The organism is Xanthobacter agilis (assembly GCF_021730435.1).
GTDB lineage: Bacteria > Pseudomonadota > Alphaproteobacteria > Rhizobiales > Xanthobacteraceae > Xanthobacter > Xanthobacter agilis.
The window spans coordinates 1-57671 of sequence record NZ_JABWGX010000029.1; the positions used below are offsets into that span (position 1 = coordinate 1).

Here is a 57671-nt window from a genome sequence, read left to right on the forward strand (position 1 = left end):
CCTTGGTGCCCCCCGGCACGAAGCTTTTGATCCGCTCCCACTGATCATCCCGAAGACCATCGCAATCCATCGCCGATCCTCCAAAATCAGCGTTGAATCCGATTTGCGACCACTTGGGAATCCCAAATCCTTAAATCGTCACTACGGCCTAAATCGCCACCGCGACTAATTGTTGGTCTCCGGTGACGCACGCCCGCGTATGGCGGTATTCACCGCCGCCACCAATTGCTTCAGCGAGAAGGGTTTCGGCAGGAAGGCGAAGTGTTCCGAGGGCGGCAGGTTGCGGGCGAACGCCTCCTCCGCATAGCCGGAGATGAAGATCACCTTCATGGCGGGATCGCGCGCGCGCAACTCCTTCAAGAGGCTGGGGCCGTCCATTTCCGGCATCACCACGTCGGAGATCACGAGATCGACCGGCTGCCCCCCCTTGGCCAGAAGCTCCAGGGCCTCGACGCCGCTGGCGGCGGTGAGCACCTCGTAGCCCCGCGCCGAAAGGGCGCGGCTTGCGAAGGCGCGCACGGCATCCTCGTCCTCCACCAGCAGAATGCGGCCCTGCCCGGTGGAATCGCCCATCTTCGGCTCGGGTTCGGCCGGGCGCTGCGGCTCCGCTTCTTCCGCGGGCACGAAGCGCGGCAGGAACACGCGGAACACCGTGCCCTTGCCCATCTCGCTGGCCGCCAGAATGGTACCGCCGGTCTGCTGCACGATGCCATAGACCGTGGACAGGCCGAGCCCGGTACCCTTGCCCACCTCCTTGGTGGAGAAGAAGGGCTCGAAGATCTTGTCGATGATTTCCGGAGGAATGCCGGTGCCGGTGTCCTCCACCTCCACCACCACGTAATCGGCGGGCGCGAGATTGCCCGCCCCGTAGGCGGCGCAGGCGCTGGCCGGCACATTGGCGGTGCGCAGGGTCAAGGTGCCGCCGTCGGGCATCGCGTCGCGGGCGTTCACCACCAAGTTTACGATCACCTGCTCAAACTGGTTCACGTCCACCTTCACCGGCCACAGGTCGCGGGCGTGCTGCACCTCCAGGGTGATGCGCTCGCCGATGAGACGCCGCAGCAGCTCCGACACGTCGGAGATGACGTCGGTCAGCTCCACGGCCTGGGGGCGCAGGGTCTGGCGCCGGGAGAAAGCGAGCAGCTGGCGCACCAGGGCCGCCGCGCGGTTGGCATTCTGCTTGATCTGCATGATGTCCGGGAAGGACGGGTCGCTGGGCCGATGCTTGGCCAGCAGCAGGTCGCAATAGCCGATGATGGCGGTGAGCACATTGTTGAAATCGTGGGCCACCCCGCCGGCCAGATGGCCCACCGCCTGCAACCGCTGCGATTGCGCGAACTGCGCTTCCAGCGCCTTCTGCTCCGAGGTGTCGATGGCGCACAGGGCGATGTCGTCAGCCCCGCCGGCCGCGACGCCCAGCGGCGCCGCATAGAGGCGCGCCGAGCGTCCGCCCGCGGCGGTGACATCACAGGGGCCAGAGGGCTGACCGCCCGACCGCGCCGTTGCCAGGAAGCCGTCCACCGCCGCGGCATCGCGCTCGGAGATCACCGCGCGCAGCGGCTTCCCGGCCGACGCACCATCGGAACCGAACAGCCGGGCGAAAGCGGCATTGGCCGCGCGGATCCGCCCCTGGCCATCCAGGAGCGCCAAGGCGACCGGCGCCTGCAGGAAGAAGCGATCCACATCGGCGCCGTTCCGGGCCGCGACCGCCTCGGGCCGCACCGCCGCCACGCCAGCGGCCGATAGCGGCGCCGCGACCGGCTGCGGCGCGCGCCCCGCCGACGGCAGCGCGGAGCGCGGCAGGATCACCGCCGTGGCTTCACCTGCGGCGTCGCACACGCCGAGGCGCACGAACACCGCCAGCGGCCGTCCGTCTTTCCGCGTGAGCTCCAGCTCAAGGCTTGTCGGGCCGCGCCCGGTCCCGAGGGCATCACGCAGGTCGGGCACATGGGCCGGCGCCACAACCTCTTGCAGCGGCATGCCTTCCGGAGCCCATTCCGCCAGGCCGTAGCCCAAAAGGCGGCACAGGCTCGCATTGGCGAGCACCACCCGATCGCGGCCGACACGGGCGATCCCCGCCGGTGCCCGCTCCCACGCCTCCAGCAGGGCCGCGGCGCTTTCGTCGTCGAGGGGCGCCATGGGCGCGGGCTCCGCCGCAGCCGGAGCGGGCGCGGCCGGCGCCGCGACGGGCGCGGTCCCGGCTTCGATCACACGCAACGCCCAGAGCACCCGGCGCCGGGTGTCGAGGGGCTGGACTGAAATCTCGATCTGCCGGCCGCCGCTCCCCGAATCGAAACTGATGCGGGATTTGAAGGCCTTGGCGTCGGCGACCGAGTTGAGCAACTCGGCCATGGCCGCCTGGGTGCCCGGCACCCGTGACAAGAAGCGCTCGGGGATCGGAGGCTCCCCGCCTTCGCTGCGGCACAAGGAGCGGTAAGCCGCATTGGCCTCCACCACCCGCTCGCCGTCCTCCACCACCGCCAGCGCGTCGCCCGAGGCCGCCAGCACCGCCGGGCCAAGCACATCGCGCGTTTCCGGCTCGCCGCGGAACGACTTCCACACCAGCGAGATGGCCCAGAAGGCACCGAAGACCGCGAAACCGCCGATCACCCCGGACAGAAACGATCCAGAGGCGCTCGCGAACAGCACCGTGGCCGCAAAACCGCCGATCAGCGCCATTCCGGAGAGGGTCAGGGTGCGCAGGACCTGCCCGCCGAGCCGCGCCCGAGCGGCCGGCCTGGATGCGCGCGCCACTGCATTCATCTTGCTCATTGCACACCCTTTTCGCTTCCGCGCCGCGGCGCCGGGCCGCCTGCGATGCATATGCGGAGATTCGCCACTGACTGAAATCCTGCCATGATTATCAACAAAAGCTTAGGTGGTGACGCATAACATGCAGACGTAGAGTCATCCGCCCGCTATGACTCGACACCCCGATGGCTGCGCGACGGAGGCGTGATGTTACAGCAGTTGTTTGGCGCGGAGCTCGACTTTTCGGTTCGCCTGGCGATCGCGCTGATCGTGGTTGCCGCCCTGCTCGGCGTCACTGTTTTCGTGATGCGCAGGCTGGGTGGAGGCCTGAGCGGTCGAGCCCCCGGGCGCGGCCGCAACGGTCCCCGGCTCGCCGTCGTGGATGCCGTCGCCATTGATCCGCGCCGCCGCCTCGTGCTCGTGCGCCGCGACGATGTGGAGCACCTCCTGCTCACCGGCGGCGCCAACGACGTGGTGGTGGAACAGAACATCACCGGTGGCTATGTGGCCACGGCGGGGCTGCGTCCTGCGATGCCGCTGGAGCGCGAAGCCCAAAGAGGTGTGCAGCCGCCCACCGCGAGGGCGCCGTTGGCGCCGCGCCCGCAGGCCGCGCAACTGACCCCCGCCACACCCCAGACGGATGCGCTGGCCGCCAGCATGGCCGCCGCCGCGCTCGCCGCACCCGCCACCCGGCGCCGCTCCCCCTACGAGGCAGAGGCAGAGGCAGAGGCAGAGTTGGACGAGCCGACCCCGCTGGCGCGGCCCGAAGTCGCGCCGCGTCCGGCACCACAGGCGCCCGTGCGCCCCGCCGCCCCGGTGGCCGCGGTTCGCGCTGAAGCCCCGGCGCTGCCTGCCGCGCCCGCCGTCGAGGAGTCCGGGAACGAACAGAGAGATACCAGCGAGGGGCCGGCGCCGACCCGCGTCGAAGCCCTCCTCGCCAATGCCGCACGTCTGCGGTCCCAGGCCGCCACCCTGCGTCAGCGTCTGGTGCGCCTGCCAGCGGATCAGAAAGTTGAAGTCGCCGCCACCATCAGGCGAATCGACCGCAAGGTCGCTGATACGCTGAAGGAAGTGGAACGGCTCACCGGCGAGAGCCAAAAAGCCGAAGCCACCCCTGCCGCCGGCCCCCGCCTGTCCGACGACGCCGCAAAGCGCGGACTTGCGCTCCTGCTGGGCACCCAGCGCCCGGAGACGAAGACCGAGGCCGCGGAAAACGCACCGGCCCCGGCGAACACGGTCGCGGACCAGGCCGCACAGAAAGCTGCGGCCGAGAAGGCGGCAGTCGAACGCGCAGCCGCACAGAAGGCCGCAGCCGAAAAGGCAGCGGCTGAGAAGGCGGCAGCCGAACGCGCGGCCGCGCAGAAGGCCGCGGCCGAAAAGGCAGCAGTTGAGAAGGCGGCAGCCGAACGCGCGTCGGCACAGAAGGCCGCAGCCGAAAAGGCAGCGGCTGAGAAGGCGGCAGCCGAACGCGCGGCCGCACAGAAGGCCGCAGCCGAAAAGGCAGCAGTTGAGAAGGCGGCAGTCGAACGCGCAGCCGCACAGAAGGCCGCAGCCGAAAAGGCAGCAGTTGAGAAGGCGGCAGCTGAGAAGGCGGCAGCCGAACGCGCCTCGGCACAGAAGGCCGCAGCCGAAAAGGCAGCGGCTGAGAAGGCGGCAGCCGAAAAGGCAGCGGCTGAACGCGCGGCACAAAGGGCCGCAGCTGAAAAGGCAGCGGCGGAAAAGGCCGCAGCTGACAAAGCTGCCGCTGAGATGGCGCTCGCGGACCAGATCGCCGCCGAGATGGCTGCCGCGCTTGAGGCTGACCGGGCTTCGATTCCCGAACCCAGCGTCGGTCGCGTCGCGCCGCCCGTTCTGCGCCCCGCCGCGCGTCTCGACCGGGGTGACGAAGCCGCGTCACCGGGGGCGGTGGAGCCCCGCCTGAAGGAGATGGCGCAGCGCCTCGATGCGGCCCTGTCGCGTCCGACCGACGAAAAGCTCCGCCTGTCTCTCTCCGATCTGCTGGAGGACATCGAAGGCACTGCGGCGGACGTCAGCGCCCCGCCGGCGGCTCCGGCCGACCGGCCGCGCGTTCCGCTGGCCACCCGCCGCCCCGCGCCGCCGCGCGCGGAGCCGAAATCGCGTGCGGGGCTGAACCCGGCGGACTACTCCCGCTTCCTGTCGGAGGATCCCGCCAGCGCGCCCAGCCCGGCCGGATCCGGGGAAGCTGCGGCTCGCACGCAGGCCCGCGAGCTCTTCTCGGACGGTTGGATGCGCGCCACCCGGCGGCTCGACCGCACGGACGAGCCGGCCCTGAAGGCCCCCGACGTCAACGTCCGCCCGGGCCGCGCCACGGCGCCGCCGGCGGCGCCCACGCCGCGGGAGCCCCTGTTGACGGCCCGCAGGTCCGATGCCGCAGCGCCCCTCGACACCGCATCCAGGCGCGATCCCGCGCCCGCTGTCACCAAGGACGCAGCCCCTGCCCCGAAGCCGGAGCTCGACGACCCTGTTGCCTTCCTGGATGAGTTCGACGCGGAGATGGCCACCCTGCTGGGACGCACTCCACCCCGGTGATGCATCCGAGAGGGGGACACCGGTCCCCCTCGACGCCCGGCGGTGAAGGCGGAATCAAGCCACGCGCGGACAAACACACAAAGGGCCGGCTCCCTCTCGGAAGCCGGCCCTTTGTTTGCTTAGGTCAGCGTCCATCCGCTCGGGGCCCTATCCGGATCCGGTACGGCCCCCGAGCGCTCAGATGGAAACCAAAGCGGCGGGAAACCAAAGCGGCGCGCGCCGCGCCCGCCTCGCGATCTGGAACTTCTCCACAGATCGCTGTGAGCGCCCCAGATCCCGAAGCGGTGTCGACCGGACGTCCCCTCGTTCAGTCGTCCCGATAAACGCGCTCGCGACGCTCGTGCCGCTCCTGCGCCTCCACCGACAGTGTGGCGATGGGACGGGCCTCCAGCCGCTTCAGCGAGATCGGGTCGCCCGTATCCTCGCAAAAGCCGTAGCTCCCATCCTCGATGCGCTGCAGCGCCGCGTCGATCTTTGAGATCAGCTTGCGCTGACGATCACGCGCCCGCAGCTCGATGGAGCGATCGGTTTCCGAGGACGCCCGGTCGGCGAGATCGGGGTGGTTCTGATTCTCGTCCTGAAGGTGCTGCAGGGTTTCACGCGCTTCCCGCAGAATGTCGTCCTTCCACCGCAACAGCTTCAGCCGGAAATATTCCCGCTGCCTGTCGTTCATGAAAGGCTCGTCCTCGCGGGGCCGATAGTCATCGTCGAGTTGGATCGACATCAGCCGTGTCCTCAATAAAGCGTCGTTGATCCCCGCGGTTCAGGATCCGCCCGCCCGGCCTCCGGCGGATGCGGCGAAGCCTGCCCCGTCGACGAACTGGAGCGGCGTCCCACCAGTGAGCGCGGCGAGGCGACCTTTCCTGGCAGGAATGACGCTCCAAGGTCGCCGCGCTTATATCGACGCCATCCGCAGACGACAACTGTCATTGCCATCTCCCCCCGCGTGACACGCACACGTTCGGGGCTTGACGAAGGCCCTCCGTGTGCCGACCCTGCCGCGGTGCAGCAGCCGCCGGACCGCGGCTTCGGCGGCTCAGCGGCGAAAGCCAACCGCAAGGCCATCGCCGCGCGTGCGGGTTGTAAGCTGGGACCCAGCGACCCAAGGTCGCGGCTGCGAGACCCGCCAGTGGCCGTGGCCGAACGAGGAAGACTGTCCATGCGTTTCGAGGGCACCGCCAGCTATGTCGCCACCGACGATCTCAAGGTGGCCGTCAACGCCGCCATCGTCCTCGAACGCCCTTTGCTGGTGAAGGGCGAGCCCGGCACCGGCAAGACCGTGCTCGCACAGGAAGTAGCGGAAGCCCTGGGCGCGACCCTCATCGAATGGCATGTGAAGAGCACCACCAAGGCCCAGCAGGGCCTTTACGAATATGACGCCGTGGCGCGGCTGCGGGACAGCCAGCTCGGCGATCCCAAAGTGCATGACATCGCCAACTACATCCGCAAGGGCAAGCTGTGGACCGCCTTCGCCGCCGACCAGAGGCCGGTGCTGCTGATCGACGAGGTGGACAAGGCCGACATCGAGTTTCCCAACGACCTGCTCCAGGAACTCGACCGCATGGAGTTCCACGTCTACGAGACCGGCGAGCAGGTGAAGGCGCGGCAACGCCCTGTGGTCATCATCACCTCGAACAACGAGAAGGAGCTGCCGGACGCCTTTTTGCGCCGCTGCTTCTTCCACTACATCCGCTTCCCGGATTCGCAGACCATGCGCGCCATCGTGGAGGTCCATTTCCCCGGCATCAAGCAGCGGCTCGTCAGCGAGGCCCTGCGCCTGTTCTACGAGCTGCGCGAGCTGCCGGGGTTGAAGAAAAAGCCCTCCACCTCCGAACTCATCGACTGGCTGAAGCTGCTGCTGGCCGAGGACGTGGACGCCGATGCCCTGCGCGAGCAGGACGTGCGCAAATCCATACCCCCGCTCCACGGCGCGCTGCTGAAGAACGAGCAGGATGTGCATCTGTTCGAGCGATTGGCCTTCCTCGCCCGCCGGGAGACCCGCTGATCGTGGACATCTCCATCATCCTGCCCCTGCTGGTCGCCCTGGTCCCCATCGCCTTGTTCTTCGCGCTGGTGCGGCACCGACAATCCGCCGCCACCCGGCGCCCGGTGGAGGAGGTCGCCGAGCCGCCGGCGGACTTCGGCCTCAATCGCGATACTGATTCGGAACATCCCGCCCCCGCCTCGGAGAGTTCGGATACGTCGGCGGCGGCGGCCGCCGCCGCAGGCGGGGCGCTTGTCATCGGCTATGGCGTCAGCCACCGCTCGGACGACAGCGGCGACCGGGCCGCCTCGGGCGACTCCAGGAGCACCAAAAGCTAGAGAGGGACCACCCGCATTGATGTCCCCGCTCGTGCGCCGATACCGGGTGAACGCGACCATCCGGTGCCAACGTCCGGAGCGCATACCGCGCGGTGCGCGCTGGCAGCGGCGGATACGCACGCAGGAACTCCGCCGAGGGCGGGAGACCTGCCCGCCGTGAGGCGACGGACGTTAAGGGCGGGCTCCCAGGCGCGTGACACGCCGGGGTCAACCGGCTGGCGTCACCCGCGCCGCGGGCGCCGGCCGATCACCACCAGGCCTTGCCGATATTGAAGGTGTAGCTGAGCGAGAGGCCCGCGCGGAACTGGCTCGAATCACTGGTGAGCGGCGAGGAGGCGGCATCGCCCAGCAGATAGCCATAGCCACCGAACATCCCCGCCTCGAAGCCGTTGCGGAAATTATAGGTCAATTGGCCGGTCACGCCCACGAGGTCGAACCCGCCCCCGGCGTTGAACACGGGCAGCGGATTGCCCAGCAGGGTCGCCGTGGCCGACTGGAGCGGCGTGACGCCGAAATAGGTGCTCATGTAGCCGGAGCCGGCATAGGACAGGCGCGGCCCCACGGCGAAACGCCAGCGATCCATGGTGTAGATGGCGTCGGCCGCAAGGTCGCCGGTCACGCCTGAAAAGCCGCCAACCCCGTAACGCAGCTCCGCCCGCAGGCGCAGCCAGGGCAGCGCATACCACTCCGTGAAGCCACCCCCCTCGACCGAGGTGCCGATGTCGCCGAGGCCGGTCAGCCGGTCCGAATCGCTGTCGTCCCGCCCCCAGTCCAGCCGCCCCACCGCGCCGATCCGGAAGGTTCCGGTATCGAAGAGGGCGATGGACGGATTGTCGTCGACGCTGCGGAAGGTGTTAAGCTGGCTGGCCTTGTCGATGGAGAAGATAACACCGGGCCGGATGGTGTAGCCGTCGGAGCCGGGATAGTCGGGCTCCACCCGGCCCGAGACGCCGATGGTCAGGTACCAGTCCTCCACCGTGGCCTTCGGCGCCGTTCCAAACCCATAGGACAGGTCCGCCGCCAGGGCGCTGCCGCCGGCACCCAGCGCAAAGGACGCGCAACACACCGTGATGAGACCCCGCCCGAACGCCGCCATAAGACACCTCGTCAAGACACCCCGAAACCCCGTCCCGCCGTCAGCGGCCCCATCCCGCGTCGCAGGCTCCGCCCGTCGAATAGCGGGCGCAATCCTCAGCCGGTTGAGGACGAAGAACCTAGCTGCGTCGTCGCCATGGATGGTGGCAAAAATGCAACTCATGGCCCACGCCGTTCCCAGGCACCATGAGCCGACGACGACAAGGTCCGGTTTTTTCATACCGATGGCGCCCGCGCGCATGCTGAGCGCGTCACCCGCCTTCCAATGGCGAAGACTCTTGAAGTATCGTTGCGGCGGCAGCACCGGAAATGCTTCCGCGTCCTGGAATGAAAATTCCGGAGAGGGGAAAATGACGTCACTTCAGCACGCGACGCCCTGCAGCCGACTGCCGTCTTGCACGCGAACGACCACAATCGCGGTAGTTTCCAACCTCCATTACAGGGCTCCGCGGCGTGCTGGCATCGAACTCTCGTTGCCCATGGTTGACATGCCGTAAAGCCGCCACCCCGCCGGCGCTGCAGAATGATTTTTGCAGCCGATCCATCACCTTGCGTTAGAAGGAGTCTTTCATGACCGCAGCTGCTTCCGAGCCGCATACCATCCTCGGCGACGAAAGCTTCATGTCCGCCGACGACCTGCGGCACTACATGCAGGAGCTGGAGCAGGCGAAGCTCAGCAAGGAACTCGAGGCCATGAGCCGCGAGGACAAGGCGCGCGCCGCGCTCGTCAAGACCCTCTCCACGCCGCTCGATCTCACGCCCGAGGTGTTGGGGCAGATCGCCCAGAACCTCGTCAGCAAGATGAAGGTCGCGGCCCAGCGCGGCGAGACCGAGATCATGGTGATGCGCTTTCCCAACACCCTCTGCACGGACAAGGGACGCGCCATCAACAATGCCGAGGAGGGCTGGCCCGAGACCCTCACCGGCCGCCCGCGCCAAGCGTTCGAGCTGTGGCGCGACCACCTGCGCCCCGGGCACTACAAGCTGAAGGCGATGGTGGTCGACTGGCCGAACGGCATGCCCGGCGACATCGGCTTCTTCCTGAGCTGGGCCTGATCCGCGCCCCACGCCGACGCGGGATCCCGCTGCCCGTCCACGCGGCTGCGGGCTCCCGCTCAAACCAAGAACGAGAAGCAGGAGACGCGCCATGAGCAAGGCCAAGGACAGCAAGGCCAAGGACGGCCACGCCAGGGACAGTAAATCAAAGGAAGCCGTGAAAGAGACGGTCCCGGCGGCGGCCACCGCGACGGCACAGACAGCGGCGGCACAGACGGCGGCGGACGAGGACGCGGCCTCCGGTCCCCTGAAGCGCAAGGCCTATGAAGCCCATCTCAAGGATCTGCACGCCGAACTCGTGAAGCTGCAATTGTGGGCGAAGCAGACCGGCGCCAAGGTCTGCGTGGTGTTCGAGGGCCGCGACGGAGCCGGCAAGGGGGGCGTCATCAAGGCCATCCTGGAGCGGGTGAGCCCCCGCATCTTCCGCGTCGTGGCCTTGCCCCCGCCCACCGAGCGGGAAAAGTCGCAGATGTTCATCCAGCGCTATGTGCCCCATTTCCCTGCGGCGGGGGAGATCGTGATCTTTGATCGCTCTTGGTACAATCGTGCCGGCGTAGAGCGCGTCATGGGCTTCTGCACCGAGGAGCAGGCGAAAAAATTCCTCATGGGCACGCCGCTGGTCGAGCGGGCCATGGTGGAATCCGGCATCATTCTGCTGAAATACTGGCTGGAGGTGTCGGAGGAAGAGCAGACCCGGCGCATGGAGAGCCGCATCGACGATCCGCGCAAGATCTGGAAGCTCTCGCCGATGGACCTCGAATCCTATTCGCGCTGGTATGACTATTCGCGCGCCCGCGACGAGATGTTTGCCGCGACCGATACCGAATGGGCGCCCTGGTACGTGGTCCATTCCGACCACAAGAAGCGCACGCGCCTCAACATCATCGCGCACCTCATCTCCAAGATCCCCTACAAGGAGATCCCGCACGAGAAGGTGAAGCTGCCGAAGCGGGACAAGCCGCATGGCTATGTGGAATCGGAGCATCCCTGCCGCACGGTGCCCGAGCGCTATTGAGATTTCCGCGCGTCAGCGGCCGGCTTGGTGAAAGCAAGGGGGAGCGGGACGGGGCGGGACGCGCCATCGCCCCGCCGTGCGTCGCCCCTCCGCCGACAGGGTATCCCGCGCCGATCCGCCCCACCGCGGCGCCCCTGCCCCTGACACGATCGGCCACGGTGCAGGTGAACCAGCGATCATCGAGCCGGCCCCCTCACCTTCTGACAGGCCTCGCACACCCGGCACGCGGGCCTCATTCGGCGGCGGCCCGCCGCTTCTGTGCCGCCGCAGCCGCCTGGTCGGCGGCCTCCTCCGCCTCGTGCCGGCCCGAAATGGCATGGTGGACCCAGCCGTCCAGGCGATCGAGGTAGAGGTAGATCACCGGCGTGATGAACAGCGTCAGCAGCTGCGACACCAGGAGCCCGCCGACCACCGCCACCCCCAGGGGCTGGCGCAGCTCCGATCCGGCACCGGCGCCCACCGCGATGGGCAGCACCCCGAAAATGGCGGCCAGCGTGGTCATCATGATGGGCCGGAAGCGCATCAGCGCGGCGGTCCGGATGGCATCGTGCGCGCTCAGGCCGGCGCGGCGACGCTCCAGGGCCACGTCGATCATCATGATGGCGTTCTTCTTCACGATGCCCACCAGCATGATGATGCCGATGATCGCGATCACCGACAGTTCCATCCCCGCCGCCATCAAGGTGAGGAGCGCGCCGATGCCCGCGGAGGGCAGGCCCGACAGGATGGTGAGCGGGTGGACGAAGCTCTCGTAGAGCACCCCCAGAACCATGTAGATCACCAGCACCGCCGCCAGGATCAGCAGCACCTGATTGCCCAGCGCGTCCTGAAACACCTGCGCGGTGCCCTGGAAGCCGGTGATGATGCTGGCGGGCAGGTCGGCCGCCTCGGTTGCCGTCCCGATCTCGGCCACCGCCTGCCCGAGCGAGGTGCCGGGCGCGAGGTTGAAGGAGATGGTCACCGCCGGCTGCTGCTGCTGGTGGGCCACCTGGAGCGGCCCCACGGTGCGGCGGATGTCGGCCACCGTTTCCAGGGGCACGACGGCTCCCGAGGCGGTGCGCAGATAGACCCGTGAAAGGTCCGCCGCATCCTTCTGGAAGCGCGGCTGGACCTCGGCGATGATGGCGTACTGGTTGGTGGCGGTGTAGAGCGTCGCCACCTGCCGCGTGCCGAACTGGGTGTAAAGGGCATCGCGCAGCATCTGCTCGGTGATGCCCAGGGCGGCCGCCTTGTCCTTGTCGAGGTCGATGGTGAGCTGTGGACTGGTGATCTGCAGGTCGCTTGTCACGTCGCGCAGGCCGGGCAGCTTGGCGATCTCCGCCTCCACGCGCGGGGCCGCCTCGTAGAGGGCCTGGGTGTCGGAGCTTTGCAGGGTGAACTGGAACTGGCTCTTGGACTGCACGCCGCCGACCGAGATGTTCTGCACCGGCTGGAAGAACACGCGCACGCCCGGCACTTGCGACACCCGCTTGCGCAGGTCCTGAATCACCCCATTGGCGGAGAGCAGCCGCTCGTCGCGGGATTTCAGGGCAATGAAGAGGCGGCCGGTGTTGGTGGTGCGGCTCGATCCGGTGGCGCCGGCGGTGGAGACCAGATAGGCGACGTTCGGATCCGCGCGCACCGCGTCCGCCACGCGCTTCTGCCGCTCCACCATGGCGTCGAAGGAGGTGTCGGTGGCCGCCTCCACCGTGCCGGTGATGAAGCCGTTGTCCTCCTGCGGGAAAAACCCCTTGGGGATGATGATGTAAAGATAGGCCGACAGGGCGATGGTCGCGAACGTCACCAGCAACATGATGAAGCGGTGTCGCAGCACCACATCCAGGGCCACGCGATACGCGCCGAGCCAAGCCTCGAACATGCGCTCGGTGACGCGGAAGAACAGACCCGGCCGCTTGTGGTGGTCGGGCGCCTTCATGACGCGGGCGCACAGCATGGGCGTGAGGGTGAGGGAGACGAAGCCCGACACCAGGATCGCCACCGAGATCGTCACCGCGAATTCCCGGAAGATGCGCCCCACCACCCCGCCCATGAACAGCACGGGGATGAACACCGCCACCAGCGACAGCGTCATGGAAATGATGGTGAAGCCGATCTCCCGCGCACCGATGATGGCGGCCTGGAACGGCTTCACCCCGTTCTCCATGTGCCGGTAGATGTTCTCCAGCACCACGATGGCGTCGTCCACCACGAAGCCGACGCACAGGGTCAGCGCCAGCAGCGTCATGTTGTTGATGGAATAGCCGAACAGCCACATGGCCGCGAAGGTGGCGATGATCGACAAGGGCAGCGCCAGCGACGGCACGATGGTGGCGCGCACATTCCGCAGGAACAGGAAGATCACCAGCACCACCAGGATGATGGCCTCGAACAGGGTCGTCTGCACATCCGCCACCGCCTCGCGGATGGAGGTGGAGCGGTCCATCAACACATGGACATCCACCGATCCCGGAAGCTGGGCCCGGAAGGCCGGCAGGCGCTCCTTCACCTCGTCCACCACCGCCACCGTGTTGGCGTCGGGCTGGCGCACCACGGCGACGATGATGGAGCGGTCATCGTTAAACCAGCTCGCCACCCGCTCGTTCTCCACCCCGTCGGTGACGCGGGCGATCTCGTCGAGCCGCACCGGAGCGCCATTGCGCCAGGCCACCACCAGGCGGCGGAAATGGTCGGCGCTGGCGGTGGCGGTGCCCATGTCGATGGTGAAGGTCTGCTTGGGGCCGGACAGCACGCCGATGGGCGTGTTGGAGGCCGCCGCCTGCACCGCGCTTTGAATGTCCGCCGCCGAAATGTTGCGCGTGGCCGCCGCCCCCGGATCCACGCGGATGCGCACGGCATATTTCTGGCTGCCGTAGATCTGCACCTGCGCCACCCCCGGAAGCTGGGAGATCTGCTGGCCGATCAAGGTGTCCGCATATTCGTTCACCGCCGACAGGGGCAGGGTGTCGGAAGAAATCGCCAGCAACAGCACCGGCGCATCGGCTGGATTAACCTTGCGGAAGCTTGGTGGCGTGGTCATCTCATCGGGCAATTGCCGCTGCGCCACCGAAAGGGCGGACTGCACGTCGAGGGCGGCATTATCGATGTTGCGGTTCAGGTCGAACTGGATGGTGATGGAGGTCGAGCCCTGGGTGCTCGACGACGTGAGCGACGAGATGCCGGCGATGGTGGCGAGCTGGCGCTCGATGGGGGTCGCCACCGCCGTCGCCATGGTCTCCGGGCTGGCGCCGGGCAGGGTCGCGGTGACGGTGATGGTGGGGAAATCCACGCGCGGCAGGGCCGCCACCGGCAGTTGGCGATAGGCGAACAAACCCGCCACCACCAGCGCCAGCATCAGCAGCGTGGTCATGACGGGGCGGCGGATGCACAGTTCGGCCAGCATCGGCTCAGCTCCCCGTGGCCGAGGTCGGCAGGCGCTTGACGTTCACCCGGCTGCCGTTGCGTAGCGCGAGCTGACCGTCGGTGACCACGGTCTCGGTGCCGTCGAGGCCCGTGGAGATGACCGCCGCGCCGTCCACGGTGCGGGCCACAGTGACCGGCCGCACACGGGCGACGCCATCTTCCACCACGAACACAAACGACCCATCCTGCCCCGATTGCACCGCCTCGTTCGGGATGGCGACCGCATTGTCCTCCACCCGGAGCGTCACCGTGACGGCACCGAGAGTGCCGGGCCACAGCCGTTCATTGGCGTTCTCGAACACCGCCCGCACCGCGATGGTCCCAGTCTGGGGATCCACCGTATTGTCGATCACCGCCACCTTGCCGCCCGAGATGCTCTCGCCCGAACCCTGGAGGGTGATCGACACCTGCGCGTTCGCGGCCGCGCGCAGTTCCCCCAGATAGCGTTCGGGCAGGCCGAATGTGACGTAGATGGGCTTCAATTGCCGCACCGTGGCCAGGGTGTCGTCCACCCGGATCACCGCGCCCGCCCGCGCCGCCGACACGCCGATGCGACCGCTCACCGGCGAGCGGATCTCGTAATAGCCACGCTGCACCTTGAGGGAATGCAGGTTGGCCTCGTCCTGAACCACGGTCGCCTGCTGCATGTCGGCGGTGGTCTTGGCGTCCTCCACCTGCACTTGGGAAACCGCATTGCGGGTGGCGAGGCCGGAATAGCGCTCGACGTCCCGCTGCGTCTTGTCGAGCTGCGCCTTGTCCTTGGCGAGGGTCGCCTCGGCTTGGCGGATCTGGGCGTCGATGACACGGGCATCAAGCTGGAACAGAAGGTCGCCTGCGGCGACCACGGCGCCGTCCGCGAACCCCACCTTGTCCACCTCCGCCGCCACGCGGGAGCGGATGGGGACCGTGACCATCGCCTCCACGGTGCCCAGGGCCTCCACGCGCACCGGCATGGGCTTGCGCGCCGCCCGCGCCACCAGCACCGCGGTGGCACGCGGCTGGGCCGCCGCAGTGTCCTGTGGCGCCTTGGCCTCCAGCCAGGCCTTGCCCTGCCAGGCCCAGGCCGCCGCCCCCGCCACCGCGAGGCACACCATGGCCACCAGGACGCGCCCTGCGCGCCTTCGCCCGTCGTTCGTCATGCCACCCTCGATCCCGCCCGCCACAGACTCGGCCCCAGATAGCGCAGCCATGCTACGCTGCGATGCAACGCGCGTTGGGGCGCGAGGTCCAATTACGGTTTGGACAGATTCGAAGGCGAATGCGCGGCGATTGGTCGCCGCGCCCCGAAAAACGCGCGTCAGTTTCGTATCAGGCCACCAGCCGCAGGTGTGACAGCCGCTCCAGGGCCTTGTCGATGGTCGCGTCGTTCTTGGCAAAGCAGAAGCGCACCACGTTTCTCACCGCATCCTGCGCATAGAAGGCCGAGACCGGGATGGCCGCCACCTTATGGGTCTTCGCCAGATCGAGGCAGAAGGCCTCGTCGTCGGGCGCATTGGAATGGGCGGAGAGATCCACGGTCAGGAAATACGTGCCCGCCGACGGCAGCACCCGGAAGCCGAGGCCCGCGAGGCCGTCGGTAAGCCGATCGCGCGAGCGCTGGAGGCCGGCCCGCATGGCGGTGAAATAGCCATCATCCTTGCCGAGGCCGTAGGCGACCGCCGCCTGGAGATTGGGCGGGGTGGTGAAGGTGAGGAACTGGTGGGCCTTCGACAGCACCTTCATGAGCGGCGGCGCGGCGAACACCATGCCCACCTTCCAGCCGGTCATGCCGAAGATCTTGCCGGCCGAGGAGATCTTCACCGTGCGCTCGCGCATGCCATCGAAAGCCATCAGAGGCTCGAAACGCAGACCGTCGAACACGATGTGCTCCCACACCTCGTCGCACACCGCATAGGCCCCGAAGCGCAGGCAGAAATCCGCCAGGAGCTGGAGTTCCGCGCGGGAATGCACGACCCCGGTGGGGTTCTGCGGATTGTTCAGCAGCACCAGCTTGGTGCGGTCCGAGAAGGCGGCCTTCAGCTTGTCCCCGGTGATGGTCCAATGGGGCGGCTCCAGGCGCACCAGCCTGGCGATGCCGCCGGCCCGCTGCACCAGCGGCAGATAGGCATCATACAGCGGCTGGAACAGCACCACCTCGTCGCCCGGCTCGATCAGGCCGAACAGGGCGGCGGCCAGCGCCTCCGTGGCGCCGGACGTCACCATCACCTCGGTGTCGGGATCAAGGTCGAGCCCCTGCCAGTGGCGGAAGTGGGCCGCCGCCGCCTGCCTCAGTTCCGGCAGGCCCATCATGGAGGGATATTGGTTCCAGCCGTTCAACACCGCGTCGGCCGCCTTCTGCCGCACGTCGAGGGGGCCGGGATCGTCCGGGAAGCCCTGCCCGAGGTTCACCGCATCATGGGTGCGGGCGAGCTGCGACATCACCTCGAAAATGGTGGTGGGCAGCGCCGAATAGATGGCGTTGAGCGGGCGCAGGGGGGCGGAAGCGGTCATGGTGCATCGTCTGAATGGGCGGCGCCCCGTGGCGCCGGGTGTCCGCCGTTTAGACCCTTAGCCATGCCAGCGAAAGGGACAAGACCATCCGGCGCCATCCGTGGCCGCGATCAGCGCCCGCCCGGCGGACCTGACAGGGGCTTCAGCGCCGCCAGCAGCGCGTCTTCCGTCACCTCAGACATGGGGCACAGCACCTTCGCAGCCTCGGTGCGCCGGCCTGGACGCATCACCAGCACCACGGTTTCGGCGCCGCCGCAGGCGGGATCACCGCAGGAAATCTCGGAGACCGACACCGTCGCCTCCTCTTCCAGATCCAGAAGCCGTCGCACCCGGTCCGCGAGGGCGCGGGCCGCGTCCCGGCCGGTATCCGCCTCGCCCCGCCGCCGCATGAACAATCGCATGGCTCACCTCCCGCCGTGACGCTCCGCCGTTCTGCCCAGGCCCCGCGGCGGCAAGATGGCGAGCGGCGCGCCGCTCCCGATCCCCACCTCAATCATCCTCCGCCTCGCTCTCCGACAGGCCGAACAGCCGGCGCAGCCAGCGCAGACCACGCCGCAGCCGGCCGCCTTCCAGCCGCAGCACCGCCCAGGTGACACGGCCGTCGTCCACGTCCCGCACCTCGATCGAGGCGCGGCCGTAGGTGATGCGCATGCCGGGCGCCACCCGGTCGCTGGCGCGGTCGGCAAAGGCATCGGCGATGGTCAGGCCCCATTCTTCCTGCGGCACCGGCAATCCGTAGAGCCCGGCCAGATCTCCAAGCCGCACCTCGCCGACGAAGGGAAAGGCGGCCACATCGGTGAGGGCCATCGCCTCCTGTGGCCGGAACAGGCGATCGAGCCCCTGCACCCTCTGGGGCGGCGCGAGCACATAAGCGTAGTCGCCCACGCGCAGGGGGCCGGCGGCCTCCGGGGTGAGCGTCTGGCCGCCCCGCACCACCATCACCAGCCGCGCCCACGCCGGCAGCGCGCCGCTGCGAACCGCCGGCGCGCCCTCGGCGACCGGATAGGCGACCAGCTCCACATCCATCTGACCCGGAAGGTCGATCTCGAACCGCCGGAGGGACCGCACCGGGTCGGACAGGGCCACCGCGAACCGCCGCGCGGCCGGCACCATGGTCCAGCCGTGCAGCACCAGCGACACCAGCACCACCGCGAAGGCGACGTTGAAATACACCTCCGCCTGCGGCAGGTGCGCCAGCATGGGGATGGTGGCCAGGAAGATGGAGACCGCTCCGCGCAGCCCGGCCCAGGAGACGAACGCCTTCTCATCCACCGAGAAGCGGAACGGCGCGAGGCAGGCGAACACCGCCACCGGCCGCCCCACCAGAATGAGGAACGCCGCCACGCCGAGGGCGGGCAGCGCATATTCCAGGATCTTCTGAGGCGAGACCAGAAGGCCCAGCATCACGAACATCACGATCTGGCAGATCCAGGTCACCGCATTGAGGAAGCTGGTGATGGGCGCGATGGCGCGCACCGGGCGATTGCCCATCACGAACCCGGCCAGGAACACCGCCAGGAAGCCGGAGCCATGCAGGAGCGAGGTCAAGGCGAACAGCAGCACCACCACCGCCACCGCCAGCACCGGATGCAGCCCCGCCGGCAGATCGAGGCGGTTCATCAGTACCGTGAGCACGATGCCCCCCGCGATGCCGAACGCCGCCCCCACCACCAGTTCGCGCGCGGCCCCCAGCAGCACCATGAAGCCGGGGTCGGTCAGATGGGCCGATGCCAATTCCACCAGAAGCACCGTCAGAAACACCGCGGCCGGATCGTTGGTGGCCGATTCGAGCTCGATCACCGAACCCACCCGCCGGCCGAGATGCAGCCCCTGGGCGTGCATGAGAAAGAACACCGCCGCCGCATCCGTGGACGCCACGATGGCGCCCACCAGCAGGCCCTCCATGGGTGACAGGCCCAGGAGCGGCGTCGCCACCAGCCCCACCAGCGCCGCCGTGAGCACGACCCCCACCGTCGCCAGGGTTACCGCCGGCGCCACGGCACCGCGCATGGCGCCCATGCGCATGCGCAGCCCGCCGTCGAAGAGAATGACCGAGAGCGCCGCCGAGCCCACCATGTAGGTGGCCCAATAGTCGTCGAAATGGATGCCGCCCGGCCCGCCCTCCCCGGCCAGGACCCCAACCAGCAGGAACAACAACAGGATCGGCGCGCCGAAGCGGGCGGCCAGCAGGCTCGACAACGTGCCGGCGACGAGCAACGCCGCCACCACCAGCAGCACCACATTGGAAACGACCACCGCCCCCATCCGCTCCGTCGCCTCCAGCGTCCGCATCCCCGATGCACTCAGGCGACAGTAGCGCCACATGCCTTCGGCGCGTAAGGTCTTCCGCGTTGTGGAAATCCTGGGCGGTTTTGGGGGCACACCGAACGCGTTCACGAGGATTTTGAACATGCCGTGGCACGGCAAGGCGCGTGCATACCTCGTCGTTCCGTTTGCGCTCGCAGCCGATGGACTGCGCGCCGAGCGAAGCGAGACGATCTGCTTCGATCACGACCTGGCGATCGAGATCGCGGAGACGGAAAGCGAGTTCACATCAGGCGTTGGCGTCTATCCACTGGATCAGGACGGCCACTGTCTCACCTACGCGCCGATCGCCTGGTACGGTCCCCTGGAACCTCCCACGGACAGTGGTCAGGGCGCAAGGCTTCTGCCGGTGAGCTTCATCCACATACCTCACTTGGCGAATGGTGGCAAAACGCCGCCCCGGCTCCACTGAAGATCGCGAACCTCTTGCCGGCCTGCCCGCAGGGCGACCAATGATCGCCCCTCCCCATTGGGATTGATGCGCGACGTGCGCGCATGAGTTGCACGTCACCAACGCGATCTACTCAAGGATTGTTCCGCGGGAACAATGCGACAGTCAGCCGCAACCCCTGACGGACGCCCGATCGCAACCTTGCACCCGTCTGCCCGACCTTGTTCGCATCGTCACGCGAAGTGGCGCCTGGGTCGCGCAAAACAAGGAGCGAAGGCAATATCTTAGATCTATTCCGCAGGCCGCCTCCGGCACAGACTCCAGCCTCGTGGCGGACGGGCCCGCGGCGCGGGCCGGGACCGATGGAGCGCGGCCCTTCCAGCACCCGGCGGAACCTGCAGATTCAGGCTGCCGACGATCAATAATCCCACTGCGCGCCAATGCCGACAGAGGTGGCGCCATCGGCGCCGGTGGCCCCCTGGAGGCGGATGTTCTTCGTCACGTCCATATCCACCGTGACCTGACTGGAGCTCGGCGTCGTGCCCTGGCGCACGCCCATATAGAGGCGATCGTTGATGCGTCGGCCGAGACCCACCTGACCTCCGGTTCCGGCCGAATTGGTGCCGACATCCAGGCTGTCGACACCCAGCGTGCGCCGCATCTGATCCAGCACCCCGCCGCCGCCGGAGAACTGGGCGATGGTCTGGGCGATCTGGAGCGACTGGGCCGCCGTCAGCGAGCCCGCATTGCGCCCGAACAGCAACCGCGCCAGCACCTCGTCCTGGGGCAGGGTCGGCTCCGAGGTGAAGGTGATCTCCGGCTGGGAGGCCGGGCCGGTCACCAGAATGCGGGCGGTGATGTCGTTGGCGGTGGTCTCGGCGATGAAGTCGAGGTCGGGATCGGTGCTGCCGGTGAAGGTGATCTTCCCACGGGTGAAATTCAGCCGCTTGCCGAGGATGTCGAAGCGCCCGCGCCGCATGTCGAAGCCGCCCTGGGTCGCCGGCGCGCGGCTGGTGCCGCTGACGCGGATCTCGCCCCCCAGCTCCGCCTCCATGCCCATGCCGCGCACGAAAATGTTGTTCTGCGCCACCACCGTCAGATCAAGGGTGATGCCGCCCCCCCCGCCGGCCCGCTCCCGCCGGGGCGGCGGGGGCACGGCGCGGGCGGCATCGCGGCCGCGCGGATCGTTCACATGCTTCACCCGGATGGCCTGCACGCCGCCGGGCATCCGCTCGGCGATGTTCACGTCCATGGCGCGGATCTGCACCTTGCCGGTGACGTGGGGATCGTTGGTGAACTGGCCTTCCACCGCGATGCGCCCGTCGGTGACGAGACGGATCAGCTCGCTGTTGACGAGGCCGGCATTCTGCATGGTCACTTCGATGCGGCCGGGGAAATTGGCCGCCGGGTCGAGCCCCACGGAACCGCGGGCGGACAGGCTGCCGCCGTTGGGCGTGCGCGCGGTCAGGGCGTTGACCGTCACCGAGCGTTCGGTACCGGCGATCACGCCCTCGATACGGTCGAGGGTGATGCCGTTGACGCCGTCGTTGTAGCGTCCGCCGCTGATGCGCACCGTGCCGCCGGCCCGCGGCGCTGCCGCCGTTCCGCGCACGGTGGCATCGATGGCGGCGCTGCCGGTGAGCTGGCTGCCCATGGCGGCGAGGGAGGCGTTGGCGATGCGCAGGTCCACCCCGCCCCGCACGGCAAGGTCAAGGTCCCCCGCGCCCAGGGGCGCCGAACCGGTGACGGCGAAATTCGACAGGTGGGTGCCGGCGACGGTGGTGCGCGTCGTCACCCGCCCACCGCCAAGGGTGCCGGCGGAGCGGATGTCGAACGGCCCGGCACCGGCCTTGGCGAGATCCGGCGTGGACAGACGCGACACCTGGATATCGTAAGGCCCCTCCGGCCGGTCGGCCGAGCCGCGCACGCGGGCGGTGCCGCTCACGGTGCCGTTGAGGCCGAGCCCCGGCGCCGCCAGCTCCGCCACCGCCAGCGGCAGGGCGCGCACATCCAGATTGAGGTCGAGGCTGGCGCCCGCTCGCCCGGAAACCGCCACCGAGCCGCCACGGTTCGCCAGCGCCAACCGGTCGAGGGTCACCTCGCCGCCCTGGATGGTGATGTTGGCAGGCGCGGAGGTGGCCAATGTGGTGCCGCCACGGGCCACGCTCAGCCGGTCGAGGCGGATGAGGGAGGTGGCATCCTGGTAATTGACCTGGGCCGCCGCCGCCACATTGGCGCCGTTCACCTGGGCATCGAGGGTAAGCGCGCTGCCCCGCCCGGCCCCACGGGCCTGGAGGTTGGCACGCGGGATCGAAACCCCCGCCTCCACATTGGTGAGCGCCACGGTGCCGTCCAGCACCGGCTGACCGGCGGGGTCGGCCACCGTCAGGTTGATGCGGGCCGAGCCCACGCTCTGCCCGGCGGCGCGCACATTGTCCGCGCTGGCGTTCACCGCCACCGTCTGGCGACCGTCCGCGGTGCCGAGCTTCACGGTGGCGTCGAGGCGTCCGGCCAGCTCCGTCAGCGCCAGGGCAGAAAGATCCGCGAGATTGCCGGCCGCCACGGCGAGTTGCCCGCCGAACAGGCCATCGGCACCGCGCGCCAGGCTGCCGCGCGCGGTCACCGAGCCGATGGCGAGATCGAGATCATCGAGCCGCGCCGCCCCGAGGTCCGCGAGGGCGAAGGCACCGCCCCCGGTGGCGGGCTTGCCGGCGACGCGCCCGTCGAGGGTGAAACGTCCGCTTGGCAGGCCGGTGAGCCCCTTGGCTTCGACGCCCAGGGCGAGGCCCGTGATGGCCTGCCCCATGGCCGTGCCCTCGGGCACGGCGAGGCGGGCGGTGACAGCCAGGTCGTCAAGGCTGCCCGAGAAGGCGGCGGAGCCCTCAAGCCGGCCGGACAGACGCGGCTCCACCCGCTTCAGATCGTCGAGGCTCAGATCCACCTTCAGGTCCGCGAGGCGGCGGGACAGGGTGCCGTCCGCCTTCAGGTCGAGGCCGGTGGCGGCGAGGGTCAGGGTGTCGACCGCGAAAGCGTCCTGCCCGGCGCGGGTCAGGGTGCCGGCGAACCGGCTGGTGGCGCCGAACAGGGCGTCCACGGCCGCGATGCCGGTCTTGATGCCCTCGGTGCCGCCGGACAGCTTCAAGGTGAGCTGGCGGAACCCGTCCGCGCCCGTCACGTCCGCATCGAGCCGCGCGGTGCCGGCCAGCGGACGGCCCGCCAGCGGGCCGAAGGCCGCAAGGTCCAGCCGCTCCAGGCGGAAGGTGCCGCGAGCCGCGGCGGCGCTGGCGGTTCCCTCGAAGCGCGCGGAAAGAGCGGCAAGCTCGGCTGAAAATCCGGTCAGGGCCGGATCGCCACCGGCCGGCTTCACTGCGGTAGTGGTGATCCGGGCGGTCTCGCCCAGCGCGCTCTTCACCTTGGCATCGGCGGCGATGAGCCCCTTGGCGTTGGCGTCGAGGGCGATATTGAGCGTGCCGTTGTCGGGTGAGGTCTTGAGCTCGGCCGCCACCGTGTCCGCCCCATAGCCCGCCCCCGAAAGGCCGACCGCATCCAGGCGCGCGGACAGAGTGGGAGCCGCCAGCAGCCCCTTCGCCACGCCTTCGAGCTTCACCGATGTCCAGCCCATGCCCGGCGCCAAGGCGGCAAAACCGGCCGCATCGCCCGCCACCGCGCTGAAGGCGAGATCGACGCGCGGTCCCTGCGGATCCACCTGGCCCTTGGCGGCGAAGCCGAAGCCCGTCGCCCGCACGGTCAAGGTCTCCACATCCACCGGCCCGGCGGCGGTGACCACGGCGGTGGCCGCCAGTTCGGTCCGCGCCTCGAACAGGGGCGCCACCGCCGGCGGCAGCAGCTTCGCCACGTCCGCATCAAGGGCCATGGTGATGCGATGCCCTCCGTCCACCGCGCGCACGCCGGCGGCACCGGCCACCTGGGCCACATCGCCGGCGGAAACGGCGAGCTTGCCGTCCCAGGCGTCGATCGGCCCCTTGCCGGCCAGCCGGGCGTCGAGGGGCGGCAGGCCGTCCATGCCGGCGGCACGGGCCACAAGACCGCCAGCCGGCTCGCTCGCGGCGATGTCCACGTCGAGCACGCGGGTGTCTGGCGTGTAATGCACCCGCCCCTTCACGGTACCGGGCGCGTCCTTGCGATCGAGGGCGAAATCGGCGGACAGCCCCTTGCCGGCCGCCATCAGGTCGGCCGACGCGCTGAGCGAGAGCTGCGCCGCATGGCCGAGCACCGGCGCGCCGAGGGAGATGTCGTCCACCGCGAGGCGGCCGAGCCGCACCGGCATCAGGAAAGAAGCTCCGCCGCCCCCGGCGGGCGCGGGTTCCGACGCCGGCAGGTCCGGCAGGCGCGCGACGGCAATGCGGCGCGCCTCCACGGCCTCCACGTTCACCACGCCCGACAGCAGCGACAATGGGTGCCAGGCGAGGCGCAATGCCTCCACCTCCGCCACCGGCCCCTTGGCGTCGGCCACCGCGATGCGGCCGATGCTCATGTCCCACGGAACGCCGCCGCGGATGTCGGAGACGGACACGGTGAGCCCCGCCACCGAGGCGAGCGATGATGCGACCCGCGCGAGCATGCCCTTGCCGGGCCCGGTCTGCAGCAGCGCGAACAGCGCGAACAGGATCACCAGCAGGCCGGCCAGGGTGTAGCCAAGGCCGCGCAGGAGAAGGGAGGACATGCCGCGCGCCGCCATCAGAACGCCTGCCCCAGGCTGACATAGACGCCGTACGAGCCGTCGTCGGGTCCGGGATTGAGGGGAATGGCCAGATCGAGCCGCAGCGGGCCGATGGCCGTGTAATAGCGCAGGCCCAGGCCGGCGGAATATTTCATCTCGGTGAAATCGGGATATTCGGTCGCGTAGGCCGCGCCCATGTCGAAGAACGGCACGATGCCGATGGTGTCGGTGATGCGCACCCGCATTTCCGCCGACGCTTCGAAATAGCTGAGGCCGCCGATGATGACCCCATAGGCGTTGCGCGGGCTCACCGACTGGTAATCGTAGCCGCGCAGGGAGCCGCCGCCGCCCACGTAGAAACGCCGCTGCGCCGGCACGTCCTGGAGATCGGCGCCGATGTAGCCGCCGCCGGAAACACGCCCGGCGAGGATGTACCGCTTTTCCTCATCGAACGCGTGATAGGCGGACAAGGTGGCCTTCGCCATCACCGGCCCCGCCCCGTTCTCTCCCAGATAGGCGAAGGGCTCGACGGTGGCCGCGACACGGATACCGCGCGAGGGATCGAGCGGGGAATCGGTATTGTCGAAATTGAAGTCCACCGGCACGCCGAGGATGAAATAGTCGCCCGTGGAATCCGCGTCCTGAACGGTGGAATCTTCAAGATCAAGGCCCAGCTGGGCCGAGAACTGGTCGTTGAACCGCCGTCGGATGCCGGTGAGAAAGGTGAAGCCCTCCCGCACATAGGCGTTGGTCACCTCGCGCAACACGGCCGCTTGCGCCACCAGGTCGTCATTGGCGGTGATGATGCCGGGCTTGGTGAAGGTCGCGGCGAGCTTGTAGCCGAACGGATCGGCGTCGGGCACCGCATCCGACTCCTGGCCGAACCAGGACACGCTGGCGTCCAGCCGCAGCGTCTCGCCACCACCAAACAGGTTGCGGTGCCCCCAATAGGCGTTCAGCGAGGAGCCGTCCGTGTTTGAATATTTGGCCGAGAACCCCACGAATCGCGGCTCGCGCGCCGTCACTTCGATCGTGATGGGCAATTCACCATTGGCGGTCAGATGGTCCGCCTCGCGGATGCGCACGCTGGCAATGGCGTCGATCTTGGAGAGACGCCGGCGCAGCGCCGCGAGACGGTCGGGCGAGAACGGCTCGCCGGGGCGGATCTCGATGCGGTCCTCGATGAAGCCCAGCGGCAGGAAGCCGGCGCCCACCACCGTGAAGTCGCCGAACGTCGCCGGCCGGCCCAAAGACACGAACAAGGTGACATTGAGCTCGTGGGTGGCATGGTCGGCCACCACCTGCTTGTCGGCGATCTTGGCGAAGGGATAGCCGGCCTCGCGCCAATGGTTGGACAAGGTGGCCTCGGACGCGACGATGGCGTCGGCCCGCGCCGGCTGTCCGGTCTCCATACGCAAGGCCCGCTGGGACGGCGCATCGGCCAGGGGCTGCCGGGTGGCCGCGTCCAGAATGCGCACCGTGCCGAAGGTGAAGAGCGGGCCGGGGTCCACCACGATCTTCACCGGCACCGGGCCACGCGAGCGGCTGGCCTCCACGATGTCGAAAATGTTGGGCGTGTCGATGCGGTTGCCGGAGATGGTGATCTCCATGGTCCCGCCGTAATAGCCGTTGGCGTAGAGCGCGGCGACGATGCGCTCGCGATCGCCCGTCACCCGGCGCACCAGGCCGGCGGCGCCTGCGGGCGGGCGCGATTTCAGGCTTTCAAGGTTCGAAGCGTCGAGAATGGCGCTGCGCACGCTGCGATCCCCGTCCACCACGATGTCCACCGTATAAGGCACGGCGTCGATGGCGGGGCCAGCCTCGGCCGCCTCACGATTCGGATTGAAGAAATTGAGGATGGGGTCGAACAGGCCGCCCTCGTCCGCCTTCGCCGGCGGCACCCCAAGCATCATCAGCGCCGCGGCCAGAACGACCGGACGCAGGCGTGGGGAGGGGGAGGATCTTACCGGTCGCGCCATGTCCGCTCGTGTCTTCAGTCCACTCGTGTCTAACAAAGGATCCCCATCCTGCGAAGGCGGGACTTTGCGGGGCCGGCCCGCCAGCGCGAAGCCGGCGACCGCAACGGAAGCTACGGGCGGTCCGTAAATTTCGCCTTAGGGTGATGCCATGCTTGTGCGCGTGCGCTCCCCCCATCCCTACGCTGCGGCAGCGTCGCATTCTTTTCCCGCCATTGCGAGCAAACCGGCTCCACCCGGTGAAAGACAGGGGCGCGGGGCAGTTTTGCAGGCGGCAAGCCGCCTTGCCCTCGTTCACGCAAAACTTACGCTAGGGCCACATTCCCGAGCGCGCGCAGGGCGGCGGGCTGGGCGCGGCCTATTCCCGCGACGGTGGCTGCGCGGTGGGGAACGCCAGCGCCGTTGCGGCCCGAACCGCCCGCTGCGACAGCGACAACGCCCTGCCGGCGTGGCCGTGCGCGGCCACCTCTGGCGCGCCATGGGGGGAGAGCGGCGCCGACCCCGGTTCGGTCTGAGCCTCGAACGCCGCTTTGAAGCGCCGGCGCCAATAGCCCGCCATGCGGCTCCAGCGCGAGGGGGGCCGCGTGCCCGCCGGCTCCAGGCCGAACGGGCTGAACAGGCGGATGCGATCATCCCGATCAGCGATGGCCCGGCAGATGAGGTCCGCCCCCATCAGGCCATGGGCCAGATCCTGCCCGTCCGTCGCGCAGTACCAAACACCTTTCTCGCCCTCCTGGATCAACGGCATCCCCCGGCGGGTGGGGGCCAGCATCACGCCTCGCGCCGTCTGGCCGACGGCCGCGCCCATGGGTGGAGCGAGGGCCGCGCCATGCCGGCGCAGCACGCGCGTCGCCGCGCCCCGGCCCCGCACCAGAGTCGCCGTTTCGGCGGCGAGCGCGAGGCGATCCTGATCCCAATGCCAGCGCAGGCCGGTGCCTCCCACTTCCTCCACCAGGCCCGCATAGGCGACCTGCGCGCCGGGCAGGTGGAACCGGCCGGCGACCCAGGGGGTCGGCACCAGGCTCGGCACCAGCTCCGGCGCGACCCGGCGGAGCGCCGCGCCGCCGGAAAAGACCAGCTGATAGGCCCGCACCTTGAGGCGCGGCGCCGTCACATATTTGCGCAGTCCATGCACATCCACCGCCAGCGCGGTCACTTGCGGCATGAGGGTGATCTCGCCTTCGGCCGCCGCCGCGCCGAGCACAGCGCGGAATGCCGCCGCGTCCAGCCGATGGGCGGGCGCAAGGCCGAGCGCGGCGGCGAAGGTCGCGACACCGAGCAGCGCCGCCACATCTTCCGCCCCCACCAGCACGCTGGTTTCCGGAGCAAGCACCTCCACCGCCGCATGCTCGGCGGCGAGTAAACCCGCCGCGGCGGGCCGCGCCACGGCGAGCCGCCCCTTCGGCCCAAGGGGCACCCCCGCCTTCTGCGCCAGCAGCAGCCCGCGACGCACCGCCTCCACCGACAGCCGATACGCCTCGGCCGCATCGCCGGGGCCCAGGCGCTCCAAAAGCTCCGCGGCTGGCAGGCGAAAGCCCGGCGCCAGCGCCGCGTCGAGCCCCAGGGCGGGGACATCGCCGGGCGTGGGAAACAGCACCACCTCCAGCCCGCGCGCGGCCAGATCACAGGCCATGAGGAGGCCCGCGACATCGTCACCGATGATGCACACGTCGCAATCACGCGGCAGGGTCAGCGCCGATCCCCGTCCAGGCACGGGAGCGGTGGAGGAGCGCGGGATCGACTGCGTCATGACACCTCGCAGGGTCGGTGGGCGATGATCTCAACCTCGCGGCGAGCCGCTCGCGGACAGCACGCGAAACGCATCTGTCGTCAACTGTGACGCAGTTTTCCGCCGACAGCCTTGAAAAAGCGTTGCCGCCCCTGCGAAAGCCGGTGCAACGGCTGGAAGATACCGCCTCTTATTGCACCGTGACGCTCCGGCGCGGCCGGTGCGGGTTGCGGCGCAGCGACGAGCCCGGCATAAGGGGGCCGACTTCAAGCCGCTCTGGTCGTTCCCATGCGCCGTCTCATTTTGTTGCGTCACGCCAAGTCCGACTGGCCCGACGGTGTGGCCGACCAGGAGCGCCCCCTTGCGCTCCGCGGTCGCACCGCCGCGCCACGCATGGGCGTCTACATGGCGCAACAGGGGCTGACCGCCGACCGGGTGCTGGTCTCCCCCGCCCGGCGCACGCGTGAAACCTGGGATCTGGTGTGCGGGCAGATGCCACCGGTGCCCACCGTGTCGAGCGAGCCGCGCCTCTATGACGCCAGCGGCGCCCGCCTGCTGGCGGTGGTGCGCGAGCAGCCCCGGCAGATCCACACGCTGATGCTCATCGGCCACAATCCCGGCATGGAGGATCTGGCGGCGACCCTGATCGCCAGCGGCCCGGCCGGCGATCTCGAGAAGCTGGGTGAGAAATTCCCCACCGGCGCGCTGGCGGTGATCGACCTGCCGGTGGACGACTGGGCCGCCGCCACCCCCGGCAACGGCCGGCTCGACCGCTTCATCCTGCCCCGCGACCTGACGGGAGCGACCTGAACCGATGACCGGCCTCACCCGCGCCATCGAGGACGCACGCATCGCGTTCGCGACCCTGGCGGACCGGGTGGATGGGCTTGCCCACCCCACATTACGCATCGGCGTCACCGGCCTGTCGCGGGCCGGCAAGACCATTTTCACCACCGCCCTCGTGCATGCGCTCATGCGCGGCGGGCGGATGCCGGTGTTCGAGGCCATGCAATCGGGCCGCATCGCCCGCGCCGTGCTGGAGCCCCAGCCCGACGACGCCGTGCCGCGTTTCGCCTATGAAGCCCATCTCGCCACCCTTGCCGCCGATCGTGCCTGGCCCGCCTCCACCACGCGGGTGAGCGAGCTGCGGCTCGCGGTGCGATACGCGACGCCGCGCGGAACCGAGCGCACCCTCACCCTCGACCTCGTGGACTATCCCGGCGAGTGGCTGCTCGACCTGCCCCTGCTCGACATGAGCTATGCCGATTTTGCCCGGCAAAGCCTCGCGCTCGCCCGCGCCCCAGCCCGCGCCGGGGTGGCGGGCCCCTATCTCGCAATGGTGGCCGCGCGCCATGCCGATGCCCTCGCCGACGAGAGCCACGCGCGCGAGCTGGCCCGCCTCTTCACCGCCTATCTGGCCGCCTGCCGCACCGAAAAGCTGGCCATGAGCCTGTTGCCGCCCGGCCGCTTCCTGATGCCCGGCGACCTCGAAGGCTCCCCTGCCCTCACCTTCGCCCCCATCGATCCGCCGGCGCTGGGCACCATGGCCGCCAACTCCCTGGGGGCGATGATGGAACGGCGATTCGAGGCCTATAAGAACGCCGTGGTGCGGCCCTTCTTCCGCACACATTTCGCGCGGCTCGATCGGCAGATCGTGCTGGTCGACGCCTTGTCCGCCCTCAATGCGGGACCTGCGGCACTCACCGATCTGGAACGGGCATTGGATGGCATTCTCGCCGCCTTCCGCACCGGACGGAACGGCTTCGCCAGCACCCTGTTCCGCCCGCGCATCGACAAGGTGCTGTTCGCCGCCACCAAGGCCGACCACCTGCACCATTCGAGTCATGACAGGCTGGAAGCCATCCTCGCCCGTCTGGTGGAGCGTGCCCACGCGCGCGCTCATGGGCATGGCGCCGCCCTCGACGTGGTCGCCCTCGCCGCCATCCGCGCCACCCGCGAAGCCCAGGTGCGCCGGAACGGCGAAACCCTCGACGCCATCGTCGGCACCCCGGAACAGGGGCAGGAGGCCGGCGGCCACGTCTTCGACGGCGCGGAGGAGGTGGCGGTGTTTCCCGGCGACCTGCCGGAGACGCCCGATGCCCTGTTCGATCCCTCGGGCGCCGGATTTCGCGGCATCGCCTCCGCCCCCGCGGGAGAGGTGGACTTCCGCTTCCTGAAATTCCGGCCGCCGGCCGGCATTGGCGCGGGTGCGGCCATTCCCCATATTCGCCTCGATCGGGCGCTCGAATTTCTGCTGGGCGACCGCTTGGCCTGAAGCCTCACGCAGGGATGCGGCGCCCCTGACGGCGACCCGCAGGGAGACCTTATGACCGACGATCGCGTGAGCCCGCAGCGCCCCCCGCGCCGGCCGCAGGTGTTCCGGCTCGACGACCGCGACCTGACCCTCGCCCCGCCGGAGCCCGAGCCGGACGACAGTTCAGCCGCCATACCGGATCCCGCCCGGAAACGCTCCGGTGCGGTCTCGCGCTTTGGAATGACGCTCGGCGGGCTGTTCTGGACCGCGGCGGGCGGCGTCGCGAGCCTTGCAGCCTATGTGGGCCTGAGTCGGCTCGTCAGCGACCTTTATGCCCAATCGCCGGTACTCGGCTATGTGGGGCTCGCCGCCACTGCGGTGCTGGTGCTGGTGGGCGCGGTGCTCCTCGGGCGCGAGGTGGCGGGCCTGGCCCGGCTCGCCCATCTCGACCGGGTACGGGACAAGGCCGCCAGCGCCATCGCCCAGGACGACCGCGCCCTGGCCGAGGCGGTGGCCCGCGACATGCTCCGCCTCACCGCCGACCAGCCGCCCCTGGCCCGCGCCCGCGCCGACCTTCGCGGACACCTCGCAGGCATCATCGACGGGGCCGACCTGGTGCGCCTGACCGAACGCACCCTCCTGCCCGCCCTCGACGCCCGCGCCCGGCAGATGGTGTCGGAAGCAGCAAGGAACGTGTCGGTGGTGACGGCCGTGTCGCCGCGCGCGCTGGTGGACCTCGTCTTCGTGCTCTACACGGCGGTATCGCTCATGCGGCGGCTGGCGCAGCTCTATGGGGGGCGGCCCGGCGCGCTCGGCATGGTGCGGCTGGTGCGCCACGTGCTCGGCCATCTCGCCATCACCGGCGGGATGGCGGCCGGCGACACCCTGGTGCAGCAGATCATCGGCCAGGGCCTCGCCGCGCGGCTGTCCGCCAAGCTGGGCGAGGGCGTGGTCAACGGCCTGCTCACGGCCCGGCTCGGCCTCGCCGCCATCGCCGTCACCCGGCCCCTGCCCTTCACCGCGCTGCCAGCGCCGCGCCTCGCCGATGTGGCCACCGGCCTGCTGCGCAAGGCCGAAGAGGACGAAGCTGCCTCACCCCGGTAGCAGGTGGGCCGGCAGAGCGGCGAGCTGGTAGCGCAGCGGCCGGTTGCGCACCAGCGTTTCCGCCGTGGGCCAACCCACGATCGCCGACAGCAGGGCGATCAGCCCGGCCGTGCTCCACTGGCCCTGCCACAGCGCAAAGCCCACCACCACCAGAAGCCCCAGCGCCGCCGCCGCGCCCAATGCCACCATAAGACCCCAGCGCGCGCGGCCGTAGCCGCCCCGACACTCCACCGGGACGCAAGCATCGGCCAAGGCGCCGTGCAGGGCGCGCACGAAACGGGCGTAATCCTGCCCCTGGTCGCGCACCGCCGTCAGCGACGTGCGCGAAGCCGACGCCGCCACCAGCCGCGAGCCGTCCCGGCCCAGTATTTCCATTTCAAAGCTGGCGCTGGCGAATTTCGCCGGCTGGAACCGCAGCGTCAGCCGTGCGATATCCGCGAGCCGCAGGCGCCCTTCGCGCGGGCCGACCAACCACTCCAGCGCCTCGCCCTCCAGCGCAAGCCGAACCCCGGCGCCGCCGAGACGCGGGTGATAGGCATAGACGAGACCTTCGGATGGATCAGGCATCACACCTCGCTGCGCGCCCCCGCCTGCGTCGGCGCGGCGACGACCATTTCAGGCAAAAGCGAGGGCCGCGCCAAGGGCTTTGATCCCGGCCCCAGCGGACTCCCGGCCATGCCATCACACCGCCAGCCGGCGGGCAGATCGACCGCTTCGACTATCGGCCCCGGTCGTTGACCGGCATCAGGTGGACACGCACAGGCGCCGCGCGGGATTTAGAAGACCCACGCGTCGCGCCCATGGGCCTTTGGGATCAGGCGTCCGACAGGGTTTCGGGGGTGACGAACCAGAAGGTTTCCGCCGCCTTTAGCGCCGCCGCCGGATACTCCGCCTGCGCTGGCGCGAGGCCGAGGCAGGCGCGCACCACCGGCCGCTTGCCGGCGCCCGAGGCCATCACCACGCGGCTACGGGCCCCGTCAAGGGCGGCCTGCGTCAGGCTGATGCGCGGATGCCCGCCCACGACCCGCGTCGTGGCGCACACCGCCGCACTGGCCAGCCGCCGGTCCCCATCCCCCGGAAACAGGGATGCCACATGGCCATCCTCGCCGATACCCAGCACCGCGCAATCGATGGGCGGCAGTTCCCGATCCGGCCAGCGCCGACGCAATTGGCCGGCGTAAGCCTCCGCGCCACGCACGGCGCCGTCCTCTCCCACCATGGGCAGCACCGCGGCAGGGGCCGGGATATGGGCGAGCAGATGCCGGCGCGCGCTGCCGAAATTGCTGTCCGCGTGGTCGGCCGGCACCGCCCGCTCGTCCACCCAGAGCAGCACCACACGATCCCAGGGCAACCCCGGCCCGTCCGCCTCGATCACCCGCAGGGCCTCGAAGACGTGCACCGGCGTGCGCCCGCCGCTCAGGGCGAGCACATAGTCGCCGGACCGCTCGCCCAGAACGTTGCGGATGTCGGCGGCAAGGTGATGCGCCACCGCCGCCGCCAGCGCCGGCACGTCCGCCAGGACCGTCACCGAGGCGGTCACGGACGCGCAACCCGGCGCCAAGCCAAGCGGACCATCCCCCATCTCAGCCTTTCACCAGATCGGTAACGGGCGTGTGGGTCTTCGGCTCAAGGCCCAGGCCCTGATAGAGGCATTCAAGCGTGCGCACATGCACCGCCTCGATGGCCGCCTGCTGGTTGTTCGCATTGTGGCTGCCAAGCACCACATTGTCGAAGCCACGCAACGGGCTGTCCGCCGGCAGGGGCTCCGCCTCGAACACGTCGAGACCCGCACCACCAAGATGGCCGGACTGGAGCGCCGCGATCAGCGCCGGCTCGTCCACCAGTCCGCCGCGCCCCACATTCACCAGGATCGCGCCCGGCTTCATCTGCTGGAGCGTGCCGGCATTGATGAGGTGGACATTGTCCTGGGTCATGTTGCAGCACAGCACGACGAAATCGGACTGCGCCAGCAGCTCCGGCAAGCCGGCATAGGTGACATAGTCCGGCGCCGGCGGCTGCATGGGATCGTAGGCGAGGATGGTGGTGCCGAAGCCCGCCGCCCGCTCGGCCACCCCGCGGCCGATGGCGCCGAACCCGACGATGCCCACCGTTTTCTTATAGAGCCCGCCGCCGCAGGGCTTCGGCCACCGACCCGCGCGCACCGCCCGGTCCGTGGAGGACAGGTAGCGGCTCACGTCCAGCATGTAGCCGAGCGCCACTTCCGAAACCGCATGCTGAAAGGCGCCCGGCGCGTTGTAGACCGGCACCCCCACCGCTTTCGCCGCCGGAAGATCGAAGGAATCCACCCCCGTGCCCCACTTGGCGATGACCTTCAGGCGCGGCAACGCAGCCTTCAGCACTGCCGGAGTGACGCGGTCATCGCCGGCCACCCAGCCGTCAAACTCCCCCATGATGGGGATCAGATCCGGCTCGGTGAGGAACTGCTTCACCGGCACCTCGACCGCCTCGATGCCCTTTTCAGCCATGAGGCCACGGAAACGCGGAAAGTCCGCGAGCATCATCAGTCCGGTGACAAGAACGCGCTTCGCCATCACAGGGTCTCACCGGCGGCTTCAGCCGCGCGCAGGATGGGCAACATCGCTTCGGCGATGTCGAAATCGCGCTGGGTCTTGATGACGTGTCCCGACATGCCGCTCACCGGATAGAAGCCGATGTCGCCGGAATAGGTGGCGCACTTGCCAGCCTTGAAGGCGGCGAGATAGGGCTCGCGGCGCCAGCCGGTGATGGACCAGGTGATGCGCTGCAGCGGCTTCAGTTCCTGCGAATTGGTCTTCTCCGCGAACGTGAAGTTGACCGGCTGGTCCTGATACGCGACCTCGATCTGGTCATGGATGCAGGAGAGCATCACATCCTTGTTCGACTGGGCGAAATGCTTGACGAAGGCTTCCACCTCGCGCGCCGTGAGCAAGGGCGCGATGGAATGCACCTGCACCACCATGTCGCATTCGTGCTTGTCGAGAAACTCCGCCACGAACTGCTCGCTGGTCGCGACGTTATTGGCAAGTTCCGCCGGGCGTTCATGGAAATTCACGCCTTCGCCTTCGGCGATGGTCTTGAAGTCCAGGTGTTCGGAATTTACCCAGATCTCGTCGAAGACGTTGACCTGCTTACACTTGCGGATAGCATGGGAGATGAGCGGAATACCGTCCAGATCGAGGGCATTCTTCCGCTTCAGGCGCTGGCTGCCCATGCGCGCGGGGATCATCGCAAGGATTTTCATGGGACTATCTTTTGTTGAGGAGTAAAGGCTGCAAGATGGGCCAGAGCGCCGCATCGCAGGCGACGCTCCTCAAGGTGAGGGCGTGAGCCGTGCCGCTCTTCAGCAGCGCGGAGAAGTCGTTCCCGTTGAAGTCGCTGTAATGGGCTCCGCTCTCCTGGGCGATCAGCGCACCCGCCGCGTCATCCCACACCTTGGCCTCCACCGAGATGTTGGCGGAGAGGAAGCCGCAGCCCACATAGGCGAGCTGGGTCGCCTGGGACCCGAGAATGCGCAGCTTGCCGAGTTCGCGCAGGGCCGGCAGCAGATCCGGCTTTTCCGACATCGCCCAATCGACGACGCCGGATGACACCGCGATCACCCGATGGGCCGAGCGCATCGGCGCCACCGGCTCCTCGCCGACGAACGCCCCGCCACCGCTGCTGGCGCTGTAGAGGCAGCGCTTCGAGAAGTCATAAACGGCCGCCACGCGCGACACACCGTCGTGCAGCAGCGCCACCGACATCCCGTAGAAGGGCAAGCCATGGGCAAAATTGAAGGTGCCGTCGAGGGGATCCACGATCCACCAACAGCCGGAACTGACGGCGGCGCCCGGAGCATCCTCCTCGGCCAGGATCGGCCAATCGGGGAAAGCCTCCTTCAGCGCGGCACAGAGGGCCTTCTGATAGTGCAGATCCAGGTTGGTCACGTAGTCCTGGTGACCCTTCGTGATCCGCTCGACCTGCAGACTGGGCGGCGTACCGGCCACAACCTCGGTGACGATGGTGGCGAGGGTCCGCCGCACGGCGTCCCACGTGTCGGGACTGCGCGACATGAGGGCCTCACGCATGCGTCTTGCCTTCGCACACGAGGTCGAGCCGGGCCACGCCCGCCCATTCCGCCGTGATCGTTTGCGCCCCGGCAAAGGAGCGGCAGGGCGCGACGCCACCCGTGGAAATGAAGGTGCCCTTCGGCAGGCGACCGCCGGCCTGCAGCAACAGAAGTGGCAACACGATCCGCACCACATCGACCGGCGGGCTCGTGAGCTGCACCATGCCGCCCTCCGCCACGCAGGTTCCGTTGACACTCATCCGGAACGCAGCGTCCGACGGCTCGGCCGCCGCCACGGGCAGCGCCGCGCCGATCACCGCCGCTCCCGACGACCCATGGTCCGCCACGAGATAAGGCAGGCGCGCGCCATCAACCGGAAAGTCCAGCCGGGTGGCGGGCAGTTCGATGCCAAGATGCACCGATTCAATCCAATCCACGCTGTCGGCCACCTGCTCCACGCTGGAGATATCCACCCCGGTGCGGATCACCACCTCCAGCTCGCCCTGAAAGGCGCGGAACGGGGACAAAGGCAGCACACCTCGACCATCCGCAAAAATATAGGTCTCGTCGGTCCCGACGGCGCCGATGAAGGGGTCGCGCGTCTGAAACGCGTTGGAACTGCCGAAGTTCGAAGCGCCAACCTTCCAGACCCGCGGCGGCTGCGGCCACCCCTGAAGCCTGCGGCGCTGCACATCATAGGCATCCGCGAGGGTGAAGGGACCCGCTGCCTCAACTACATCCAGCCCGACTTTGGCCCCAACGCGCAACGCCTCGTCCAACGCGTCCGAAAGGTTCGTCATACCATACGCTCGCTATGTTCTGCCTGTTCGTAAAGGCAGGCCGTTATGAAAGCAAGGCGGCACAACCCCCGACATCCTTCGGCAAGACGCACCCGCAAAAGCACCAGCGACGCCTCTACGTCAACCCTCGGATGCGCCGCTCCGCTGCGTCGCAGCAACACCTGAATGCCCTCGCCCCGCGACATCGCCCGCCTATGCGCCGCGCCTCCTTACCAGTCGGTTCATGGCGCTGCCGTGCCGCGATCTTCAACTGCCAGAGCATCCACGGTCCATCCCCGAATCGCGCGGTCTTCCCCGGCGCAACGCCTCCTCTCGCACCCACGGCCCGCGACTACCTCCCCGCTGTGGCACGCAATACACACTGCAGCACGAATCGACCGCACTGCGGCAGCCCCTTGGACGCGGCGCCCAGCCGGCCAAAGAGCTCGAGCGGCCACGGATAGCCTTGCATTCTCGCGCCCGGACGCAACTTATGCCTGCACTTTCCACGCCCGTTGCCCGCGAGATTTTAAGCCGACAGCGTGTTGCCGTGCCGACAGGCAGCCGTTATCACAACCTGACCCTCCAGGGAGGCATCAGGTTCGTATTCGGATCTCGTCGGCCGCATGTGGGACGCATGACGCATGGCGCCACACCCAGAGTTGTCGTGGGGCGTCAGGGCGGGATCTGAAGGGATCAGGGGAGCACCGTAGTGCGTTTTGCTGTGATTGGCTTCGGCGGAATCGGACGGCGCAGAGCCAACATCATCGACAAAAGGCAGGATTTCGACTTCGTCGCCGCGTGCGATGTGCAGGTGGCCGAAACGACGGTTCCCTTCTACACGGACTGGCGCCAGCTTCTGGACAAGGAGCAGCTCGATGGCGTTTTCGTCTGCACCACCAATGACGTGATCGCCGACGTGGTGGTGACGGCCTTGGGCAGGGGCCTGCATGTCTTCAGCGAAAAGCCCCCGGGTCGCAACGTGGCTGATATCCTTCGGATGCGGGACGCGGAAGCGGCGGCCCCCGGCAAGGTCTTGAAATTCGGCTTCAATCACCGTTTTCACCCGTCCGTACTCAAGGCGGCGGAGCTGATCGACAGCGGGGCGTTCGGTCGCCTGCTCACGCTGCGCGGCGCTTATGGCAAGTCCGGCGGTTACCGATACGAAACCAATTGGCGCAACGATCCTGAACGCTCCGGCGGCGGCATTCTGATCGACCAGGGCATCCACATGCTGGATCTGATGAGCATGTTCTGCCCGGAGCTATCAGTGATTGCATCGCAGCGTAGCAAGTCGTACTGGGACACCGCAGTAGAAGATAACGCCATGGTGCTGCTGGCTTCGCCGGAGGGCGCCATGGCGTCCCTCCACTCGTCGGCGACACAATGGAAGCACTTGTTTCGGCTTGAATTGGGCCTTGAGAAGGGGCTTATTGTGCTTGACGGGATCCTTTCGGGGACCGGCTCGTACGCGCCAGAGGTGCTGCTCGTCTATCGCACCGCACTCAAGGACGGCTATCCGGTCCCGAACCCGGTGCCCGAGGTCAGCGCCTATGAGGTAGACGATTCGTGGGACAGGGAGGTCGCGGAATTTGCGGCGGCCATCCACGGAGAGGCACCGCTTCGCCATGGCACGAGCGATGATGCGCTGCGCATCATGCAACTCGTTGCCGCAAGCTATGACACGCCTGTCGTGTCGATGATTTCGTGAATTGACGATGAGGGCTCACGCCATGTCGCAAGATGCCAGGTTTTTGCAGGATTACTTTTCCCAGCTCACTGAAGCCACGCAGCTGACGCCGGCTCTGATTGCGAACCTGGTTCGCGTCAAGGAGTTTGTGTTGGAAACTGCCGAACGCGACGGAAAAGTGATCTGGCTCGGCAACGGCGGCTCGGCCGGCATCGCCTCCCACCTCGCCGCGGACATGTCCAAGAATGGTGGCGTGCGCGCCATCACCTTCAGCGACCCGGCCTTCATCACCTGCCTCGCCAACGACTACGGCTTCAAGGACTGGATGGCCCACGCCATCCGCATCCACGCGCAGCCTCAGGACACGCTGATCGCCATCAGCAGCTCCGGCAAGTCGGAGAACATCCTCAACGCTGTTGACATGGCCAAGAGCATGGGCGTGAAAGTCGCCACCATGTCGGCCATGCACCCGGGCAACCCGCTGCGCCAGCGCGGCGACATGAACCTCTGGATCGACAGCCACGCCTACAACATCGTGGAAACCGTGCACCAGTTCTGGGGCATGGCCATCCTCGACATGATGATCGGCCAAGCGGAATATTCCGCAGCCAACGTGACCGAACTGCGCAAGACCGCAAGCTGAGCCGCCTTATCAGGCGGACGGCTCCCAAGGGAGCCGGTCGGGCACACCTCTTTAGAGGTTCCGCGCCGGGTTCACCTTCTACAGTGCGATTGGGACGGCCCGGACGGAGGTATTTCTCCGCCGGGCCGTGTCGTACGTAGTGCCGCGCACGGATCGGAGCGCGCCCGCCTCGCAGGACAAGTGGGATCGGGGCCTTGATAAGAAGGTTTCTCCCGGTGTACGCAGGTCCGTCTGCAAGGGCGCCGGCCTATGGCGCGCAGCGTATGCCGCTTGTCCATGCCCATGTCCGGCGCCAGAAGCGGCTGTCGAGGCGGATGGAAGCGTGCCACGGGCCGGTGATGTTCCCATCGCAGCGGGTCGTGCCTGTCGATGCGCGTGGCACATAGGCCCGCGGCACCCAAAGGCAGCGTCTCAGATTTCGGCGTTCCCCACGCTTCGCGACGATGGAAAAATGATGGCTGCGGATAGCAAGCTTTCGGCTCATGAGGCTCTTGGCTCGGATCAGGTCGCGCATCCGGCCCCGAAATCCCCGGCGCGTGATGAGCGGCCGGAACAGGATAGCGGACAGCGCTCCGCGACGGCTGTGATGCCCGAAGCCGACAAGGCGGAATTTTCCCGCGGAGCCGGGCAGGCCTCAACGCGCGAGGACGATGACTCAAATGATGAGTCGGACGGCGTGGAACGCCCAAGTCCCGACACCGAGTATGTGACCACGCCCGACGGGATTGGTATCCTGCGGGCGAACTATATGCCGCGCAAGGATTTCATCGAGGTGCGCGGGGGCTGCCCCAAGGCGCTCGGCGTCGCCTTCGTGGAGGTCGCCCTCCAGGGGGGGGAAGTGCTGGGCCGCACGCCGTGCAAGCCCCCCTCCAGTGAATATCCGCCCGATTATCCGCCCTTCATGCAGGGCACGGACTGGTTCGCGGTGCGCAGGGGCCGCGTTTTCGGCGCCGAACAGAGGGAGCCGCCGGCCCTTCTGGTGCGCTTTCTCGACGCCGAAGATCGGGAGATCGCGCAGCTCCAGACGCCGACGCGCATCATAAACACGCCGGCAGCCCCTCCCACCGCCGTCGCATCGCCGTCCGGCGGATCCAAGGACTACCATATCAGCATCGACCAGTTCTTCTTCGAGCGGCACTGGAACCTAATGTCCATTCGCGGCGCATTCTTCAGCGTCAACGGTACACAGGCGGTGGAGGTCTGGGCCGACAAGGAGAAGGTCGGGGATGCGCAGCTCGGCATGCACCGGCCGTTGAGCAAGCGCACGCCGGACCCGGCCAACGGCTTCGCCCTAGAAACCACCATCGACGTGGATCTGCTGAAGTATGAGCGAATCCACCTGCGTTGTGTGGATAAGGCCGGCAAGGTCTATCGCCGCAGTCTGCCCGCCGGCCATCTCGAGCGCTCCGACGACGGGACCACCTTATTCTACAACAAGCGTCACAACGACCTTCTCGCCAAGGCCGAGCGCCAGAAGAGGGTGATCCCGCGCTGGCGTGAGCGGATCGTCAATTTCGCCATGCAATGCGACCTCGGGCGCGCCCTGGGTCCCAGCTTCGCCCGGCGGGCCACGGATGACCCCGACCGGGTGCTGCTGTTCGTGAACAACGTCAACCCCGGTGGCCGGCCCGAGAAATGGCAATATTTCCTGAAGCTCCATGAGGAGCTTGAGAAATTCGGCTTTGAGCTGGTGCTGGCCCAGCAGAGCGCCGCCGCCTCCCCGGCGGACCCGCCCATGTGGTTCATCCGCATGTCCGACATGCGCACCTGGCTGAAGCCCGCATGGTCGCGGGAGCTGCGCAAAACCGGGCGCACCGACACCGAATATCGGGCCATGCTGCACGAGGCATCATCGCTCGACTACGGCTACGAGCAAAACAAGCGCAACGTGCTGCCCACCTGGCTCGAATCCTATTCGAGTTCGCTGCAAATCGCCCGCGCGGCAGACCAGGTGCTCACCATGGTTCGGCCCAAGGTGGCGCTGCTCTGGCATGAGTGGAATCAGGCGTCCCACATCTGCAAATGGCTGTGCGATGCCTATGGCGTTCCCACCTTGTACTGCCACGACGGCGCCCTGCCCATGACCATGGGCATGGATCCCGTAGGGGAGATGGCGGAAAGCACCCCGGTGGCCAAGGCCGAGGAGTATTACGCCCGCCCTCTCGCGCGTGCCGATTTCCGCCGCGCCATCACCTATCGACGGCTGGTGCGCGATACCGGGCTCAACCGCAAGTCAACCGTCGCCGACGGCAGCCTCAGCCGCCTTCTGGACAAAGTCCGCGCAGAGGGCAAGAAGGTGCTATTCTATGCCGGCTGCAACGATTGGCAGACCGGAATGCTTCCGGTGTGGTGGGACAAGTCGTCCGTCCACTCGCCGATCTTTATCGATTCCTATGATGCCTTCCGCTACCTGAGCGACCTGTGCGCCCAACGCGGGGACTGGGTGCTGCTGTTCAAGCCGCACCCTCACCTGGAACCCCAGCGCGTAGACCTCAGCGAGCCGCATGTGATCTTCGTGCGCGAAGCCAATATCCACGAATGCGTGCGTCAATCCGACGTGTGCCTCACGCTCGTGTCCGCGACCGCCTACATGTCGCTGTTCAACGACCGGCCGACCATCCTGCTCGGCCGCAACAGCCTGTCGCGCTCCGGCAGCTGCTACGAACCGCATGAGATCGGCGACATCCCTGAGATGATCGAAGCGGCGCTGCGAGGTGTCGACGTGCGGGCGATGAAGCGGCGGTGGATCGACCATCTGGCGCGCATGATCCGCTACACACTACAGCCCATGCACCCCGACAGCGAGAAGCTGATGGGTAAGCCCTATTCGGCCACCGCGCGCTTCATCATCAAAGAGGCCAAGTCCTCCCCGGTGCTTCACAATGGCTGAGAAGCTCTTGAATACGGACAATTTCGATCCTGAGACTGAAACCGGGGCCGGAGAGGACAAAGCCACGCAACTGCTCCGCTTTGCGGCCTTCGATCCTTTGGTGGGCCACCTGAAGGATGCAAGCGACTTCGAATCCTACGACCTTTATCCGCGCGACCTGCCACCACGAAATGCCGCCTTCAAGGTGATGGTGCTCGGCAGCTCGACCACGCAGTTTCCCAGGGGCCAGTGGCCGCAGTTCCTCTCCGAGCTGCTGAGCAAGCGGGTGGGCCGCACCCTCATCTACAATGGGGCGACCTCCGGGTATCACTCCTCCATTGAGCTTTTGAAAATCTTGCGCGATGCGCCCGGCATCCGGCCGCACCTCATTCTTTCGTTCTCGGGCATCGCCGACATCGGTTTCCTCCACGCGCGCCCCACAACCCCATTCCTGCACCGCAACACCTCTTCCATCGCGAACTTCCTCGTGGGGCGCACCAAGGCGTTCCGGCGCGCCTCCTTCGGCGTGCCCGAGAAGATCCAGCCCCATGACTTCTGGCTGCGCAACACCCGCCTCGCGCGGGTGGTGTCAGCGGAACTCGGGATCCCCTATCTGTGCTTCCTGGAGCCCACGCTGGCGCGCGGCCATCTGGTCCCCAACCCGGCGGAGAGCCGCCTTCTGGAATCCCCCCAGATGACCCGGCTGCTGCCCAACACGGGGCGTCCTTACATAGAAGAGGCCAATCTCTTTTATGATGCAGTGCAAAAGGAGTTGCGGGAAAAGCCGGAACTCTACGCGCACGTCATCGACATCTCCAATGTCTTCGAGGGCTACGACAGCGTTTATCGTGATTTCCGGCATGCGAGCCAACGGGGCAACAAGCTCATCGCCCGCCGCATACTGGACGAGATCATGGCGCGCGCCGTGCAATTGCGCTTGCGCCTGCGCAAGGTGAAGCCGCGCCCGGCCACGCCGCCCGCGACCGCCCCCGTGGTTGAGGAGCAGAATCTCGGCTATCGCGTCGATCTGTCCAATGCCCCGGCGAGCAGCTGGATCGTCTGTTTCTCCGGACGTCGCACCGAGGCCGACCGGGCCGCCGCGGCCCATTGGAGCCCGTTCGAGTTCGTGAAGAGCTTTTACGACAAGGATCTGCACCAGCTCTATCTGCGCGATCAGGACAATCGCTGGTATCAGGACGGCATCGTAGGCCTCGGTGATACCATCGACACGGCAGCCGCTGGGATCGCTCAGAAGATCCAGGCAACGCCCGCGCGGCAGGTGGTCACCATCGGCAACTCCATGGGCGGCTACGCGGCGATCCTGTTCGGCATCCTGACCAAGGCCGACCGGGTGATCGCCTTCGCCCCGCAGACCTTCATCGACCACCAGATGCGCGCCGCCCATGGCGATGACCGGTGGCAGTCGGACCTCGGCGCCATCCCGCAGGACGCCATGCGCTATCCCGACCTCCTGCCCCTGATCGAAGCCAATCCGCAGGTGAAGATCTCCCTTTATTATTGCGCCGGGGACAAGCTGGACCGCATCCACGCCGAGCGCCTGCGGCGGCTACCGAACGTGTCGATCCACACGCTCGCGAGCGATGACCACAACGTGGCGCGGGCGCTCAAAAGCCTCGGCCTTCTGGCCCAGGTGATCGACCGGGAAATCGAGGGCCTGCCCATTCCCGCCGATCTCACGGAGCAGACCTCCATCTACTCCGCCTCCGCGGACAGCGTCGTCTTCTCTTCGCACATCGACGAGTCAGAATGCTGATCGAGGCCCACGCCGGCCTTGCCAGACGCTGATCCCGCGACCGACGGAGCACATCCATGCTGCTTTTTGATGGTTCTGACATCCAGGTCAAATATCGCGCGGCCAACACGACAGCGGACACCCTGTTCATCACCTTCACCGGACGGACCATGGGCCGGGCGGGTCAGCAGGGATTCGGCGAACATTTTTTCGCGAAGGAAGGGGTTTCCGCCCTCCATTTCATCAGCAGGCAGAGTCATTGGTGGCAAACGCCGGAGATGCCGGCGGCGCTTGCTGCGGCCGATGCGGTCCGCAGCTCGTTCTCCCGCGTCATCACCTATGGGTCGAGCATGGGCGGACATGGCGCCCTGCTCTTCTCGGCGCGGCTCGAGGCCACCCGCGTTCTGGCCTTCGTCCCGCAATTCGCCATCAACGGTCGCGGTGCGCCTTGGCACCGGCTCTGGCAGGCGGATACGAAGAATCTTAAAGAACTCTACCGAATGGAAGAGGGCCTATCGCAGACCGCCGACCTTCTGGTCGCCTACGATCCGTTGCATCCTATCGATGCCAAGCATGCCGATCGCATCAAGGCCCTGGGGCCGGTCAAACTGCTGAAGTTCCCCTTCAGCGGCCATGCGACAGCCAGTGCGTTGGCGGATGTTGGTTTGCTACCGGAGCTTGTACTGTCTCTCTCGGAGGGATCTGGCCACGTACAAGACATCGTAAACAGATACAGGAAGAATAAGAGCCACAGTTTCATTGTATGGCGTGAAGTGACAAAATTAGCACGCATCAAAAATCGAGAGAAGCTGTACGTGGCCGCGAAAAATAAATGCGAAGACGTTGCCTTTAGCCGCCTCCGTGAGGGCTCTCTGCGAGAGGTCGAATCCGTATTTGAATTTATTTCCGGGAAATACACCCGCTCTCCAAGCTTGTTCACGCGCGAGGTCTTCGAGCAGCTTGCATCTCGACACGCAGAAAGCGCATTATTTCCATATCTGACATCGAAATGGCTGGCCGATCTCGGGCGCCTGGATTCCGCCAAGGTGGATGCGGGATGTGCTCTGCGGGTCGCTCCGCGCAATCCGACCATAGCTCTTCATCTGGCGCAACTGCTGTACCGAACCGGCGCGCCCGGAGAGGGGGAGCAATTGCTAAGGCGCACCGTGAGCCATCCCAAGATGAAAGGCCGGGCCGCGCTTCTGCGGGAGCGCCAGGCCCTGGTGACGGCCGGGGTCCCTCGGGACCTTCTGGCCGAGTTGGCAGTGCCCCCCAAGGCCCCGGTCACTCCGCCTGTGGCCCGTCCGCCTCGGCCCGACGTGCGGGCGAACAAGCCGGTCGCGTCCCTGCCCGCTTGAGCGCCCTCGGAACCCTCTAACGGGGCAGGACGACCTCACGGGGAAGGCCGCACCGGGGACCAAAAGCGCATCTGGCCTGGAAGCTTCGCCAACAGAAGTGCCTGACATGCACCCACCGTCGCCCGCCAACTGCCTGATCGGGTCGGAGGAGGCCAAAGGGCAACAGGACTTCAAATGGGGACGGGACGAGATTTTAAAGGATCAGGGATAAAACAATGAAGATTGCTGTATTCGGGACATCAAACTCAATCCTTAAAAATGGATATGTTTCTGGCCTCCGGTTCAGCCCTTATGTTGACACCGTTCAGCAATTTTGCCTTGGCCACAGCACAAGCGTTTCGCTGCCATATACGACAAAAGGCGTCAATTTTGACGATTTTGATTATTGTCTCGTCGATTTTGTCGTTAATGAAGAGACGTTTGAGAAATTTCCAGAGAGTCATCGTGAGATCAGGAACCGCCTTGATTTTCTGATCAGCCTTCTGGCCGAGAAGAAATGCGTTCCTGTCGCCATGATCATGCCGGTCCAGATCCGGGTCGACAAGCCACTCCCAGTCTATCGGCTGTATCTCGAATACTTCCGGGAGCACAATTTTCCGGTATTCGACGGATATGATGCCCTGCGCCGCCTGATGGCGGGCAGCGACACACCGCTTCCCAGCTATTTCCGCGACCCGTCGCACCTGTCCAACTGGGCCGCGACGGCGCTGGGCCTCGCCCTTGGCGAACAACTCGCCGCGTTCGCAGACAAGCTGCTGGATCGGCGCGTCAGCACCGTCCGCGGCCACACCTTCGGCTACGTCCGCTTCAACCCACGCCACAACCGCGCCATCCCCGTTGTGACCCGGAAAAGCGCGCTGTCCACGGAACGCTTCCTGCGCATCGGAGCAGAAGAGCGGATCCTCTTTGGAATCGGCGAGGCGGAAGCGGTCTCCGGTGTCGGCCTGAACCTTGGACAGACCAATTGGCCGCTGGTGGTGCGGAGCGGGGAAAAGCGGTCCCCGGCCTTTTTTGGCAAGGAATATTTCGACCCCACGGAAAAGCGCTATCTCTTCGTCATCCGAACCATGCCTGAGCTTCTCGCCGAAGAAAATTATGTGCGTCTCTTCTTGAAGCCGCGACCGCCGCGGGAGCGAGAGAGCGAGGCGGCGCCGCTGCCGGCCCTGATCGCCGAAGTGAATGGCGTCACCGTGAGATATCCTCAGACCGACCTTGCCACCTGCGCGCTGGTGCTGAAGGACGACACCGCCGGCGACCTCGTCACGCCCATTTCCGACACTTTTTTCCGGGGCGTCGCGATGACGGCGCTCCGCCTGATGGCATAGAGCCGTCATCGCGACGCCCCGGTCAACGACCGGGCCCGATGGCATGCGCGCGCCGCGCGGGCTTGCCCCCGATCAGGAGCGCTCTTTCACATATCGGCCGGGCGCATCCTCAATGGGGGTGAGGCGACCGCCCCCCACGTCGCGGGCCGGAACCTCGTCCGGATGCCACGACGCAAACCAGTTGAGCCAATCCGGCCACCAGGAGCCCTTGCGCTCCTGCGCGCCCTCCAGCCACAGGTCGTAGTCCGGGCCGATCGGTCCATCGGACCAATACTGATATTTGTTCTTGGCCGGCGGGTTCACCACGCCGGCGATGTGGCCAGAGCCGGCGAGCACATAACGCACCGGTCCCGACAATAGATTGGCCCCCACATAGACCGACTTCGGCGGGGCGATATGGTCTTCCCGCGTCGCCAGGGAATAGGCGGGAACCGACACCTTGTGCATGTCGAGCTTCACGCCGGCAAGCTCCGCCTTGCCCTTGGCAATATTGTTGCTGAGGTAGCAGTTGCGCAGATAATAGGAGTGGTTGGCGGCCGGCATGCGGGTGGAATCCGCATTCCAAAAGAGCAGATCGAACGGGAACGGCGCCTTGCCCTTCATGTAGTTGTTCACCACATAGGGCCAGATGAGGTCATTGGAACGCAGCATGTTGAAGGCCGAAGCCATCTTGCTGCCTTCCAAATAGCCCATCTGCTTCATCTTGCGCTCCATGACCGCGAGCTGCTCCTCGTCCACAAATACCTTCAGATCCCCCGCGTGGGTGAAGTCGATCTGGGTGGTCAGGAACGTGGTGGAGGCGATGCGGTCGTCGCCGGTCTCGGCCATGTAGGCGAGGGTCGAGGCCAGAAGCGTGCCGCCCACGCAATACCCCACCGTGTGCACCCGCCGCTCGCCGGAGGCGATCGCCACCGTGTCCAGGGCGGCCATGATGCCATCGCGCATATAATCGTCGAAGCCCTTGGCGGCGAGGCGCGCGTCGGGATTGACCCAGGAGATGGTGAACACGGTCAGGCCCTGGTCCACCAGCCACTTGATGAGCGATTTTTCCGGCGTGAGATCGAGAATATAGAATTTATTGATCCACGGCGGCACGATCAGAACCGGCGTCTTCTTCACGCTGGCGGTCGTGGGCGTGTATTGGATGAGCTGCATCAGCTCATTTTGATAGATCACCTTGCCGGGCGTCAGGGCGAGATTTCGGCCCACCTCGAACGCGGTCATGTCGGTCTGGCGGATCTTCAAGGTGCCGCCGCCCTCGGAAATGTCCTCGGCGAGGTTGCGCATGCCCTTCACGAGGTTTTCACCCGATGACGACAGCGTTTCGCGGATGAGCTCCGGATTGGTCAGCACGAAATTGGAAGGTGAGACCGCATTGGAGATCTGCTTGACCAGGAACTCGGCCTTGTGGCGCACATGGGGGTCGAGGCCCTCGGCCTCCTTCACCATGTCGTTGGCCCAGTTGGACGTGACGAGGTAGGCCTGCTTCAAGGCATCGAAGATGGGGCTTTCGCGCCAGCCCTCGTCCTTGAAGCGGGAATCCTTGGGGTCGGGGGCGGCCACCGGCTCGGTCGGCTCGCCGGCCAGCTTCTTCATGGTGCCGGCCCATACGGACAGATAGCCGCCCATCAGGCGCGTCTGCGCCTCCACCGCGCGCTGCGGGTCGGTCATCCAGTATTCGGCCACATGACCGACCGTCTTCAGCGCGTCGGCGATGTCGTCGGCAAGATCATCGGTGTGGCCCGCCTCGCGCGGGGCGAGGTATGCGGCGACCGCCTTACCGCTTTCCTCCACGAGCTGGGCGAGATTGTGGGCGAAGGTCTCCACATTGAGGCCCTTCTGCTCGTCGGTCTCGGGAGCGGCCAGCGGTGCGGGCACGGCGGTCGGTGCCGGTGCTGGCGCGCTCTCCACCGACGGCGCGGGCATGACCGCAGACGGGATCGGCTCCGGCGACGGAACAAACGGGGCGGCGGAACTGGTCATGTCACGCTCCTTGGGGCTGCATCCCTGAATTGCAGCCGGTGAGTGAGAGGCGTGGAAGCCGGAGCCGGGCGGCTCCGCGATGACGGCCGGCGCGGTCCGCTCCCATAGCGGGGGCGACGCAAGGGCCGGCGAAATCTCGATTGTGGGCGTTCCCTGGCTCGCGGACATTCCGCCATCCCCTTATCGCGCTCCGCTTTTTTAGCGGACATTGGCGTCGCGTGTTTCGCGTTTCGCATTTTTGAGCATATTAGCGAACGAACGGACCCGGATCGAGCCTCGCGGGACTACGGAGGCCGTCAACAATTCGAGGGATTCGCGTGCCTTCATGTTCATGATGCGCCCCAGCAAGCGAACCATCCCTTTCCGTTGCGCCGCAGCGGGAGCGGTCGCGCTCGCCCTCCTGGCGCCGGCCGGCCTCGCGGGATGCTCCGGCGACGGAACGGTGGCCCTGCCGGTCCCGCCGCGTGCGGACGTACCGGAAGTCGCGCATGATTCCTACCCTACCATCGGCACCACCCCGCACACCGGGCGGCCGGCGCTGACCGATGCGCAGCGGGCCAAGCTGCAGAGCGACCTTGAGCGACTGTCGCGGGACAACGCCGCCAAGGCCAAGGCCAGCACCCAGAACGGCGCCGAGGCCGGGAATTGAGCCCCAACACGGGCGTTCGCCCCAGAACCATCGCATTCATTGCTTCTTGATTTCGCGAAGAGTGCTAAAAGACCCGTCCGCCGCGCCGGGAGAAACAAGACGCGCGGCACCCTGGAGCCAATCAGATGACCACCGACTTTCACCGCATTCGCCGGCTGCCGCCCTACGTGTTCGAGCAAGTGAACCGTGTGAAGGCCGCCGCTCGCAATGCCGGGGTGGACATCGTCGACCTCGGCATGGGCAATCCGGACCTGGACGCGCCCGCGCACGTGATCGAGAAGCTCAAGGAAACCATCGGCAAACCGCACACGGATCGCTATTCCGCGTCCAAGGGCATTCCCGGTCTGCGCCGGGCACAGGCCGCCTATTACGAGCGCCGCTTCGGCGTGAAGCTCGATCCCGAGCGCCATGTGGTGGCCACTCTGGGCTCGAAGGAAGGCTTCGCCAACGTGGCGCAGGCCATCACCGCGCCGGGCGACGTGATTCTCACGCCCAACCCGTCCTACCCCATCCACGCGTTCGGCTTTCTCATGGCCGGCGGCGTCATCCGCTCGGTGCCGGTGGAGCCCGGACCGGAATTTTTCCACGCCATGGAACGGGCGGTGCGCCATTCCATCCCCAAGCCCATCGCCGTGGTGCTGTGCTATCCGTCCAACCCCACGGCCTGCGTGGCGGATCTGGAATTCTACAAGGACGTGGTGGCCTTCGCGAAGAAGAACGAGCTCATCGTCCTGTCCGACCTCGCCTATGCCGAGCTGTATTTCGACGACAATCCGCCGCCCTCCGTGTTGCAGGTGCCGGGCGCCATGGACGTGACGGTTGAGTTCACCTCCATGTCCAAGACCTATTCCATGGCCGGCTGGCGCATGGGCTTCGCGGTGGGCAACGAGCGCCTCATCTCCGCGCTCTCGCGGGTGAAATCCTATCTGGATTACGGCGCCTACACGCCGATCCAGGTGGCGGCGACTGCGGCCCTCAATGGCCCGCAGGAGTGCGTCGCGGAGATGCGCGAGACCTACAAGAAGCGCCGGGACGCGCTGGTGGAGAGCTTCGGCCGCGCCGGGTTCACCGTGCCGGCGCCCAAGGCCTCCATGTTCGCCTGGGCGCCCATTCCCGAACCGTTCCGCGAGATGGGCTCGGTGGAGTTCGCCAAGCTGCTGATCGAGAAGGCGGAGGTGGCGGTGGCGCCGGGCGTCGGCTTCGGCGAGCACGGCGACGGCTTCGTGCGCATCGCGGTGGTGGAGAATGAGCAGCGCATCCGGCAGGCGGCGCGCAACATCCGCCGCTTCTTCGATCAGGCCGGCACCACGCTGCACAATGTGGTGCCCCTGAGCGCCGCCCGCTGAGCAGGCCGCCAAAAGCAGCGGTCAAGCACAAAAGCCAACACTTGCCGTCCAAACATCACGCCCGCCCGACGCGGGCGTCCTGTTCCTCCGCAGAGAACCGGTCCGATCCATGAGCGACTTGAAAGTGGGCCTCGCCGGCCTTGGCACCGTCGGAGCCGCCGTCATCCGCATGCTCGAACGGCGCGCGGGCGACCTTGCCGCGCGCACCGGCCGCAACCTCAAGGTGGTGGCGGTGGCTGCCCGCGATCGCACCCGTGATCGCGGCATCGATCTTTCCGGCATGCGCTGGTACGAGGACCCCGTGGCCCTCGCCCGCGACCCGGACATCGACGTGTTCGTGGAGCTGATGGGCGGCGCCGACGATCCGGCCAAGGCCGCGGTGCTGGCCGCGCTCGACCTGGGGCGCCCGGTGGTGACCGCCAACAAGGCGCTTTTGGCCAAATGGGGCGTGATGCTCGCCGAGCGGGCGGAAGCCACCGGCGCCGGCCTCCATTTCGAGGCCGCCGTGGCGGGCGGCATCCCGATCGTGAAGACCCTGCGCGAATCGCTGGCGGGCAACGTGGTGGAGCGGGTGTCCGGCATTCTCAACGGCACCTGCAACTATATCCTCACCCGCATGGCGGATGAGAAGCTCGCGTTCGACACCTGCCTCGCCGAAGCCCAGCGGCTGGGCTATGCGGAGGCGGACCCGACCTTCGACATCGACGGCTTCGACACCGCCCACAAGCTCGCCATCCTCACCTCCCTGGCGTTCGGAACGCGGGTGGATGCGGACGCCATCTATGTGGAGGGCATCCGCCAGCTGACCCTTGAGGACATCGAGGCGGCGGACGACCTGGGCTACAAGGTGAAGCTGCTGGGCGTGGCGCTGCGCACCGAGACCGGCATCGAGCAGCGGGTGCATCCCACCATGGTGCCCAAGCACTGGCCCATCGCCCAGGTCTCCGGCGTTACCAACGCGGTGGCGCTGGACGCGGACGCGGTGGACCTCACCTTGGTGGGCCCCGGCGCCGGCGGCGATGCCACCGCCTCGGCGGTGGTGGGCGACCTTGCGGACGTGGCGCGCGGGGTGAAGGGCTTCGTCTTCGGGCTGCCGGTGGCGACCTTGATGAAGGCCGAGCGCGCGCCCATGCAGCGCCATGAGGGCGGCTACTACATCCGCCTGTCGGTGGTGAACAAGCCCGGCACAGCGGCCACCATCGCCCGCCGCATGGCGGACGAGGGCATTTCGCTGGAATCCATCGTGCAGCGCCGGCCGGGCGGTCTGCAGGGCGAAGCCCCCCAGGGCACGGCGCGGGTGATCCTCATCACCTACGCCACCACCGAAGAGGCCGTGCGGCGCGCCATCGCCGCCATCGAGGCGGACGGCGTTGTGAGCTCACTGCCGCAAGTGATCCGCATCGAGAAGGATTGAGGCCGAGAAGGACAAAACCATGTGCGCCGCCCCCCTGCTCCACAGAATGCCTCAAGTCCTCGACCGGCGGCTGGCCCTGGATCTTGCCCAGATCACCGAGCGCTGCGCGGTCGCGGCGGCCCGTCTGCGCGGCCGGGGGGACGAGCAGGCCGCCGACCTCGCGGCCATGTCCTCCTGCTACCGGGAGCTGAACGGCACGCCGGTGAGCGGCACGGTCGTCATCGGCGAGGGGGTCGAGGGCGAGACCGAGCACCTGTTCGTGGGCGAGACCTTCGGCGCCGGAGGCGACAAGGTGGATCTGGCGGTAGACGCGCTGGAGGGCTCTACCCTGTGCGCCAAGAACATGGAGGGCTCCATCTCGGTGCTCGCCATGGCGGAGGCCGGGTCGCTGCTGAAGGTGCCGCCGGTCTACATGGAGAAGCTCGCCATCGGGCCCGGCTATCCGGAAGGCATCGTCTCCCTCTCGCGCTCGCCGGAAGAGAATGTGCGCTCGCTCGCCGAGGCCAAGGGCGTGCCGACCTCCGAGATCACCGCCCTCATCCTCGACCGCCCACGCCACGCCCCCCTCATCGAGGCGGTGCGCAAGACCGGCGCGGCCATCAAGCTCATCACCGATGGCGACGTGGCCGGCATCATCCACACCACCAATCCGGACGAGAGCGGGGTCGACATCTACCTCGGCCTCGGCGGCGCGGCGGAAGGGGTGCTGGCGGCGGCGGCGCTGCGCTGCATCGGCGGCCAGATGCAGGGCCGCCTCGTGCTCGACACCGAGAAGAAGCGCGAGCAGGCCAAAGCCCTCGGCATCCGTGACGGCGCCAAGATCTACCACCTGGAAGAGATCGTGCGGGGCGATTGCCTGGTGTCCGCCACCGGCGTCACCGACGGGGCGCTGCTGAAAGGCGTGCGATTCGGCCGCGACGTGATCGAGACCGACACCATCGTGCTGCGGGCGGCAACCGGCACCGTGCGCCGCATCACCACCGAGCACCGCGACTTCCGCAAGTTCCGCATCGAGGGGTGAGCGCGCCCCGAAAGGCGACGCTTCGCCCCTGACCCACGGCGGGCCGCGGCCCTGCAGGCTCGAATGGCCACCCATCGGGATCGGCCGGGGACACCGTCTTTTCCCTGAAATGGGATGGGTGTACAGACCTTCGCCCCAATGTCGCCGGCCCAGTCGGGCGCCGGCCGTGGCAGGAGAGCAAGATGGCGGACGCAAAAGCTAGGATCGCGGTTCTCGGCGCCTCCGGCTACACCGGCTCGGAGCTGGTGCGCCTTCTGCTGCGCCATCCGCGGGTGGAGATCGTCGCCCTGACCGCCGACCGCAAGGCCGGCCTGTCCATGGCCGACGTGTTCCCGCAGTTCGCGCCCTTTCCGCTACCGAAGCTCGTCACCATCGACGCGGTGGATTTCACGGCAGTGGACCTCGTGTTCTGCGCCCTGCCCCACGCCACCACCCAGGAGGTCATCAAGAAGGTGTTCGAGGTGGCCCCGGCGGTGAAGGTGGTGGACCTGTCCGCCGACTTCCGCCTGAAGGACCCCGGCGCCTACGAGCAATGGTACGGCAATCCCCACAGCGCCACGGAACTGCAGCAGGAAGCCGCGTTCGGCCTCGTGGAAATCTATCGGAACGAGATCCGCAAGGCGCGGCTCGTCGCCAATCCGGGGTGCCACACCACCACCTCCATCCTGCCGGTGGTGCCGCTGCTCGAGGCGGGCGCCATCGAGCCCGATTCGATCGTCATCGATTCCAAGACCGGCATGTCCGGCGCCGGCCGCTCGGCCAAGGAGGCCATGCTGTTCTCCGAGGTCTCGGAGGGCATCCACGCCTATTCCGTATCCGGGCACCGCCACATGGGCGAACTCGACCAGGAATATTCCAAGGCCGCCGGCCGGCCGGTGACGCCCATGTTCGTGCCGGTGCTCACCCCCATGAACCGCGGCATCTATGCCACCATTTTCGTGCGCACCACCGGCGCCACCGCGGAAGACCTGCACAATCTGCTGGCCACCTATTACAAGGGCGAAGCCTTCGTGCATGTGCTGCCGTTCGGCGCGGTGCCGCAGTCGCGCCATGTGCGCGGCTCCAACATGGTGTTCATCGGCGTGGTGGCGGACCGCGTGCCGGGCCGAGCCATCATCCTGTCCACCCTCGACAATCTGGTGAAGGGCGCGTCTGGTCAGGCGGTTCAGAACATGAACCTGGTGCTCGGTTTTCCCGAGACCCTCGGCCTGGAACAGATCGCCCTGATGCCCTGACCCATGGCGGGCGGTCGCCACGGCGGCTCCCCTTTCCGACCCTCATTGCCCAACACCAACCGCCTGCGGCTCCGCCCAGGCGGTTTTTTCATCAGGAACGATCCCGCGCATCCCATTGATTCCGCGACGGAATGGTTACCAAGTCGTAAATAACCCGGTGGATATCAGCTCCAGGTGAGTCGCTGCCCAGATTATGGCAGGCTAGCTTCCCTATGCCGGTGCATGCACCGGCATAGGGATTCGACGTGTCCTCCATTCATTCATTCTGGATCCAACGCCGATGAGCTTCATCATCTGCCTAGCGGCGCTCTTCTTTCTGATGTTCGTGGCCTATCGGGGCTTCAGCGTCATCCTGTTTGCGCCGGTCGCCGCCATTGGCGCGGTGCTCTTGACCGATCCGGGCGCGGTGCCCGTCGTCTTTTCCGGCCTTTTCATGGAAAAGATGGTGGGCTTCATCAAGCTCTACTTCCCCGTGTTCCTGCTCGGCGCCGTGTTCGGCAAGCTGATCGAGCTGTCGGGCTTCTCCCGCTCCATCGTCTCGGCGATCGTGAAGCTCCTGGGGCCGGGCCGCGCCATCTTGTCCATCGTGCTGGTGGGCGCGCTCCTGACCTACGGCGGCGTGTCGCTGTTCGTGGTGGTGTTCGCGGTCTATCCGTTCGGCGCGGAAATGTTCCGGCAAGTGGGCATCCCCAAGCGGCTGCTGCCGGCGGTGGTGGCCCTCGGCGCGTTCTCCTTCACCATGGACACGCTGCCGGGCACCCCGCAGATCCAGAACATCATCCCCACCACCTTCTTCAAGACTACCGCCTATGCGGCGCCGATCCTGGGCCTGGTGGGCACCGTCTTCATCCTGGTGGTCGGCCTCTCCTATTTGGAGTTCCGCCGCCGGCAGGCCCAGAAGAAAGGCGAAGGCTACGGCAGCGGCCACATCAACGAAGTGGTGGTGGACGAAAGCGTACCGCCGGTGTCGGCATGGCTCGCCCTATCACCCCTGGTGGTGGTGGGTGTGGCCAACCTTGTTTTCGCGCGCTTCATTCCCACCTGGTATGAAGCCACCGCCAGCGTTACCCTGACCGAGGGTGGTCACGCTGTGAGCGTGCCGACCGCCAGCTGGGCCGCCATCTGGTCAGTGCAAGCGGCGTTGCTGCTCGGCATTCTCACGGTGCTGCTGTTCGCCTTCAAGCCCATCGCCGGCAAGTTCGCCAGCGGCTCGAAGGATGCGGTCGGCGGCGCGCTTCTGGCCAGCCTCAACACCGCCACCGAGTACGGCTTCGGTGCCGTGATCGCGGCGCTGCCGGGCTTCCTGGTCATCAAGAACGCCCTCTCCGCGATCCCGAACCCGCTCATCAACGAGGCGATCACCGTCACCACGCTGGCCGGCATCACCGGTTCGGCGTCGGGCGGCCTGTCGATCGCGCTCGCGGCCATGTCGGAGCAGTTCATCGCCCAGGCCCATGCCTATGGCATTCCCCTGGAGGTGATGAGCCGGGTGGCCTCCATGGCCTCCGGCGGCATGGACACCCTGCCCCACAACGGCGCGGTCATCACCCTGCTGGCGGTCACCGGGCTCACCCACCGCCAGTCCTATGGCGACATCTTCGCCATCACCATCATCAAGACGTTGGCGGTCTTCTTCGTCATCGGCTTCTACTGGCTGACCGGCCTGTACTGAGCCGGCGGCTCCCGCGAAAAGACCCCGCGCACCCACCGGTGCGCGGGGTCTTTTGCATTTCAGCGCCTGCGGCCGACGCCTCAGCCCTTCGGCCGGTCGTTGCCGGACGCCTCATCGGTCGGCAGAGTGAAGATCTCCGCCACCGCCACCAGCGGCGGCACCATGAGCGCCCACAGGCCGAACAGCAGGCACAGGAAGGACGCCAGGGCACAACCGCCGACAAAGGCCGCGAAATTGGCGCTGAACCGCGTGAGCCGATCCAAGGTGACCTGCCGCTCGGTTTCCGGATGCGGCCGCCACAAGGCCATCACATCCACCAGGATTTGCGTGACGGTTCCGGTAATCATGGTCGACGGCGGCAAATCCTTGAGGTGGGTGCGGTGCAAGGCATTCTGGAGCGCCATGGCGCTCACCAGGGTCATGCCCGTCATGAGAGTGCTCGGCGCGCTGGGGTCGAAAAACGGGCCGAAGGTAATGGCCACATGCGCGGCATGGGCCAGCAACACCAGCTTCGCAGCCATCAGGACGCGAAAATCGCTGTAGCCCCGCAACGCCATGGCGCGCCCGAGCAGATGGGCGCCCGCCACCACCACGGCGAACACCGGAATAGAGACGACCTTGCCAAATTCGGGCGCGTGGCCCTCCGCAAGCGCTGCGGCGAACGTCACGATATTGCCCGTGACATGCGCGGTGAACAGGCCACCCAAGGATATGAAGCCGGCTGTATCCACAAAGCCGGCATTGAAGCTCAGCAAGATCGGCAAGACCCGTCGCACGACCACATCCCCGCAGAATCACAGCATCAGCGCGGATCATGCGCCGCCACGCCGGGCACCGACGACCTTTTTGTTGCCGGCAAAGGGAAGATGTGGCGCGGATCGGCCCCACGGCGCGCACCGCTCAGGGCCTCGGGGTCAGCCCACCTCGGCCACGTCCTTGATGCGCAGGGACACCCGCGTTTCGCCCTGCCATGTCTCCGGCTCCAGGGTGCCGGCCACATGGAGCGGACGGCCCCGCGCCGCCAGCAGGGCGCGGCCGAGGGGTTCCTCGGCGATGCGGAACGCCACCGCCTTCAGGCTTGATCCGTCACCGGACATGAGCCGCGCCCGCACATGGCCGGCGCCGAAGCTCTCCACATAGGCCAGCTTGTGGTTGGGAAAGGCGAACATCGGCTCGGGATTGCCGGCGCCGAACGGCCCGGCGCGGGCGAGGGTCTCGGCCAGCGCCGGCGTCGCGGCGGCCGCGGTCAGGGCGCCGTCCACCGTCAAGGCGCCCTCGGCGCGGGCGCGTTCCACATCGGCGGCGAGCCTTGCCTCCAGATGCGCCCGCAAGTCCCCGAGCCGCGCCCGCTCCACCGTGAGGCCGGCCGCCATGGCATGGCCGCCGCCCTTCACCAGAAGCCCCTTTTCCACCGCCTCGCGCACCGCACGGCCGAGATCCACCCCCGGCACCGAGCGGCCGGAGCCGGTGCCCATGTCGCCATTGAGGGCGATGGCGAAGGCCGGGCGCTGGAACCGCTCCTTCAGCCGGGAGGCCACGAGACCGACCACGCCCGGATGCCAGCCATCCCCACTCACCACCACCACCGGCCCTTCGTCGTGAAGGCCCAGGGCCGCCTGGGCCTCGGCCTCGGCGGCGGCGACGATGGCGCGCTCCACCTCCTGGCGCTCGGAATTGAGGCGGTCCAGCTCGGCGGCGATGGTCTTGGCCTCCATCGGATCGGACGTGAGCAGCAGGCGCGCGCCGAGGGCCGCGTCACCGATGCGCCCGCCGGCGTTGATGCGCGGCCCCAGGATGAAACCCAAATGATAGGGACGTGGCGGCCCGTCGAGCCGCGCCACGTCCATCAGCGCGGTCAGGCCGACCCGGTCGCGCCGGCGCAGGGCAATCAATCCCTTGGTGACAAAGGCCCGGTTGAGCCCCTTCAGGGGCACCACGTCCGCCACCGTGGCGAGGGCCACGAGGTCGAGGGCCTCCAGCAAATCTGGCGCCGGCCGCCCGGCGCCGAAATGCCCCATCTGCCGCAGCGCCCGCACCAGCCCCACGGCGGTGATGAAGGTGAGCCCCGCCGCGCAGACATGGCCGAGGCCGGAGAGGTCATCCTCCCGGTTCGGATTGACGATGGCGTGAGCGGGCGGCAGCGCCTCGCTGGCCTGGTGGTGATCGATCACCACCACATCCATGCCCAGGCGCCGGGCGGCGGCGAGGGGCTCGGCCGAGGTGGTGCCGCAATCCACCGTCACCAGCAGCTTCACACCTTCGGCGGCCAGCGCCGCGATGGCCGGCACATTGGGGCCATAGCCCTCAAAGATGCGGTCGGGAATATGGAAGAGCGGATCGAGCCCCGCCGCCCGCAGCACCCCCACCAGCAGCGCGGTGGAGCAGGCGCCGTCCACGTCGTAGTCGCCGAACACCGCCACCTTCTCGCCCCGCACCACCGCTTGGGCGAGGCGCTCCACGGCCGGCGCCATGTCGGTCAAGGTATCGGGATCGGGCAAAAGGGTGCGCAAGGCGGGGTCGAGATAGGTCTCGACCTCGTCCAGCCCCACGCCGCGCCCGGCCAATACGCGCGCCAGCAGATCGCTGATCCCGTAGCGCTGGGCCATGGCGAGGGCGGTCTGCGCGCCGCGCACATCAAGCCGCTCCCGCCAGGCGCGGCCGGTGGCGGAATGCGACACGTTCAGGAAGGGGCGATTCGTCAGAGCGATGGTCACGGCCCCATGAAGCCAGAGGACGAAGGCGACGTCG

41 protein-coding genes are annotated in these 57671 nt (G+C 67.5%); 21 read left to right on the forward strand and 20 right to left on the reverse strand.

Annotated elements, in window-relative coordinates; all coding sequences use genetic code 11:
- Positions 1 to 165: 165 nt before the first annotated feature.
- The gene (locus HUW53_RS18050) at positions 166 to 2772 is read right to left on the reverse strand and encodes a response regulator (protein WP_237347146.1); all 2607 of its coding nucleotides are present in this window, start codon (positions 2770 to 2772) and stop codon (positions 166 to 168) included.
- 186 nt (positions 2773 to 2958) lie between these two features.
- Here HUW53_RS18050 and HUW53_RS18055 point away from each other — a divergent pair, with 186 nt between their 5' ends.
- Entirely contained in the window at positions 2959 to 5301 is a 2343-nt protein-coding gene (locus tag HUW53_RS18055; protein WP_237347147.1) for a flagellar biosynthetic protein FliO, read from the forward strand.
- 307 nt (positions 5302 to 5608) lie between these two features.
- Here HUW53_RS18055 and dksA read toward each other — a convergent pair whose 3' ends face one another.
- Positions 5609 to 6025: an RNA polymerase-binding protein DksA gene (gene dksA, locus HUW53_RS18060; RefSeq protein ID WP_237347148.1), complete on the reverse strand. Its 417-nt coding sequence runs from the start codon at positions 6023 to 6025 to the stop codon at positions 5609 to 5611.
- Between the two features lie 435 nt (positions 6026 to 6460).
- On the opposite strand from dksA, the gene HUW53_RS18065 reads away from it, so the two are divergent.
- Positions 6461 to 7306: an AAA family ATPase gene (locus tag HUW53_RS18065; protein ID WP_237347149.1), complete on the forward strand. Its 846-nt coding sequence runs from the start codon at positions 6461 to 6463 to the stop codon at positions 7304 to 7306.
- Between the two features lie 2 nt (positions 7307 to 7308).
- The gene (locus tag HUW53_RS18070) at positions 7309 to 7623 is read left to right on the forward strand and encodes a hypothetical protein (RefSeq protein ID WP_237347150.1); all 315 of its coding nucleotides are present in this window, start codon (positions 7309 to 7311) and stop codon (positions 7621 to 7623) included.
- Between the two features lie 247 nt (positions 7624 to 7870).
- Here HUW53_RS18070 and HUW53_RS18075 read toward each other — a convergent pair whose 3' ends face one another.
- Positions 7871 to 8719: a MipA/OmpV family protein gene (locus HUW53_RS18075; protein WP_237347151.1), complete on the reverse strand. Its 849-nt coding sequence runs from the start codon at positions 8717 to 8719 to the stop codon at positions 7871 to 7873.
- 569 nt (positions 8720 to 9288) lie between these two features.
- Here HUW53_RS18075 and HUW53_RS18080 point away from each other — a divergent pair.
- Together HUW53_RS18080 and ppk2 are read left to right on the forward strand one after the other, a co-directional pair.
- Positions 9289 to 9774, forward strand: coding sequence for a hypothetical protein (locus HUW53_RS18080; protein ID WP_237347152.1), 486 nt, complete (start codon positions 9289 to 9291; stop codon positions 9772 to 9774).
- A 91-nt stretch (positions 9775 to 9865) separates the two neighbouring features.
- A complete protein-coding gene (ppk2, locus tag HUW53_RS18085) occupies positions 9866 to 10789 on the forward strand; it encodes a polyphosphate kinase 2 (protein WP_237347153.1) in 924 nt (307 codons plus the stop codon).
- A 232-nt stretch (positions 10790 to 11021) separates the two neighbouring features.
- Here the strand turns inward: ppk2 and HUW53_RS18090 are convergent, their stop codons facing one another.
- The 5 genes from HUW53_RS18090 to HUW53_RS18110 all read right to left on the reverse strand — a co-directional run bounded on the left by HUW53_RS18090 (position 11022) and on the right by HUW53_RS18110 (position 18970).
- Positions 11022 to 14168, reverse strand: coding sequence for an efflux RND transporter permease subunit (locus tag HUW53_RS18090; RefSeq protein WP_237347154.1), 3147 nt, complete (start codon positions 14166 to 14168; stop codon positions 11022 to 11024).
- Between the two features lie 4 nt (positions 14169 to 14172).
- Entirely contained in the window at positions 14173 to 15327 is a 1155-nt protein-coding gene (locus HUW53_RS18095; RefSeq protein WP_237347155.1) for an efflux RND transporter periplasmic adaptor subunit, read from the reverse strand.
- Positions 15328 to 15496: 169 nt separating this feature from the next.
- On the reverse strand, positions 15497 to 16678 hold the full coding sequence (locus HUW53_RS18100) for an aminotransferase (protein ID WP_237347156.1): 1182 nt from the start codon (positions 16676 to 16678) through the stop codon (positions 15497 to 15499).
- A gap of 110 nt (positions 16679 to 16788) precedes the next feature.
- Positions 16789 to 17079, reverse strand: a complete 291-nt coding sequence (locus HUW53_RS18105) for a hypothetical protein (protein WP_237347157.1) — start codon at positions 17077 to 17079, stop codon at positions 16789 to 16791.
- 88 nt (positions 17080 to 17167) lie between these two features.
- Positions 17168 to 18970, reverse strand: coding sequence for a potassium/proton antiporter (locus tag HUW53_RS18110; RefSeq protein ID WP_237347158.1), 1803 nt, complete (start codon positions 18968 to 18970; stop codon positions 17168 to 17170).
- Positions 18971 to 19001: 31 nt separating this feature from the next.
- Between HUW53_RS18110 and HUW53_RS18115 the strand changes: the two genes are divergently transcribed.
- Entirely contained in the window at positions 19002 to 19415 is a 414-nt protein-coding gene (locus HUW53_RS18115) for a hypothetical protein (RefSeq protein ID WP_237347159.1), read from the forward strand.
- A 397-nt stretch (positions 19416 to 19812) separates the two neighbouring features.
- Here the strand turns inward: HUW53_RS18115 and HUW53_RS18120 are convergent, their stop codons facing one another.
- The 3 genes from HUW53_RS18120 to HUW53_RS18130 all read right to left on the reverse strand — a co-directional run bounded on the left by HUW53_RS18120 (position 19813) and on the right by HUW53_RS18130 (position 27801).
- Positions 19813 to 24078, reverse strand: a complete 4266-nt coding sequence (locus HUW53_RS18120) for a translocation/assembly module TamB domain-containing protein (RefSeq protein ID WP_237347160.1) — start codon at positions 24076 to 24078, stop codon at positions 19813 to 19815.
- Between the two features lie 14 nt (positions 24079 to 24092).
- Positions 24093 to 26054 carry an autotransporter assembly complex protein TamA gene (locus tag HUW53_RS18125; protein WP_237347161.1) on the reverse strand — a complete coding sequence of 654 codons (1962 nt, stop codon included), beginning with the start codon at positions 26052 to 26054 and terminating at the stop codon, positions 24093 to 24095.
- A gap of 355 nt (positions 26055 to 26409) precedes the next feature.
- A complete protein-coding gene (locus tag HUW53_RS18130; RefSeq protein ID WP_237347162.1) occupies positions 26410 to 27801 on the reverse strand; it encodes an FAD-binding oxidoreductase/lyase in 1392 nt (463 codons plus the stop codon).
- A 267-nt stretch (positions 27802 to 28068) separates the two neighbouring features.
- Here HUW53_RS18130 and HUW53_RS18135 point away from each other — a divergent pair, with 267 nt between their 5' ends.
- The 3 genes from HUW53_RS18135 to HUW53_RS18145 are packed head-to-tail and all read left to right on the forward strand — an operon-like array spanning position 28069 to position 31138.
- Entirely contained in the window at positions 28069 to 28590 is a 522-nt protein-coding gene (locus HUW53_RS18135; protein WP_237347163.1) for a SixA phosphatase family protein, read from the forward strand.
- A gap of 4 nt (positions 28591 to 28594) precedes the next feature.
- Entirely contained in the window at positions 28595 to 30055 is a 1461-nt protein-coding gene (locus tag HUW53_RS18140; RefSeq protein ID WP_237347164.1) for a YcjX family GTP-binding protein, read from the forward strand.
- A 51-nt stretch (positions 30056 to 30106) separates the two neighbouring features.
- Positions 30107 to 31138 (forward strand): YcjF family protein, encoded by a 1032-nt coding sequence (locus HUW53_RS18145; protein WP_237347165.1) that lies wholly within the window; start codon positions 30107 to 30109, stop codon positions 31136 to 31138.
- On the opposite strand, the gene HUW53_RS18150 is transcribed toward HUW53_RS18145, so the two are convergent.
- The 6 genes from HUW53_RS18150 to HUW53_RS18175 form a co-directional block, all read right to left on the reverse strand.
- Positions 31127 to 31705, reverse strand: a complete 579-nt coding sequence (locus HUW53_RS18150; protein WP_237347166.1) for a hypothetical protein — start codon at positions 31703 to 31705, stop codon at positions 31127 to 31129. The two genes, HUW53_RS18145 and HUW53_RS18150, sit on opposite strands and share 12 nt — an antisense overlap.
- A 247-nt stretch (positions 31706 to 31952) precedes the next feature.
- Positions 31953 to 32678 (reverse strand): 6-phosphogluconolactonase, encoded by a 726-nt coding sequence (pgl, locus tag HUW53_RS18155; RefSeq protein WP_237347167.1) that lies wholly within the window; start codon positions 32676 to 32678, stop codon positions 31953 to 31955.
- Between the two features lie 43 nt (positions 32679 to 32721).
- A complete protein-coding gene (locus tag HUW53_RS18160) occupies positions 32722 to 33690 on the reverse strand; it encodes a phosphoglycerate dehydrogenase (RefSeq protein ID WP_237347168.1) in 969 nt (322 codons plus the stop codon).
- Positions 33690 to 34379 (reverse strand): acylneuraminate cytidylyltransferase family protein, encoded by a 690-nt coding sequence (locus HUW53_RS18165; protein WP_237347169.1) that lies wholly within the window; start codon positions 34377 to 34379, stop codon positions 33690 to 33692. The genes HUW53_RS18160 and HUW53_RS18165 overlap by 1 nt, the downstream gene beginning before the upstream one ends.
- 4 nt (positions 34380 to 34383) lie before the next feature.
- Positions 34384 to 35205: an inositol monophosphatase family protein gene (locus tag HUW53_RS18170; RefSeq protein WP_237347170.1), complete on the reverse strand. Its 822-nt coding sequence runs from the start codon at positions 35203 to 35205 to the stop codon at positions 34384 to 34386.
- Complete coding sequence (locus tag HUW53_RS18175; protein WP_237347171.1) at positions 35198 to 35986, reverse strand: fumarylacetoacetate hydrolase family protein; 789 nt, start codon at positions 35984 to 35986, stop codon at positions 35198 to 35200. Before HUW53_RS18175 ends, HUW53_RS18170 begins: the two co-directional genes overlap by 8 nt.
- 691 nt (positions 35987 to 36677) lie before the next feature.
- Here HUW53_RS18175 and HUW53_RS18180 point away from each other — a divergent pair.
- From HUW53_RS18180 to HUW53_RS18205, 6 genes are all read left to right on the forward strand, one after another.
- The gene (locus HUW53_RS18180; RefSeq protein WP_237347172.1) at positions 36678 to 37676 is read left to right on the forward strand and encodes a Gfo/Idh/MocA family protein; all 999 of its coding nucleotides are present in this window, start codon (positions 36678 to 36680) and stop codon (positions 37674 to 37676) included.
- A gap of 22 nt (positions 37677 to 37698) precedes the next feature.
- On the forward strand, positions 37699 to 38298 hold the full coding sequence (locus tag HUW53_RS18185; RefSeq protein WP_237347173.1) for an SIS domain-containing protein: 600 nt from the start codon (positions 37699 to 37701) through the stop codon (positions 38296 to 38298).
- A gap of 676 nt (positions 38299 to 38974) precedes the next feature.
- On the forward strand, positions 38975 to 41188 hold the full coding sequence (locus HUW53_RS18190; RefSeq protein ID WP_237347174.1) for a hypothetical protein: 2214 nt from the start codon (positions 38975 to 38977) through the stop codon (positions 41186 to 41188).
- Positions 41181 to 42941, forward strand: coding sequence for an SGNH/GDSL hydrolase family protein (locus HUW53_RS18195; protein WP_237347175.1), 1761 nt, complete (start codon positions 41181 to 41183; stop codon positions 42939 to 42941). Before HUW53_RS18190 ends, HUW53_RS18195 begins: the two co-directional genes overlap by 8 nt.
- A 56-nt stretch (positions 42942 to 42997) precedes the next feature.
- The gene (locus HUW53_RS18200) at positions 42998 to 44278 is read left to right on the forward strand and encodes a tetratricopeptide repeat protein (protein ID WP_237347176.1); all 1281 of its coding nucleotides are present in this window, start codon (positions 42998 to 43000) and stop codon (positions 44276 to 44278) included.
- 215 nt (positions 44279 to 44493) lie between these two features.
- A complete protein-coding gene (locus HUW53_RS18205; protein ID WP_237347177.1) occupies positions 44494 to 45603 on the forward strand; it encodes a hypothetical protein in 1110 nt (369 codons plus the stop codon).
- A 72-nt stretch (positions 45604 to 45675) separates the two neighbouring features.
- On the opposite strand, the gene phaC is transcribed toward HUW53_RS18205, so the two are convergent.
- Positions 45676 to 47529, reverse strand: a complete 1854-nt coding sequence (phaC, locus tag HUW53_RS18210) for a class I poly(R)-hydroxyalkanoic acid synthase (protein WP_370877799.1) — start codon at positions 47527 to 47529, stop codon at positions 45676 to 45678.
- Between the two features lie 382 nt (positions 47530 to 47911).
- On the opposite strand from phaC, the gene HUW53_RS18215 reads away from it, so the two are divergent.
- From HUW53_RS18215 to HUW53_RS18240, 6 genes are all read left to right on the forward strand, one after another.
- Positions 47912 to 48235 carry a hypothetical protein gene (locus HUW53_RS18215; protein ID WP_237347179.1) on the forward strand — a complete coding sequence of 108 codons (324 nt, stop codon included), beginning with the start codon at positions 47912 to 47914 and terminating at the stop codon, positions 48233 to 48235.
- A 125-nt stretch (positions 48236 to 48360) separates the two neighbouring features.
- Positions 48361 to 49581, forward strand: a complete 1221-nt coding sequence (locus HUW53_RS18220; RefSeq protein ID WP_237347180.1) for an LL-diaminopimelate aminotransferase — start codon at positions 48361 to 48363, stop codon at positions 49579 to 49581.
- Between the two features lie 109 nt (positions 49582 to 49690).
- Positions 49691 to 50995, forward strand: a complete 1305-nt coding sequence (locus tag HUW53_RS18225; RefSeq protein ID WP_237347181.1) for a homoserine dehydrogenase — start codon at positions 49691 to 49693, stop codon at positions 50993 to 50995.
- Between the two features lie 19 nt (positions 50996 to 51014).
- Complete coding sequence (gene glpX, locus HUW53_RS18230) at positions 51015 to 52016, forward strand: class II fructose-bisphosphatase (protein ID WP_237347182.1); 1002 nt, start codon at positions 51015 to 51017, stop codon at positions 52014 to 52016.
- A gap of 182 nt (positions 52017 to 52198) precedes the next feature.
- Positions 52199 to 53251 carry an N-acetyl-gamma-glutamyl-phosphate reductase gene (argC, locus tag HUW53_RS18235; RefSeq protein ID WP_237347183.1) on the forward strand — a complete coding sequence of 351 codons (1053 nt, stop codon included), beginning with the start codon at positions 52199 to 52201 and terminating at the stop codon, positions 53249 to 53251.
- A gap of 280 nt (positions 53252 to 53531) precedes the next feature.
- Positions 53532 to 54923 (forward strand): GntP family permease, encoded by a 1392-nt coding sequence (locus tag HUW53_RS18240; RefSeq protein WP_237347184.1) that lies wholly within the window; start codon positions 53532 to 53534, stop codon positions 54921 to 54923.
- Between the two features lie 80 nt (positions 54924 to 55003).
- Here the strand turns inward: HUW53_RS18240 and HUW53_RS18245 are convergent, their stop codons facing one another.
- Together HUW53_RS18245 and recJ are read right to left on the reverse strand one after the other, a co-directional pair.
- Positions 55004 to 55699 (reverse strand): YoaK family protein, encoded by a 696-nt coding sequence (locus HUW53_RS18245; protein WP_237347185.1) that lies wholly within the window; start codon positions 55697 to 55699, stop codon positions 55004 to 55006.
- 138 nt (positions 55700 to 55837) lie between these two features.
- On the reverse strand, positions 55838 to 57637 hold the full coding sequence (gene recJ / locus HUW53_RS18250; protein WP_237347186.1) for a single-stranded-DNA-specific exonuclease RecJ: 1800 nt from the start codon (positions 57635 to 57637) through the stop codon (positions 55838 to 55840).
- Positions 57638 to 57671 lie beyond the last annotated feature (34 nt).

Bases quoted from the DNA above. Each gene is read 5' to 3' on its own strand.
- HUW53_RS18215 (WP_237347179.1), top strand. From the start codon at position 47,912: ATGTTCATGATGCGCCCCAGCAAGCGAACCATCCCTTTCCGTTGCGCC.
- HUW53_RS18100 (WP_237347156.1), bottom strand. From the start codon at position 16,678: ATGACCGCTTCCGCCCCCCTGCGCCCGCTCAACGCCATCTATTCGGCG.
- HUW53_RS18140 (WP_237347164.1), top strand. From the start codon at position 28,595: ATGACCGGCCTCACCCGCGCCATCGAGGACGCACGCATCGCGTTCGCG.
- HUW53_RS18225 (WP_237347181.1), top strand. From the start codon at position 49,691: ATGAGCGACTTGAAAGTGGGCCTCGCCGGCCTTGGCACCGTCGGAGCC.
- dksA (WP_237347148.1), bottom strand. From the start codon at position 6,025: ATGTCGATCCAACTCGACGATGACTATCGGCCCCGCGAGGACGAGCCT.
- HUW53_RS18160 (WP_237347168.1), bottom strand. From the start codon at position 33,690: ATGGCGAAGCGCGTTCTTGTCACCGGACTGATGATGCTCGCGGACTTT.
- HUW53_RS18240 (WP_237347184.1), top strand. From the start codon at position 53,532: ATGAGCTTCATCATCTGCCTAGCGGCGCTCTTCTTTCTGATGTTCGTG.
- HUW53_RS18130 (WP_237347162.1), bottom strand. From the start codon at position 27,801: ATGACGCAGTCGATCCCGCGCTCCTCCACCGCTCCCGTGCCTGGACGG.
- HUW53_RS18135 (WP_237347163.1), top strand. From the start codon at position 28,069: ATGCGCCGTCTCATTTTGTTGCGTCACGCCAAGTCCGACTGGCCCGAC.
- HUW53_RS18105 (WP_237347157.1), bottom strand. From the start codon at position 17,079: ATGCGATTGTTCATGCGGCGGCGGGGCGAGGCGGATACCGGCCGGGAC.
- HUW53_RS18170 (WP_237347170.1), bottom strand. From the start codon at position 35,205: ATGCGTGAGGCCCTCATGTCGCGCAGTCCCGACACGTGGGACGCCGTG.
- HUW53_RS18220 (WP_237347180.1), top strand. From the start codon at position 48,361: ATGACCACCGACTTTCACCGCATTCGCCGGCTGCCGCCCTACGTGTTC.
- HUW53_RS18145 (WP_237347165.1), top strand. From the start codon at position 30,107: ATGACCGACGATCGCGTGAGCCCGCAGCGCCCCCCGCGCCGGCCGCAG.
- HUW53_RS18065 (WP_237347149.1), top strand. From the start codon at position 6,461: ATGCGTTTCGAGGGCACCGCCAGCTATGTCGCCACCGACGATCTCAAG.
- HUW53_RS18120 (WP_237347160.1), bottom strand. From the start codon at position 24,078: ATGTCCTCCCTTCTCCTGCGCGGCCTTGGCTACACCCTGGCCGGCCTG.
- phaC (WP_370877799.1), bottom strand. From the start codon at position 47,529: ATGCCCGCGCCGTCGGTGGAGAGCGCGCCAGCACCGGCACCGACCGCC.
- HUW53_RS18185 (WP_237347173.1), top strand. From the start codon at position 37,699: ATGTCGCAAGATGCCAGGTTTTTGCAGGATTACTTTTCCCAGCTCACT.
- HUW53_RS18110 (WP_237347158.1), bottom strand. From the start codon at position 18,970: ATGCGGACGCTGGAGGCGACGGAGCGGATGGGGGCGGTGGTCGTTTCC.
- HUW53_RS18095 (WP_237347155.1), bottom strand. From the start codon at position 15,327: ATGACGAACGACGGGCGAAGGCGCGCAGGGCGCGTCCTGGTGGCCATG.
- HUW53_RS18205 (WP_237347177.1), top strand. From the start codon at position 44,494: ATGAAGATTGCTGTATTCGGGACATCAAACTCAATCCTTAAAAATGGA.
- HUW53_RS18175 (WP_237347171.1), bottom strand. From the start codon at position 35,986: ATGACGAACCTTTCGGACGCGTTGGACGAGGCGTTGCGCGTTGGGGCC.
- HUW53_RS18075 (WP_237347151.1), bottom strand. From the start codon at position 8,719: ATGGCGGCGTTCGGGCGGGGTCTCATCACGGTGTGTTGCGCGTCCTTT.
- ppk2 (WP_237347153.1), top strand. From the start codon at position 9,866: ATGAGCAAGGCCAAGGACAGCAAGGCCAAGGACGGCCACGCCAGGGAC.
- HUW53_RS18050 (WP_237347146.1), bottom strand. From the start codon at position 2,772: ATGAGCAAGATGAATGCAGTGGCGCGCGCATCCAGGCCGGCCGCTCGG.
- glpX (WP_237347182.1), top strand. From the start codon at position 51,015: ATGTGCGCCGCCCCCCTGCTCCACAGAATGCCTCAAGTCCTCGACCGG.
- HUW53_RS18150 (WP_237347166.1), bottom strand. From the start codon at position 31,705: ATGCCTGATCCATCCGAAGGTCTCGTCTATGCCTATCACCCGCGTCTC.
- HUW53_RS18165 (WP_237347169.1), bottom strand. From the start codon at position 34,379: ATGAAAATCCTTGCGATGATCCCCGCGCGCATGGGCAGCCAGCGCCTG.
- HUW53_RS18055 (WP_237347147.1), top strand. From the start codon at position 2,959: ATGTTACAGCAGTTGTTTGGCGCGGAGCTCGACTTTTCGGTTCGCCTG.
- HUW53_RS18080 (WP_237347152.1), top strand. From the start codon at position 9,289: ATGACCGCAGCTGCTTCCGAGCCGCATACCATCCTCGGCGACGAAAGC.
- HUW53_RS18195 (WP_237347175.1), top strand. From the start codon at position 41,181: ATGGCTGAGAAGCTCTTGAATACGGACAATTTCGATCCTGAGACTGAA.
- HUW53_RS18200 (WP_237347176.1), top strand. From the start codon at position 42,998: ATGCTGCTTTTTGATGGTTCTGACATCCAGGTCAAATATCGCGCGGCC.
- HUW53_RS18090 (WP_237347154.1), bottom strand. From the start codon at position 14,168: ATGCTGGCCGAACTGTGCATCCGCCGCCCCGTCATGACCACGCTGCTG.
- HUW53_RS18125 (WP_237347161.1), bottom strand. From the start codon at position 26,054: ATGGCGCGACCGGTAAGATCCTCCCCCTCCCCACGCCTGCGTCCGGTC.
- HUW53_RS18115 (WP_237347159.1), top strand. From the start codon at position 19,002: ATGCCTTCGGCGCGTAAGGTCTTCCGCGTTGTGGAAATCCTGGGCGGT.
- argC (WP_237347183.1), top strand. From the start codon at position 52,199: ATGGCGGACGCAAAAGCTAGGATCGCGGTTCTCGGCGCCTCCGGCTAC.